37 protein-coding genes and 1 riboswitch are annotated in these 44,854 nt (G+C 71.3%); of the genes, 16 read left to right on the plus strand and 21 right to left on the minus strand.

Annotation, left to right across the window (positions count from 1 at the left end):
* Positions 1-155: 155 nt before the first annotated feature.
* The 3 genes from ACFXOA_RS28735 to ACFXOA_RS28745 form a co-directional block, all read right to left on the minus strand.
* Positions 156-2,507, minus strand: a complete 2,352-nt coding sequence (locus ACFXOA_RS28735; RefSeq protein WP_385034489.1) for a chitinase C-terminal domain-containing protein — start codon at positions 2,505-2,507, stop codon at positions 156-158.
* Positions 2,508-3,099: 592 nt separating this feature from the next.
* Positions 3,100-3,303: a pentapeptide repeat-containing protein gene (locus ACFXOA_RS28740; protein ID WP_385034554.1), complete on the minus strand. Its 204-nt coding sequence runs from the start codon at positions 3,301-3,303 to the stop codon at positions 3,100-3,102.
* Positions 3,304-4,033: 730 nt separating this feature from the next.
* Positions 4,034-4,372 carry a hypothetical protein gene (locus tag ACFXOA_RS28745; protein WP_385034491.1) on the minus strand — a complete coding sequence of 113 codons (339 nt, stop codon included), beginning with the start codon at positions 4,370-4,372 and terminating at the stop codon, positions 4,034-4,036.
* Positions 4,373-4,543: 171 nt separating this feature from the next.
* Here ACFXOA_RS28745 and ACFXOA_RS28750 point away from each other — a divergent pair, with 171 nt between their 5' ends.
* Positions 4,544-5,245 (plus strand): pentapeptide repeat-containing protein, encoded by a 702-nt coding sequence (locus ACFXOA_RS28750; protein ID WP_385034493.1) that lies wholly within the window; start codon positions 4,544-4,546, stop codon positions 5,243-5,245.
* Positions 5,246-5,400: 155 nt separating this feature from the next.
* Here ACFXOA_RS28750 and ACFXOA_RS28755 read toward each other — a convergent pair whose 3' ends face one another.
* Positions 5,401-5,931, minus strand: coding sequence for a GNAT family N-acetyltransferase (locus tag ACFXOA_RS28755; RefSeq protein ID WP_385034495.1), 531 nt, complete (start codon positions 5,929-5,931; stop codon positions 5,401-5,403).
* Between the two features lie 67 nt (positions 5,932-5,998).
* Here ACFXOA_RS28755 and ACFXOA_RS28760 point away from each other — a divergent pair, with 67 nt between their 5' ends.
* The 11 genes from ACFXOA_RS28760 to ACFXOA_RS28810 all read left to right on the plus strand — a co-directional run bounded on the left by ACFXOA_RS28760 (position 5,999) and on the right by ACFXOA_RS28810 (position 15,766).
* Positions 5,999-6,592, plus strand: a complete 594-nt coding sequence (locus ACFXOA_RS28760) for a TetR family transcriptional regulator (RefSeq protein WP_385034497.1) — start codon at positions 5,999-6,001, stop codon at positions 6,590-6,592.
* Between the two features lie 339 nt (positions 6,593-6,931).
* A riboswitch (FMN riboswitch) is annotated at positions 6,932-7,062 on the plus strand.
* A gap of 162 nt (positions 7,063-7,224) precedes the next feature.
* Positions 7,225-8,328, plus strand: a complete 1,104-nt coding sequence (ribD, locus tag ACFXOA_RS28765; RefSeq protein WP_385034499.1) for a bifunctional diaminohydroxyphosphoribosylaminopyrimidine deaminase/5-amino-6-(5-phosphoribosylamino)uracil reductase RibD — start codon at positions 7,225-7,227, stop codon at positions 8,326-8,328.
* Complete coding sequence (locus ACFXOA_RS28770) at positions 8,329-8,949, plus strand: riboflavin synthase (RefSeq protein WP_362673969.1); 621 nt, start codon at positions 8,329-8,331, stop codon at positions 8,947-8,949. It abuts the gene before it with no gap.
* The gene (locus ACFXOA_RS28775) at positions 8,946-9,590 is read left to right on the plus strand and encodes a nicotinamide riboside transporter PnuC (protein ID WP_385034501.1); all 645 of its coding nucleotides are present in this window, start codon (positions 8,946-8,948) and stop codon (positions 9,588-9,590) included. The genes ACFXOA_RS28770 and ACFXOA_RS28775 overlap by 4 nt, the downstream gene beginning before the upstream one ends.
* Positions 9,587-10,873: a bifunctional 3,4-dihydroxy-2-butanone-4-phosphate synthase/GTP cyclohydrolase II gene (locus ACFXOA_RS28780; RefSeq protein WP_385034503.1), complete on the plus strand. Its 1,287-nt coding sequence runs from the start codon at positions 9,587-9,589 to the stop codon at positions 10,871-10,873. The genes ACFXOA_RS28775 and ACFXOA_RS28780 overlap by 4 nt, the downstream gene beginning before the upstream one ends.
* A gap of 27 nt (positions 10,874-10,900) precedes the next feature.
* A complete protein-coding gene (ribH, locus tag ACFXOA_RS28785) occupies positions 10,901-11,386 on the plus strand; it encodes a 6,7-dimethyl-8-ribityllumazine synthase (protein ID WP_385034505.1) in 486 nt (161 codons plus the stop codon).
* 35 nt (positions 11,387-11,421) lie between these two features.
* On the plus strand, positions 11,422-11,694 hold the full coding sequence (locus ACFXOA_RS28790; RefSeq protein ID WP_014157415.1) for a phosphoribosyl-ATP diphosphatase: 273 nt from the start codon (positions 11,422-11,424) through the stop codon (positions 11,692-11,694).
* Positions 11,695-11,749: 55 nt separating this feature from the next.
* Positions 11,750-12,598: an ATP phosphoribosyltransferase gene (hisG, locus tag ACFXOA_RS28795; RefSeq protein WP_385034507.1), complete on the plus strand. Its 849-nt coding sequence runs from the start codon at positions 11,750-11,752 to the stop codon at positions 12,596-12,598.
* Positions 12,599-12,642: 44 nt separating this feature from the next.
* Positions 12,643-13,122, plus strand: coding sequence for a PH domain-containing protein (locus ACFXOA_RS28800; RefSeq protein ID WP_385034509.1), 480 nt, complete (start codon positions 12,643-12,645; stop codon positions 13,120-13,122).
* A gap of 188 nt (positions 13,123-13,310) precedes the next feature.
* Complete coding sequence (locus tag ACFXOA_RS28805) at positions 13,311-14,678, plus strand: hemolysin family protein (RefSeq protein WP_385034511.1); 1,368 nt, start codon at positions 13,311-13,313, stop codon at positions 14,676-14,678.
* On the plus strand, positions 14,675-15,766 hold the full coding sequence (locus ACFXOA_RS28810) for a hemolysin family protein (RefSeq protein WP_385034513.1): 1,092 nt from the start codon (positions 14,675-14,677) through the stop codon (positions 15,764-15,766). The genes ACFXOA_RS28805 and ACFXOA_RS28810 overlap by 4 nt, the downstream gene beginning before the upstream one ends.
* 70 nt (positions 15,767-15,836) lie before the next feature.
* On the opposite strand, the gene ACFXOA_RS28815 is transcribed toward ACFXOA_RS28810, so the two are convergent.
* Both ACFXOA_RS28815 and ACFXOA_RS28820 read right to left on the minus strand, forming a co-directional pair.
* On the minus strand, positions 15,837-17,744 hold the full coding sequence (locus ACFXOA_RS28815) for an AAA family ATPase (RefSeq protein WP_385034515.1): 1,908 nt from the start codon (positions 17,742-17,744) through the stop codon (positions 15,837-15,839).
* A 376-nt stretch (positions 17,745-18,120) separates the two neighbouring features.
* Positions 18,121-18,735, minus strand: coding sequence for a uridine kinase (locus ACFXOA_RS28820; RefSeq protein ID WP_385034517.1), 615 nt, complete (start codon positions 18,733-18,735; stop codon positions 18,121-18,123).
* 185 nt (positions 18,736-18,920) lie between these two features.
* Here ACFXOA_RS28820 and ACFXOA_RS28825 point away from each other — a divergent pair, with 185 nt between their 5' ends.
* The gene (locus ACFXOA_RS28825) at positions 18,921-20,282 is read left to right on the plus strand and encodes a peptidase C39 family protein (RefSeq protein ID WP_385034519.1); all 1,362 of its coding nucleotides are present in this window, start codon (positions 18,921-18,923) and stop codon (positions 20,280-20,282) included.
* 241 nt (positions 20,283-20,523) lie between these two features.
* Here the strand turns inward: ACFXOA_RS28825 and ACFXOA_RS28830 are convergent, their stop codons facing one another.
* The 11 genes from ACFXOA_RS28830 to ACFXOA_RS28880 form a co-directional block, all read right to left on the minus strand.
* On the minus strand, positions 20,524-21,375 hold the full coding sequence (locus ACFXOA_RS28830; protein ID WP_385034521.1) for a methyltransferase domain-containing protein: 852 nt from the start codon (positions 21,373-21,375) through the stop codon (positions 20,524-20,526).
* Between the two features lie 545 nt (positions 21,376-21,920).
* The gene (lysA, locus tag ACFXOA_RS28835) at positions 21,921-23,207 is read right to left on the minus strand and encodes a diaminopimelate decarboxylase (protein WP_385034523.1); all 1,287 of its coding nucleotides are present in this window, start codon (positions 23,205-23,207) and stop codon (positions 21,921-21,923) included.
* Positions 23,208-23,209: 2 nt separating this feature from the next.
* On the minus strand, positions 23,210-24,484 hold the full coding sequence (locus ACFXOA_RS28840) for an acetyl-CoA carboxylase biotin carboxylase subunit family protein (protein WP_385034525.1): 1,275 nt from the start codon (positions 24,482-24,484) through the stop codon (positions 23,210-23,212).
* A gap of 48 nt (positions 24,485-24,532) precedes the next feature.
* A complete protein-coding gene (locus ACFXOA_RS28845; RefSeq protein ID WP_385034527.1) occupies positions 24,533-26,053 on the minus strand; it encodes a class I tRNA ligase family protein in 1,521 nt (506 codons plus the stop codon).
* Positions 26,050-26,436, minus strand: a complete 387-nt coding sequence (locus tag ACFXOA_RS28850; protein WP_385034529.1) for a cupin domain-containing protein — start codon at positions 26,434-26,436, stop codon at positions 26,050-26,052. The genes ACFXOA_RS28845 and ACFXOA_RS28850 overlap by 4 nt, the downstream gene beginning before the upstream one ends.
* A complete protein-coding gene (locus tag ACFXOA_RS28855; protein ID WP_385034531.1) occupies positions 26,433-27,785 on the minus strand; it encodes a lysine N(6)-hydroxylase/L-ornithine N(5)-oxygenase family protein in 1,353 nt (450 codons plus the stop codon). The genes ACFXOA_RS28850 and ACFXOA_RS28855 overlap by 4 nt, the downstream gene beginning before the upstream one ends.
* Positions 27,786-27,803: 18 nt before the next feature.
* Positions 27,804-28,211 carry a cupin domain-containing protein gene (locus ACFXOA_RS28860; RefSeq protein ID WP_385034533.1) on the minus strand — a complete coding sequence of 136 codons (408 nt, stop codon included), beginning with the start codon at positions 28,209-28,211 and terminating at the stop codon, positions 27,804-27,806.
* Positions 28,208-32,410, minus strand: coding sequence for an amino acid adenylation domain-containing protein (locus ACFXOA_RS28865; RefSeq protein ID WP_385034535.1), 4,203 nt, complete (start codon positions 32,408-32,410; stop codon positions 28,208-28,210). The genes ACFXOA_RS28860 and ACFXOA_RS28865 overlap by 4 nt, the downstream gene beginning before the upstream one ends.
* An 83-nt stretch (positions 32,411-32,493) precedes the next feature.
* Positions 32,494-35,976: an amino acid adenylation domain-containing protein gene (locus ACFXOA_RS28870; RefSeq protein ID WP_385034537.1), complete on the minus strand. Its 3,483-nt coding sequence runs from the start codon at positions 35,974-35,976 to the stop codon at positions 32,494-32,496.
* Between the two features lie 88 nt (positions 35,977-36,064).
* On the minus strand, positions 36,065-37,417 hold the full coding sequence (locus tag ACFXOA_RS28875) for an MFS transporter (RefSeq protein ID WP_385034539.1): 1,353 nt from the start codon (positions 37,415-37,417) through the stop codon (positions 36,065-36,067).
* A complete protein-coding gene (locus tag ACFXOA_RS28880) occupies positions 37,411-38,622 on the minus strand; it encodes a hypothetical protein (RefSeq protein WP_385034541.1) in 1,212 nt (403 codons plus the stop codon). The genes ACFXOA_RS28875 and ACFXOA_RS28880 overlap by 7 nt, the downstream gene beginning before the upstream one ends.
* 458 nt (positions 38,623-39,080) lie before the next feature.
* On the opposite strand from ACFXOA_RS28880, the gene ACFXOA_RS28885 reads away from it, so the two are divergent.
* Together ACFXOA_RS28885 and ACFXOA_RS28890 are read left to right on the plus strand one after the other, a co-directional pair.
* Positions 39,081-39,815, plus strand: coding sequence for a 4'-phosphopantetheinyl transferase family protein (locus ACFXOA_RS28885; RefSeq protein WP_385034543.1), 735 nt, complete (start codon positions 39,081-39,083; stop codon positions 39,813-39,815).
* 223 nt (positions 39,816-40,038) lie between these two features.
* Positions 40,039-40,623, plus strand: coding sequence for a TerD family protein (locus tag ACFXOA_RS28890; RefSeq protein ID WP_385034545.1), 585 nt, complete (start codon positions 40,039-40,041; stop codon positions 40,621-40,623).
* A 153-nt stretch (positions 40,624-40,776) separates the two neighbouring features.
* On the opposite strand, the gene ACFXOA_RS28895 is transcribed toward ACFXOA_RS28890, so the two are convergent.
* The 3 genes from ACFXOA_RS28895 to modA all read right to left on the minus strand — a co-directional run bounded on the left by ACFXOA_RS28895 (position 40,777) and on the right by modA (position 43,623).
* Complete coding sequence (locus tag ACFXOA_RS28895; protein ID WP_385034547.1) at positions 40,777-41,871, minus strand: ABC transporter ATP-binding protein; 1,095 nt, start codon at positions 41,869-41,871, stop codon at positions 40,777-40,779.
* A gap of 67 nt (positions 41,872-41,938) precedes the next feature.
* Complete coding sequence (gene modB / locus ACFXOA_RS28900) at positions 41,939-42,817, minus strand: molybdate ABC transporter permease subunit (protein ID WP_385034549.1); 879 nt, start codon at positions 42,815-42,817, stop codon at positions 41,939-41,941.
* The gene (gene modA, locus ACFXOA_RS28905; RefSeq protein WP_385034556.1) at positions 42,814-43,623 is read right to left on the minus strand and encodes a molybdate ABC transporter substrate-binding protein; all 810 of its coding nucleotides are present in this window, start codon (positions 43,621-43,623) and stop codon (positions 42,814-42,816) included. Before modA ends, modB begins: the two co-directional genes overlap by 4 nt.
* Positions 43,624-44,110: 487 nt before the next feature.
* On the opposite strand from modA, the gene ACFXOA_RS28910 reads away from it, so the two are divergent.
* On the plus strand, positions 44,111-44,581 hold the full coding sequence (locus ACFXOA_RS28910) for a molybdopterin-dependent oxidoreductase (protein ID WP_385034551.1): 471 nt from the start codon (positions 44,111-44,113) through the stop codon (positions 44,579-44,581).
* A 93-nt stretch (positions 44,582-44,674) separates the two neighbouring features.
* On the opposite strand, the gene ACFXOA_RS28915 is transcribed toward ACFXOA_RS28910, so the two are convergent.
* Positions 44,675-44,854 (minus strand): transposase (locus ACFXOA_RS28915; protein ID WP_385034552.1); only part of this gene is annotated, 180 nt, incomplete at its 5' end.

Consider the following 44,854-nt stretch of genomic DNA (forward strand, 5'->3'; position numbering starts at 1 on the left):
CCCCTCTCGGGCGCCTCCTATTTTTTTTATAACGCCCCGGCCACCCCCCGGGCCCCGGCGCCCGGGGCCCCCCCCCCCCCCCCGCGGGGGGGGGGGGGGGGGCGCCCCCCCCCCGGGGCGGTGTGTCCGTGGAACGCTCAGTCCCGGGGCTGGGGTCAGCAGGCCCCGAGGTCCTGCCAGACGCCCCACTCACCGGTGGTGCCGGGGGTCTCGCCCTTGGTCCACCACCGGGCCTTCCAGGTGTGGGAGCCGTGGCTCACCGTCGTACCGCCGCCGTACTCGGCGGTGGCGCTCCAGGCGGGCGCGGAGCAGGTGCCGCCGCCCGGGCCCGTGGTCGACGTGGGGCTGGGTGTCGGGGTCGGGGTCGGGGTGGGCGTGCCTCCCGTGCCGGGCTGGACAACGGTGGTGCCGCGGGCCAGGTCTCCCGCCAGGGCGTATGTGGAACCGCCGAAGGTCACGGTCCAGTTGGAGGGCGTCGACGTCGGGAGGTAGTAGACGAAGTCCAGCTGCACGGAGGCGCCGGGCGCCAGCGTCTGCCACGACGGCAGCTTCAGCGAGACGCGGTTGTAGTCGCCCTTCAGCCCGCCGACGTTGTTCGCGGCGGTGTGGTCACTGCGCACGATCTTGGTGCCGAAGCCGGACTGGTCCTTGGCGTTGGCCGGTGCGGAGGTCGCGTAGTCGAACTGGAACTCCGTGCCGCCGGGCAGCGTCGCCGTGGTGTTGTTGGTGATCTTCAGCTTGGGGCTGATCGGGTAGTTGGAGTCACCCAGCGGGAACTGGTCGAACGACACGTCGATGTCGAGCGCCTGGGAGGGCAGAGCGATCGTGGACCGCTTCGCGCCGTACGGCGAGGCCGACTTGAAGGTGTCGTAGAGCGACGAGGTCAGCGTCGATCCCGGCTCGTACTGGCCCTTGGCGGCGTTCCACGCGTAGTCGCCCGCGAGCTCCCAGATCATCGTGCCGCCGATGCCCCGGTCGACGACGTACTTCGCCTTGGCGGCCACCGACTGCTCGTCCTCGGTGGAGAGGAACACCTTCTTCTGGGCGTTCCACAGCCACGGCGCCACGAGCGTGGAGTCGTAGTTGCGGACGTAGGTGCCGGTCAGCTGGGTCGACGCGGGGATGCCGAACTTCGTGACGTAGTCGCCGACCACACCCTTCTCGAGGTTCTTCGCGTGCCACATCGGGTTGGAACCGGCAGGCGACTCCTTGCCGTTGGTGTCCAGGTCGTGCCAGAGGTTGTCGATGCCGACCGCTCCGTCACCGCACTTGGTCAGGCCCGCGCCCGCCGGGCAGTCCGTCGTGGCGGCCTTGCCCCACAGGCCGTTGGTGCCGCCCTGGACGTTCTTGAAGCCGCGGGTGTAGTACGGCAGCCCGATGTTGATCCGGCCGGCCGGCATCGAGCCGCGGAAGTAGTGGTAGGCCCAGTCGGTGTTGAGGTAGCCGACACCTCCGTACTGCGAGGTGGAGTAGACACTCGCCTGCGCCAGCTCGGCGTCCTTGCCGTCGTCGAAGAGCGAGGCGTTGGGGCCGACGTACTCGTTCCAGGCGCCGTGCAGGTCGTAGGACATGATGTTGACGTAGTCCAGGTACTTCTGGACCTGGAAGGTCTCCATCCCGCGCAGCAGGTAGCCGGAGGAGGGGGCGGCGACCGTCAGCATGTAGTGCTTGCCGTCGGCGGCCGACGCGCGGTCCAGCTTCTCGCGCAGGGTCTTCATCAGCGCGGAGTAGCTCTTGACGAGACCGGCACGGCGGGCGTTGGCCAGGGTGTGGTCCAGCGGGTTGCCCGCGTCCTTCATCGTCGTCGGGTACTCGTAGTCGATGTCGACCCCGTTGAACCCGTACTTCTTGATGAAGGCGACGGTGGAGTCCGCGAAGGTGTTGATGCCCGCCTGGTTCACGGAACCGTCGGCGTTCGTGGTCATCGAGTAGAAGCCGCCGGAGTCCACCCGGGCGCCCTTGTCGTCGAAGTAGCCACCGGTCTCGGCCCAACCGCCGACGGAGACAAGGGTCTTCACGTTCGGGTGCTGCTTCTTGAATTTGTTCAGCAGGTTGAAGTGGCCCTTGTAGGGGAGCGCGGGGTCCATCTCGGCTCCGGCGACACCCGGCCATGTCATCCCGGTGGAGGCGTTGTCGGGACCGTCGGCGCCCACCGAGATCTTGTTGCCGCCGTCGACGTGGGCGAAGGCGTAGTTGAGGTGGGTGACCTTGTCCCACGGGATGTCCGAGGCGAGGTAGGCCGGCTTGCCGTCCTTGCCGGTACGCCAGTTGGTGAAGTAGCCGATGACGCGCCGCTGGTGGTCGGCGCCCATCTTCTCGCGGCCCTCGCTGTCGTAGACCGAGCAGTAGGGCACGTCGACACCGGGGGTCTTGTAGAGCCCGTCGGGCCGACAGGACTCCTGGTCGGCCGCGGCGGCCGACGGGGACGCGGTGAGGGAACCCAGCAGCAGGGCGGCGGCTGCGCCGGCTGCCATCAGGGTGGCTCTCGCGCGGGTGGGGGACAGCATGTGTTGTTCCTCCTGGGAGGTCGGCAGAACACAACTGGCATACGGGGATGGCATTGCGTGAGGTCCGGGTGTGCGCACACCCTGTGGACGTTCCTCGGGAGGTGGAGCAGAGATTAAGAGGACTAGACCAATGAGTCAATAGGTACGGACCATTCGCCCTGGGCGGGGCATCGCAGGTCACGGCGGTGGCCTCCGTCCCGCGACGGCTTGTTGCCTCGTCCTGGTGGGGGAGGGGCGGCTGTACGCTCGCGGAAAGGTGGAGAGGTGACCGGGGGCAGGACCACTTTCGACCGAGAACCGGCGGATGGTGGGTCATCTCCTGGCTGCGGGGTCGAACACGCGGGCCGTCGCAGCAATGCGTGAGCGCGCAAGCGCGTCGAGGCCGGGAATCCATGCGTACGCTGACCTGTCGGATCTGCGTTTTCACCGCTGTGCGAGGCCAGGACGGCGAAGGATCACACTGCCGAGCTGGGGGCGCGCCGATTCAAGGCGGATTCCCTTGTGGGGCGGCGGCTTGGACCGAGGCCCTCGTTGCGACGCTCTGGCCCCGAATCCTGTCCGCCGGATAGTGTGATCGCCGGGGCAAAGTTTGCTAACTCCGGTGCACGTCACCGGTGTTGAATGCCGATTCCGGGGGAGAGCTCATGGCTGGTTGGTGGCGAAAGAAGTCCGCGTCGGAGACGAACGTGCCGGAGAAGGATGTGCCTGAGAAGGACGCGCCGGAGAAGAACGCGCCTGTGACGGGCGAGCCGGAGTTCTCGGCCGGATCGGCGCGCGGGACGCTGCCTGCGCATATCGACGGACCTGGCGGGCGGCGGGGGGTGACGCTCGCCGTGCACGATGACGGCGTGGTGCTGACCGACGGCGATGAGCGCCGCCCCTACCAGTGGTCGGAGGTTGCCCACGTGTGGCACGCCAACGACATGGACGGCGAAGCCGCCGACGGTTTGATGATCACGAAGTGGCTGCATGAACTGCTGCTGGAGTTCACCGACGGCACGGTCGTGGGCTCACTGCTGGCCGACCCGCCCGTCGTCACGCCGGAGCCCGCCTTCCGTACCGGCCAGTTGTCGTCCTCGCCCCCCTCTGTCATCGCGCCGCTGATGCAGCGCGTCAACGCTCCGGTGACCGAACTGCATCTCGCCAGGGCGAAGGCGACGCTCGCGGCCGGCGGCCAGGTGGATTTCGGCCCACTGACCGCCACGGCGGACGCGCTGCACCATGACGGCAAGAAGATCCCCTGGCACACCATCACCTCGTGCCGCTACAGCGTCGTCATCTTCTCCGAGGACGAGGAGGAACTGGGCGCGATGCTCCGCGTGGAGTACGAAGTCGACGGCGGCGCGTCCGGATTCCCGTTCGCCTGGCTGCGGATACCGGCGCTGGACGTCCCGGACCTGGATGTCCTGGTGCGGCTCGCCGAAGAGAACCGCACCTGAGCAGCGGTGACCCGGCCACGATCGGCTGCACCACTCCCCGGACGCCGTCGATCGGCAAGGGAGCGTCGTCCGGTAACGGCTCAGCTCCTACTCGCCCCGGTCCTCCATGTACCGGTGCCGGTCCAGCCCAACGGCTGAGATCTCGTCCGTGGCCGCCCCTGCTACCGCACCCAGTCGCTTGAGTGCCCGTGAGATCGAGCTGTCCGTCCGGAGCGGCCCCCACTCGAGCGCTCCATTCGCCCAGACCGCGGCCCGTTGTTCGCCGGCGCCACCGAAGTAGTCGGCCTCCGCATGGGCGACCGGCCCTGCCGTCGACCACTCCGCGAGGATCTGGTCGAAGGCTCCCGGCAGTTTCCAGAATCCCAGCGGGCTGTCAGCGCTGCCGTCCGTGACGCTGTCGAAGAGCTCGTCGGTCGTCGGTATCAAGGTCAGGCCTTGCCCAAGTGGGGCGACCCGAGCGGCGGCCAGGTTCTGCGAGGCGGCTCGAAGCAAACCCTTTCTTGCTGGTCAAAGCCACTTCTCGCATACTTGCCCATCCGTCGGACAGCCCGCTCCCGTGAAGGCGGGTTAGGCTGCACTGATCGTTCCGGAAGAATCTTGACCACTGAGGAAGGCGCGGTACGGATGCCCCGAGCCATGCGGCAGGGCGGACCGGTGAAGAACCCCTCGGCGCCTCGACTGCCGTCCCAGCTCGACCCGGCGGAACCATGGCGGGACGCCCTGGAGGACGACGCGACCGTGAAGGGCGTCACGTATGTCGGCACCTCGTTCGCCGGTGTGCATGCCGAGGCGTTCGAGGCTGAGAGCTGCCGGTTCGAGGGGGTCCGCTTCTCCGGAGCCATGATTCGGCAGAGCCAGTTCTCCGACTCGGTCCTCGACACCTGTGACTTCGCCGAGCTGAAGGCCGGCGATGTCTCCCTGATCCGCTGCACTGTGTCGGGCAGTCGTGTCACCGGATCGTCGTGGAGATCTTCGACCTTCCGTGATGTGCGTTTCGAGGGCGGCAAGGCCGACCACGTGCTTTTCCGTGAGTGCAAGTTCCACAGCGTCGCCTTCGAGGACGTCCCCATGCGCGGTGTGGACTTCCAGAGGTCCGAGATGCACAACGTCCGGTTCACCAACTGCGACCTCACAGGCGCCCAGTTCGCGCACCTGGTCCCGGGAAGCGTCCGCTTCGAGAACTGCACCCTTGCCGACGTGGGCGGCGCGGCCTCACTCAGGGGAGTCGTGGTGAAGGGTCCGGGCTCGATGGAACTGGCTCTGAGTCTGGCGAGCGAGGCCGGCATCGTCTTCGAGTAGTTCGCTGCCGGTGGTTCGTCGGCTGGTAAGCGGCGAGCTCGGGGCTCGAAGCGCTGTGGGCCCGATACGCACACCCCACCCCCAGCGATCGCAGAATGATGGTGGCCGCCGTCGGAGGGCCCCGGCACGGGCCAACTCGGACTTCGCCGTGTCGGTCAGCTGTCGCTGTCCGTCGCGCCGATGCGCAGGTCGAGGGTCCAGTTCTGGCCCACGAGATCCTGGCCGTAGCTGTGGTGGCGCTCCTCGTCGGCGAGGGTGAAGTTGAAGTTTCGGTAGAGCTTGCGCGCCGCAGTGAGCACGTCGTTGGTCCACAGCGTCACCCGCTCATAACCCGCTTCACGAGCGAATGCGAGGCACTCCTCCACCAGGTGCGTCCCGAGGCGAAGGCCTCTGCCCTCCGGGGTGACGAGCAGAATCCGCAGTTTGGCCACTTCCGGCCGGTCGCCCGCGACGAGGAAGACGCAGCCCACGCGTCGGCCGTCGACCTCGGCGATCCAGCCCGCCTCTCGTGCCGGATCGTGCCTGGTTCCGTAGTCGGCGACGATATTGGCGACCAGGACCTCGAAGTCGGTGTTCCAGCCGAACTGCTGGTCGTATGCCTCACCGTGGGCCATCACGACCCATCCCAGGTCGCCGGGACGGTCGGCGCGGCGTATGACGACTTGCTTCTGATCTTGCTGATGCATGCGCTGCTCTCCCGGCCCCGCGATTGAACTGCACTACTGAAACGACTGTTTCAGTTAGGCTAGCTGCATGTCCAGGGAAGCGCCAACCCCCTCCACCCGGCAGGCCGAGCTGCTGGAAGCGGCCTACCGGTACGCCCTCGCCCACGGTCTGACCGACCTGTCGCTGCGCCCGCTGGCTGAGGCCATCGGCTCCAGTCCACGGGTCCTGCTCTTCCTCTTCGAGAGCAAGGACGGTCTGCTGCGGGCGCTCCTGGCGCGCGCCCGGTCCGACGAGCTGGCACTCCTGGACCGGGCCCGGCAGCCGGACGGCCCCGGCGGGCTCGTGCCCGCCGTCGAACGGCTCTGGACGTGGCTCGCCGCGAAGGAGCATCGGCCGCTGCTGCGGCTATGGGCCGAGGCGTACACCCGCTCCCTCGTCCAGCCCGACGGGGCCTGGGCGGGATTCGCCCGGGCGACGGTGGAGGACTGGCTCGGCGTCCTGGCCGGCTTCCAGCCGCCGTCCGAGCGCGACAGCGAGGACGGTGTCACCCGCCGGACCCTGGCCCTGGCCGTTCTACGGGGCGCCCTGCTCGACCTCCTCGCCACCGACGACGATGCGCGGCTCACCGTGGCCGTCGAGCACCAGCTCGCCCTGCTGCACGCCGGCACCACAGGCGCCTGACCCCCTCGATGCCGGACCGGTCCTCCTCCAGTTCCGGCACGTCTGCGGCGCGGCCTCAACATGATCTCGGCCAAGCCGATCGAAACGGACACCCGCCAACGGTCTGCGGATACGGGACCGCCCTCGACTCTGCGTGTACGTCGCGTTCGGCAGGGGGTGTTGCATCCGGAGGCCGACCGGCTCACGCGCCGCGCCGCTGACCAGCAGGGACGTGCTCGGCCGCCGAGCCCGGGCGCGATCACCACTCCCGCAGTCGCGCCCACGCTCTGTGAGCCGCCCCACAGAGGTCACCCGTATGGACCGTTGACGGACGTGGCAGAATGACCTGTGTACCAGCAGCAGCGCACTCCGGGGTCGGTGTAATTCCGAACCGGCGGTTATAGTCCGCGACCCGTCCGCATCCAGCGGCCGGTTGACCAGGTGAGATTCCTGGACCGACGGTGAAAGTCCGGATGGGAGGCAGTGCGCGGCGGGCCGTCACAGGTACGCCGTCGTGTCGGCGGACGCGTTCCGGGTTGTCCCGGAGCGATCGCGTCCGTGTATCCGGCCGCGGGCGTTCCCCTGTTGCGTTCCGCTTCATCTGTCGTCATCGACAGCCCCGGAGTCCGTGCCCGAAGAGGCAGGAGGACCCGGTGGCCACCGCAGCCGAAAGCACCGCCATGCGGCGAGCGATCACGCTCGCGGCACGCGGACTCGGCGCCACCAGCCCGAACCCGGTCGTCGGATGCGTCATCCTCGACGCGACGGGCGAGCCGGCCGGTGAAGGCTTCCACCAGCGCGCCGGGGGACCGCACGCCGAGGTCCACGCCCTGCGCGACGCCGGGGAGCGGGCCAGGGGCGGCACCGCCCTCGTCACCCTCGAGCCGTGCAACCACACCGGACGCACCGGCCCCTGCGCGCAGGCGCTCGTCGAGGCCGGAATCCGGCGCGTCGTCTACGCGGTGAGCGACCCGAACCCGCAGGCCACCGGTGGTGCCGACACCCTTCGCGCCGCCGGCGTCGAGGTGGAGCAGGGACTCCTCGCCGACGAGGCGGAGGCCGGGAACGCGGCGTGGCTCACCTCGGTCCGCCTCGGCCGCCCGTACGTCCTCTGGAAGTACGCCGCCACCCTCGACGGCCGTATCGCCGCCGCCGACTCCACCAGCCGGTGGATCACCTCAGCCGAAGCCCGCGCCGACGTCCACCGGCTGCGCGCCGAGGCCGACGCCGTCGTCGTCGGTTCGGGTACCGCCCGTGCCGACGACCCCCAGCTCGGCGTGCGCGGTGTCGAGGGAGCCGTTCAGCCCCTCCGGGTGGTCGTCGACACCTCCGCCACCGCCGTCCGGCCCGGCGCCCGGGTCCTCGACGGGACCGCGCCCACCCTGATCGCGGTCGCCGAGGACGCCGAGACCGGCCACCTCCCCCCGGAAGCCGTCCTGCGCCTGCCGCGCGCCGCCTCCGGCGGGTCCGGCCTGGACATCCCCGCCCTGCTCGCCGCCCTCCACGGGCGCGGCGTCCGCTCCGTACTCCTCGAGGGAGGTCCGGTCCTTGCCGGCTCCTTCGTCGCCGCGGGAGTGGTCGACATGGTCGTCGGCTATCTCGCTCCGGTGCTCCTCGGCGCGGGCCCCGCGGCCCTCGCCGACGCCGGAATCTCCACCATCTCCCAGGCGTTGCGCCTCGATGTGACCGAGACCGTCCGTATCGGCCCCGATCTGCGCATCACCGCCGTCCCCGTTCCTGCTCGGAAGGGAAACTGAGTGTTCACCGGAATCGTCGAAGAACTGGGTGAGGTCACCGCCGTCGAGAAGCTCGACGACGCCTCCCGCTTCCGACTGCGCGGCCCCGTGGTGACGGAGGGCGCCAAGCACGGCGACTCCATCGCCGTGAACGGCGTCTGCCTGACCGTGGTGGATCTCGGTGAGGACGAGTTCACCGCCGATGTCATGGCGGAGACGCTGAACCGCTCCAGCCTCGGCGCCCTGACCACCGGCTCGCGGGTCAACCTCGAACGCCCCATGGCGCTCGGCGGACGCCTCGGCGGCCACATCGTCCAGGGACACGTCGACGGCACGGGCCACATCGTCGAGCGCCGGCCCTCCGAGAACTGGGAGATCGTCAAGATCTCGCTGCCCTCGGGGCTCGCCCGGTACGTGGTGGAGAAGGGGTCGATCACCGTCGACGGCGTGAGCCTGACGGTCGTCGACGCCGCCCCGGACCACTTCACCATCAGCCTCATCCCCACGACCCTCGCGCTGACCACGCTCGGCATCAAGCAGCCCGGCGACCCGGTCAACCTCGAGGTGGACGTCCTGGCCAAGTACGTCGAACGCCTCCTCGCCCACGGCGTCACGCCCGCATCGGGGGAGAGCCTCGTATGAGCACTCTGGACTGGCTGAACTCGGAGGCGTTCACGGCCTTCGGGCAGCACATCATCTGGTCGGACATGCTGGGCAACACGATCGGCCTGGCCGCGCTGGCCCTCGGCTGGCTCCGCTCCGTGTGGACCTGGCCGGCCCAGCTCCTGTCGGGCGTCGTCCTGGTCGCGGCCAACGTCTCCGTCCAGCAGGCCGGCAGCGTCGGCAAGCAGCTGATCGTCATCGCCGTCGCCGTCTGGGGCTGGCAGCAGTGGACCCGCGGCAGGCAGCAGGCACAGGACGGAACGCTGGCCGTGCGCTTCGCCACCTGGCGTGAACGCGGCTACCTCGTGGGCGGCGCCGCGCTCGGCACGCTCGCCGTCGGCGGACTGTTCACCGCCTTCCCGTCCCTGTCCTGGAGCCCCTGGGCCGACGCCTACATCTTCGCCGGCACGCTGGTGGCGATGGTCGCCCAGGCGCGCGGCATGGTCGAGTTCTGGTTCGCCTGGCTGCTCGTCGACCTCGTCGGCGTCCCGCTCAACTTCCACAGCGGCCTCGCCTTCTCCGGTCTGATCTACGTCGTATACGGCGCCCTCGTCCTGTGGGGCATGCGCGACTGGTGGCTGCGTACGCGGACACCCGCTCTGGAAGGAGCCACGGCATGACTGCCCAGCCCACCTGGCTGCACGACCGCACCTCGGATGACCTGTCGCTCGACCCCGTCGAGCAGGCGATCCGCGACATCGCCGCCGGACGCCCCGTCGTGGTCGTCGACGACGAGGACCGCGAGAACGAGGGCGACCTCGTCATCGCCGCGGAGAAGGCGACCCCGGAGATCGTCGCCTTCATGATGAGCGAATGCCGCGGCCTGATCTGCGCGCCCATGGAGAACGACGAGCTGGAACGCCTCGAACTCCCGCAGATGGTCGGTCACAACACCGAGTCGATGAGGACCGCCTTCACCGTCTCCGTCGACGCCTCGCCCGCGCACGGCGTGACCACCGGGATCTCCGCCGCCGACCGCGCCACCACACTGCGGATGCTGGCCGGCGGCAAGGCGGAGGCGGCCGACTTCGTGCGCCCCGGCCACGTCTTCCCGCTCCGCGCCCGGACCGGCGGTGTGCTGGTCCGCAACGGCCACACCGAGGCCGCCGTCGACCTCGCCCGGCTCGCCGGACTGCGCCCCGCCGGGGCCATCGTCGAGATCGCCGGCGAGGACGGGGTGATGCTGCGCCTTCCCGAGCTCGTCCCCTTCGCACGCAAGCACGGGCTGACGATCATCTCCATCGAGGACCTCATCGCCTACCGGCGGACCTCGGAGCCCACGGTGCGCCGTGAGGCAGAGGTCCGGCTGCCCACCACCTTCGGCCCCTTCACCGCGTACGGCTACCGCTCCACCGTCGACGGCGTCGAGCATGTGGCACTCGTCCACGGAGACCTCGGGGACGGCCAGGACGTCCTGGTGAGGGTCCACTCGGAGTGCCTGACCGGCGACATCTTCCAGTCGCAGCGCTGCGACTGCGGACCCCAGCTGCACGCCTCCATGGAACGCGTCACGGCCGAGGGACGCGGGATCGTCGTCTACCTCCGGGGCCACGAGGGCCGCGGCATCGGCCTGCTGTCCAAGCTGCGCGCCTACGAACTCCAGGAGCGCGGCTCCGACACCCTCGACGCCAACCTCGAACTCGGCCTCCCCGCCGATGCCAGGGACTACGCGGCGGGCGCCCAGATCCTGCGCGACCTCGGAGTGCGCAGCCTGCGGCTGATGACCAACAACCCGGACAAGACCGCCGCGCTCGTACGGCACGGACTGAAGGTCACCGGACGCGAGCCCATGCCCGTCCAGGCCGGCGAGCACAACCTGCGCTACCTGCGCACCAAGCGCGACCGCATGGGGCACGACCTGCCCTGGCTGGACGCCTCCGCGTCCACCTGCGGCAACCAGTAAGCACCGAACACCACACACAGGAGAGACATGAGCGGCAAGGGCGCACCCGAACTGTCCGTACGCAACTGCGGAGACCTGCGGGTGGCGGTGATCGCGGCCCAGTGGCACGAGAAGGTCATGGACGGGCTCGTCGACGGCGCCCTGCGGGCCCTGCACGACCTGGGGATCGACGAGCCGACGCTGCTCCGGGTCCCCGGCAGCTTCGAGCTCCCGGTCGTGGCGAAGGTGCTCGCCGGCCGCGGCTACGACGCGATCGTCGCCCTCGGCGTGATCATCCGCGGCGGCACCCCCCACTTCGAATACGTGTCCCAGGGTGTGACCAGCGGCCTCACCCAGGTCACCGTCGACACCGGCGTGCCCGTCGGCTTCGGCGTGCTCACCTGTGACGACGAGGAACAGGCCCTGGACCGGGCCGGGCTCGAAGGCTCCAGCGAGGACAAGGGCCACGAAGCGGTCACCGCTGCCGTGGCCACCGCCGCGACCCTGCGCACGGTGAGCGAACCCTGGCGCTGAGCGGCACTCCGGGACCCCGTATTCTAAGGACCATCATGGCGAACAAAACCTTCGAAGAGCTCTTCGCCGAGCTGCAGCTCAAGGCCGCCGACGGCGACCCCTCCACCTCCCGCACCGCCGAGCTGGTGGGCAAGGGCGTGCATGCCATCGGCAAGAAGGTCGTCGAGGAGGCCGCCGAGGTCTGGATGGCCGCCGAATACGAGGGCAAGGAAGCCGCCGCCGAGGAGATCTCGCAGCTGCTCTACCACGTCCAGGTGATGATGGTCGCCCGCGGGATCTCCCTCGACGACGTCTACGCCCACCTCTGAGCCACCCACCGCACGTTCCCGAACCCATCCCTTCGCACAAAGGAAACCCGACCTCATGCTGCGCATCGCCGTCCCCAACAAGGGTTCACTCTCCGGACCTGCGATGGCGATGCTCCATGAGGCCGGCTACCAGCAGCGCAAGGAGTCGAAGGAACTCGTCCTGGTCGACCCGACCAACGAGGTCGAGTTCTTCTACCTGCGGCCGCGCGACATCGCGATCTACGTGAGCTCGGGCCGCCTCGACATCGGCATCACCGGCCGCGACCTGCTGCTGGACTCCGGAGCGGACGCCGAGGAGATCCTCAAGCTCGGTTTCGCCCGCTCCACGTTCCGCTACGCCACGAAGCCCGGCACGGCCGCCGGCCCCCAGGACTTCGACGGCATGACGATCGCCACCTCCTACGAGGGGATCGTCGCGGCCCACCTCGCCGAGGCGGGCGTCAAGGCATCCGTCGTCCACCTCGACGGCGCCGTCGAGACCGCCATCGAGCTCGGCGTGGCCCAGGTCATCGCCGACGTCGTCGAGACCGGCACCAGCCTGCGCAACGCCGGACTGGAGGTCATCGGCGAGCCGATCATGACGTCCGAGGCCGTCGTGATCCGCCGCAGGGGCGCCGACACCGAGGACCCCAAGGTGCAGCAGTTCCTCCGCCGCCTGCAGGGCGTCCTGGTGGCCCGCAGCTACGTGATGATGGACTACGACTGCCGTGTCGAGCACCTGGAGCGCGCGGTCGCCCTCACCCCCGGCCTGGAGTCGCCGACCATCTCCCCGCTCCACCACGAGGGCTGGGTCGCCGTCCGTTCGATGGTCGAGTCCAAGGAGGCCCAGCGGGTCATGGACGACCTGTACGAACTGGGAGCGCGCGCCATCCTCACGACGGCCATCCACGCCTGCCGCCTCTGACGGCAGGCCGCCAGCCCACAGCACCCCGAGGACGACACCCCGCCATGTCCGCCCCCACCCCCGCGCCGCACGAACTCCCCGCCCTGCCGGCCACCTTCAGGCCCACCCTCACCCGGGTGGTCCTGCTGGCGGTGGGAGCGGCCATGTTCATCGTGATCACAGCGGTCGCGATGATCCTGGAGAACCTCGGCGCGGGGGAGCGGGCCAGCTTCGTCTTCGTCGCCCTGCTCTTCTTCGGCGTCCTGGCACTGCTCAGCAGGCCCCGCGTCACCGCCGACGAGACCGGTGTCACGGTCGTCAACATCACCCGCACGCGCCGGCTCGCCTGGGCGGAGATCCTCCGCGTCAACCTGCGCGCGGGTGACCCGTGGGTCTTCCTCGACCTCAGCGACGGCACCAGCCTTCCCGCACTGGGCATCCAGCCCGGAATCGCCCGGGAGCGGGCCATCCGTGACGCCCGGGCGCTGCGCGCGCTCGCCGAGCACCACGGCAGCGGAGTGAACGAGGCCACGGAGAACGGCTGAGCCCCCTGCCCCGTACGGCCGGATCCCGATTATTCTGGGTCCGGCGGCGCACCCGGTGCGCCCCGCCCCGCACCAGAAGGGCCGTCAGGCCCGCGGGGCACATTCCTGCGACCCAAGGAGTGACTCCCTCCAGCAATGGACGGATCGTCCGGTAGTACCTGCGCCGCCCCCTCCCCGGAGGCGGCGGCATGACAACCCCCCTGCTGCTGCTCCTCGCGGCATTCCTCCTCATCCTCGCCAACGGATTCTTCGTGGCAGCCGAATTCGGGCTCGTCACCGTGGAGCGGCCGGACGCCGAGCGCGCCGCCGCCGAAGGCGACCGCCGGTCCCGCACCGTCGTCGCCGCCCTGCGCGAGCTCTCCTTCCAGCTGTCCGGCACCCAGCTCGGCATCACGATCACCTCGCTGGTCGTCGGCATGCTCGCCGAACCGGCGCTCGCCCAGCTCCTCGCCGGGCCCCTCACCGCCACCGGACTGCCCCGAGGGGTCGTACCCGGCGTGAGCGTCGTGATCGGCATGCTCCTCGCCTCCGCCGTACAGATGGTCATCGGCGAGCTGGTGCCGAAGAACTGGGCGGTCTCCCGGCCGCTCCAGGTCGCCCGGTTCGTCGCCGGCCCCCAGCACCGCTTCTCGGCCCTGCTGCGACCGGTGATCACGGCGCTGAACACCGTCGCCAACCGTCTCGTCCGGCTGCTCGGCGTCGAGCCGACCGACGAGCTCGCCTCCGCGCGGACCCCGGGTGAGCTGGTCTCGCTGGCCCGGCACTCCGCCGAGGCCGGAACCCTGGAGCAGGACACCGCCGACCTCTTCGTGCGGACCCTGTCCCTCGCCGGCCTCACCGCGCAGCACGTCATGACTCCGCGGGTGCGGGTCAGCGCGCTCCAGGCGTCGGCCACGGCCGCGGACGTCCTCAACCTCACCCGGGCCACCGGGCTGTCCCGGTTCCCCGTCTACCGCGAGCGCATCGACGAGGTCGTCGGCATGGTCCACCTCAAGAACGCCCTGGCCGTGCCGGCCGGGGAGCGGCTGCGTACGCCGGTCGGTCTCATCGCCGTGCCCCCGCTCCTGGTGCCGGAGACGCTGCCCGTCGAGCAACTGCTCCAGCGGCTCCGCAGCGAGCAGCCGATAGCCGTCGTGGTGGACGAGTACGGCGGGACCGCCGGTGTCGTCACCCTCGAGGACATCATCGAGGAACTCGTCGGCGAGGTGCGGGACGAGCACGACGCGGAAGGGGACGACCGCCCCGAGCTCGTCCCCGTCGTCGCCGACGACGGACGGGCCGGCTGGGACGTGGAGGGCAGCACACGGGTGCTGACCCTGCTCCGGATAGGCCTCGACGTCCCCGAAGGGCCCTACGAGACCGTCGCGGGACTGGTCGCCGATCTGCTCGGGCGCATTCCCGCACCCGGCGACCGGGCGGAACTGCCCGGGTGGCGGATCCACGTCCGACAGGTCGGCCACTACCGGGCCGAGCAGGTCCGGTTCGTCCGGCTGACCGACCTGCGGAGCGTTCCCGCGGAACCGCTCTCCCAGGACCTGCTGGAGGCCGCCCGATGAGCCTCGTGCAACTCGTCCTGGCCGGTCTCCTCGTACTCGCCAACGGCTTCTTCGTCGGCGCGGAGTTCGCACTCGTCTCCGTACGCCGCAGTCAGATCGAGCCCCTCGCGGCCGGAGGGTCGGGCAGAGCCCGCCAGGTGCTCCACGGCCTGGAGAACCTCCCGCAGATGATGGCCGCCGCCCAGTTCGGCATCACCGTCTGCTCCCTCACCCTCGGTGCCGTCGCCGAGCCGACCGTCGCCCACCTCCTGGAGCCGGTCTTCCACGCGATGCACCTGCCGGAGGGCCTGGTCCACCCGCTCGGCTTCGCTGTCGCCCTGGTCACCGTGGTCTTCCTCCACCTCGTCATCGGCGAGATGGTCCCGAAGAACCTGGCGATGGCGGCCCCCGAGCGGACCGCACTGTGGCTCAGCCCCGGCCTGGTCGGCTTCGCCCGGCTCTGCCGGCCCGTCACCTCGGCGCTCGGCGCCTGCGCCACCCTCGTCCTGCGGCTCTTCAAGGTCGAACCCAAGGACGAGGTCGAGTCCGTCTTCACCAGCGAGCAGCTCAACCGGCTGGTGGAGGACGCCGGAGAGGCGGGGCTGCTGGAACCCGAGGCGCGCGATCGCCTCGGCGACGCCCTCGAACTGGGCAGCAGGCCCGTCACGGACGTGCTGCTCGACCGTGCCTCCCTGGTCACGGTGGACCCGTCGGCCACGCCGCGACGGATCGAGGAGCTCACCGTACGGACCGGCTTCTCGCGCTTTCCCGTGTGCGCGGAGGGCGGCGGACCGTTCATGGGCTACCTGCACGTCAAGGACGTCCTGGAGCTGGAGGACGGCGAGCGTGCCGTCCCGCAGCAGATCTGGCGGCCGATGGCGACCGTGCGGGCGGAACTCCCCCTGGACGACGTCCTGACGGTCATGCGCCGTGCCGCCACCCACCTGGCCCAGGTCGCGGACGCGTCCGGCAAGGTCCTCGGGCTCGTCGCCATGGAGGACGTCCTGGAGATGCTGGTGGGAGAGGTCCGGGACCCCGCCCACCGGGTCTCGGTGCCCCGCCGCACCGTGGAGGTCCCGGCGGCGAAGGCGATGGCGCCCCTCGGGTGAGCCCGTGCCGCCGTCCCGCCCCGCCGGGACGGCGGCGCCCGCGCCTGCCCGCCGCCCGGGGCCGGGCAGCCTACAGGGCGCCCGGTTCCTGGGTGTCCCGGTCCACCGGGCCTCGCCCCGAGAGCACCTCGCCGTAGGCCTGCATCAGGTCCGGCAGCCGCAGCGTCGCCAGATCGTCCCGGGTCGGCGGCGCGCCGTACCCCGACAGACGCAGATCGCGGTACGCGCAGCTCTTCTCGTACAGGGTGCGCAGGAAGCGGCCGTTGCCCAACTCGTCGATCCAGCCCTGGTCGACCACGTGCCCGCTGATGCTGCGCAGCTCGTCCAGCGACTCCTCGTCCCAGGCGTCGCCGTTCTCGGCTGCCAGCACCTCACCGATCGCGGTGAGTTCGAGCGGCCGGTAGCTGGGGAAGTCGACCCGGGTGGTGAACCGGGACGACAGGCCCGGGTTCGCCGAGAGCAGCCTGTCCATCCCCTCCGGGTACCCGGCCAGGATGACGACGAGATGGTTCCTGTTGTCCTCGGCTCGCTTGAGCAGGACCTGCAGGGCCTCGTCGCCGTACGCGTCGCCCTTGCTGTAACCGGAGTTGGACAGGCTGTACGCCTCGTCCACGAACAGCACCCCGCCCAGCGCGGAGTCGATCAGCTCATTGGCCTTGACCGCCGTCTGGCCCAGGAACTCGCCCACCAGATCGGACCGCTGGGCCTCCACCAGATGATCCCCGCCGAGGAGACCGAGCGCGTAGAACACCCGCCCCAGGATGCGGGCCACCGTGGTCTTGCCCGTCCCGGACGGTCCGGAGAAGACGAAGTGACGCTTCGGCGGCTGCACCGGCAACCCCTGCTCCGCACGCAGACGGGCCATGTTCAGCTGCGCGGACAGCGCCTTGACCTGGCGCTTCACCGGTTCGAGCCCGACCATCCGCTCCAGCTCGGCCAGCGCCCGCGCAAGCATCACCGGGTCGCTCGGTCCCGCGGGGAAGACAGCCGCCCGGGGCGCCCCCGGCTTCACCCGGATCCCGTCCGCGCCGGGAGCCACCGGGGACGGCGCGCCTCCCGGCGGGGACGGTGCGTCGCCGGCGAACCCGGAGGCGCGGCCGTCCGCCAGATCCGTGCCCGGTGCCGAGTCCCCGTCGGTCCGGGCCTCCGCACCGGGCACGTCCGAACCGAGACCGGCCAGTGTCAGGGGGGCGAGATCGACGGCCTCGTCGTAACCGTCCCCCTCGGAGATCGCCGCGAGCCTGGCCGAGGTGTCCATGAACGCCGGGTCCACACGGTGCACCGCCCGGTACAGCGGCAGGGCGGCCGCGCTGCGGCCGGTGCCCTCATGGGCGCGCGCCAGCCAGTAGCGCAGCTCCTTGCGCTGGGGCTGCTCGCTGCGGCAGCGCATCAGGGCGGTGGACAGCATCGGTTCGGCCTGCCCGTACATCTCCAGACGCACCCGCGCCATGCCGCCGAACAGCCCGGCCTCGATGCCGAGCAACGGGTCGTCGATCAACTGCTCCGTGGTGCGCACCAGTTGCTCCCAGTCCTTGACCAGATAGGACCGGCAGGCATGCAGGAAACGGACCTGGGGATCGGTGTCCACCGGCGGCAGCCCGGCCAGCGCCCGGTCCAGCTCGGCCACGTGACGGCCGTCCAGCCAGTGCGAGGCGTGGGCGAGCAGCAGGTCGCGCGGGCTCTCCAGCACGGGCTGCACCCACCACCCGAGCCAATACCAGGAGTTGAGAGTGCGGCGATGACGGGTGCGCTGCTCGCCGAAGCGGTCGCGGTGGCGGTACATGCGTAACAGCGCCGTCGTGGTGTCGATCCGCAGCGCGTGCAGCCCCAGCCAGCCGTCCGCCATGCCGGGGTCGAACCGCACCGCGGCTCTGAACTCCTCCTCGGCCTGGGGGTACGCGCCCATCGTGTAGGCGTCCACCCCGCGCAGCCAGGCAAGGTCGGCCGGGGCGTGCGTGCCCTGCGTGCCGATGTCCATCAGGTCCCCCACAAGCCGTGCCCCGGAATGCCCCGCCCGCACAGCATGCCCAGCCCGGCGCTCCTAATCACCGTGTCAGGGAGGGGAATTGACCACACCCGAGACGCATCGTACCCGCCCCGCCGACGAGTGATCGGATCGCGTGGCGGGCCGACGGAAGCGGTCACCCACGGTGAGTGGGAGCGTGATCCGGAGAGCCGGAAGGCGTGACGAAGCCCCCGGTCACGGGGGAACGACCGGGGGCTCCGCGTACGAGAGGGCTCCGAAAAGCCGCACGTTGAGACCGTAGAACCTGTACGGCCGCCCGGTCAAGGCGAGTTGGCGCACGGCGGCGCGCCGACCCCCGAAGACGCGCAGGCGGCAGGCACCGTCGGCCTCAGGCATCACTTTCCGTGAGGAACCGACCCGTTCCCGCAGTCGAACGCGGCCCTTCCAGCCACTCGTAACCCGTGGGCACCAGGCGTACCAGGACATCCGCGAACGGACGGGAGGGATCCTCGGCGAAGTGTCGCCGCTCCTCGACGGTCCACCCGTCCCAGAAGTCCGACAGCTCCGGCCCGTCGCGGTGCCGTCCCCGCGCCCAGGACGCCTCGCCGTCCCCCTCGATCCACAGCAGCGCCGCCAGGAAGGGACGCACCGCGGCGCGGCCCGCACCCACCCCTTCGACCAGCACCACGGGAGCGGGGGCCAGCACCCTCGGGGGCCCGAACCGCCGTGCGGTCCAGTCGTAGGGGGCGTACCGCGCCCGCTCCCCCCGGGAGAGGGGGTCCAGCACCTGCTCCCGGAGCCGGCCGGTCCAGGCGAAGAGCTCCTCGTGGGTGGCCAGGTCGTCCAGCGCGAGCACGGGGGCACCGCCCAGTGCCGCGGCGAGACGCCCGGTGAAGGTGCTCTTGCCGGACCCCGCGTGGCCGTCGACGGCGACGAGCCGCACCGGCCCGCACGACGGCTCCAGGGAGCCCAGTCTCCGCGCACGGTCAGCCAGGTCGTTCATGCGTCCACCCTAAGCGAGGCAGATGCGACCATTCGGGTTCCCCGCAGGTCACGCCAGTGGACCAGACCAATATTGGTTTCGCGGCACGGGCAGAATCACTGGCCGGATCCGGTCCTGAACCGCGATAGTTGCCCCACCGATCGGCACCCGCAGCACCATTCCGCCAACGACCGGGGGTCTCGCCCATGACCAGACCGACTTCACGCAGGACCGTGCTCACCGCCGCGCTCGCGGCAGCGGCCGGCGCCGGCACCGTGGCCGCCGCAGGCCCGGCGGGCGCCACCCCCTCCCGCAGGCCCTCATCCCCGGCGGCGCCCTCACTCGTGGACAACAGTTTCTGGACCACCTACACCGACTGGCGGTGCGGCACGGCGTCCGGCACCCGGGCCGTCCCCGGCCGCCGGCCCGGCCTCGTCATCGCGACGCCCGCCGGACGGTCCGACTACACCGACCCGCACACCGGCACCACCAGCACCTGGGAGTACGCGACCTGGACCTCCCCGGTCCATCGCTCCGCGGTCCCCGCCACCGAGGTGATCGCCTCCTGGAACGCCCACACTCCGCAGGGCACCTGGATCCAGATCGAACTGCGCGGCACATACTCCGACGGGACCGACACCCCCTGGTACGTCATGGGCCGCTGGGCCTCCGGGGACACCGACATCCGCCGGACCTCGGTGGACGACCAGACCGACGGCCGGAGCACGGTCTGGACCGACACCCTCTCCCTGGACGACGCGGCGAGCGGTCTGCGGCTGACGTCCTACCGCCTGCGCCTCACCCTCCACCGGACCCCGGGTACCCGCCTGACGCCCACCGTCCACCGGCTGGGCGCCATGGCGTCGGACGTCCCCGACCGCTTCACCGTGCCCGCCACCACCCCCGGTGTCGTACGGGAACTCGCGGTGCCCCGCTACTCGCAGAACGTCCACGTCGGGCAGTACCCCGAGTACGACAACGGCGGCGAGGCATGGTGCAGTCCCACCTCCTCGCAGATGATCATCGAGTACTGGGGCCGCAAGCCCACCGCCGAGGACCTCGCCTGGGTGAAGCCGGGCCTCGCGGACCCACAGGTCTGCCACGCCGCCCGCCACACGTTCGACTGGCAGTACGACGGATGCGGCAACTGGCCCTTCAACGCGGCCTACGCGGCGACGTACGACGAGATGAACGCCGCCGTGACCAGGCTCGGCTCGCTGGCCGACCTGGAGAAGCTGGTCGACGCCGGTGTCCCGGTCATAACGTCGCAGTCCTTCCTGAAGGAGGAGCTGACGGGGGCCGGCTACGGCACCTCCGGCCACCTGATGACGGTCATCGGTTTCACCGCGGACGGCGACATCATCGCCAACGACCCGGCATCCCCGTCCGACGACGCGGTGCGCCGGGTCTACGAGCGGCGCGAGTGGGAGAACATCTGGCTGCGCACGAAGCGCTACGACGCGAACGGTGCCGTCAGGAGCGGTACGGGCGGGGTGTGCTACATCTACTGGCCCGTCAGCCCGGCACCGGCACAGCGCCGCGCTCTGCGGTCGCTCGGCCTGGCCTGAGCGCCCAGGGCCCTGCGGCCGCCCCGACGACCCGACGGCAGTACTCCTGGCCGTCGGGTGCGAGGTGGCCGCACCGGTCCACCGTGACCCTGACCGAACGATGTCCGCGCCGGCGAGCGCCTCGTGCGGGGACACTCTGTTCGTCAGGGTCACGGTGACCGTTCGTGACGCACGTCGTGCGGGTTCCGTGCGGGAGGCCGGAACCGCCTGATGGTGCGGTGGCGCACGCGCCCGCTCGTGGTCACCGAGTCCGGTAGGCGGTGGCCAGCACCGAGACACCGACCCGGTCGGGCAGGGCGGCGCCGTCGTTCAGGTCCGCACTGCTCACATGGCGTGCACTCGGTGTCATCGCCACCAGGTCCAGCACGTCCGGCCTGGACAGAGTCGCGGAGTACTCCACCTGCTCGGTGACGACGGCCTCGAAGAAGGGCGCGAGCGCGCGGTGCAGGCGCTGCTCCTTGGCCGGGTCGACCGCGACCATCGCGGGCACGTGGTCACGCAGTTCGGCCAGGTGTCGACCGGTGGGCCGGACCACGATCAGCCGGCCGGTCGGGCGCAGTACGCGGCGGAACTCAGCCGGGTTGCGCGGGGCGAACACGTCCAGCACGACATCCGCCGTCCCGTCGGCCAGTGGGAAGGGACGGAAGACGTCCCAGGCCACCGCGGCGGCCCGGTCGTGGGCACGGGCCGCCAAGCGCAGTGCGCGCACCGATGTGTCCAGCCCCAGACCACGGGCGCCGGACAGATGGTCGAGTACGCCGGCCAGGTAGTAGCCCGTGCCACACCCCACGTCCACCACCGTGGCCCGCTCGGACACGGCGTCGGCCGCCAGGCGGGCTCCGACTTCACGGATGGGCGCGTAGGCGCCGGTGGACAGGAACCGCTCACGGGCCCGGACCATGGCCGCGTCGTCTCCGCTGGTGGCGCGGGTGCCCGTCAGCAAGCCGGCATAGCCGTGACGGGCGATGTCGAAGGTATGACCCACCGGGCAGCGGAGTGCGGCGTGGTCGGCGTGCAGGCGGCGTGCTCGGCATGTGGGGCAACGCAGCAGGTCGAGGGAGAGATCGAGGGCAGGGGGAAACGGCGCGGGCACGAGGAGCTCCTGGCGAAGGCTGAAGGGAAGGGACCGTGCCTGCCCGCTCGGAGCCTCACTGCCTCAGGAAGGAACCGGCAGAGGGGACTTGGTTCGTGCGGCAGGCACGCCAAGGAGGGCGACGCCGTCCGGCATCGCCCTCAGCGCCTTCCGGTCACAGGAAGCAGCAGTGCGGGGTGCTCATGAATGCCATGCCGTAAGTCTACGAGCACGGCAAGGGCCCTCATCCTCCGCGCCCGAGCGAGGTTCCGAAGGCCCCGCGGCCCGGTGGCTCGGAACCGGCTGAAGCGCCGGCCTCAGCCGCCACCGGCGACTACCCGCGCCGGGCGGCCAGCTCGCCGTCCGATGCCGCTCCGGTGGGGCGGTCTCATCCGTCGGCTGCGCGCTGCGGGGGAGTGTGGGCGGGCATGCGATCGGCGGTGCACGGTCCGGCCGAGCCGTGCACCGCCGGGACGCCCCACGCCGACCGGCGCGGGCGCGGAGGGCGTGCGGGAGGCGGTCACGGCGCGCACCGGCGCCGTGACCGCCTCCCGTACGCCCCCGGGTCAGAGCGTGGTGTCCAGCTCCGGAGCCAGCAGCTCCGCGACCGTCTGGCGGCGGCGGATCAGCGTGGTCTCCTCCCCGTCGACGAGGATCTCGGGGATGAGCGGCCGGGAGTTGTAGTTCGACGACATGCTCGCGCCGTACGCACCCGTGTCGTGGAACACGACCAGATCGCCGACCTCGGTGCGGGGCAGCGGCACCGGCTCCACGTCGCCCCCCTCGACCTGGGTGAAGACGTCCCCCGACTCGCAGAGAGGGCCTGCCAGTACCGTGTCGCGGGCGTCCCGGCCGCTGGGCGAACCGTCGGGGCCGAGGACCGAGACCCGGTGGTTGCTGCCGTACATGGCGGGCCGCATCAGGTCATTGAACCCGGCGTCGACCAGGACGAAGTAGTTGCTGCCCACCGGCTTCTGGGCGCGGACCTCGGCGGCCAGCACGCCCGAGCCCGCCACCAGGAAGCGTCCGGGCTCGATCTCCAGGCGGACCGGGTGACCGAGTTCGGAGACGAGTTCCTGGCGGGCCGAGTCCCAGAGTTCGAAGTACCGGTCGGTGTCGATCTCCGGGTCGCCCGGCGCGTACGGCACGGAAAGGCCGCCGCCCGCCGAGATGGCCCGGATGTCCCGCCCGGCCATCCTGACCTGCTTGACCATGGTCTCGCACACCGACTCCAGGTGGCCGTAGTCCACCCCTGAGCCGATGTGCATGTGCAGTCCGACGAGGTCGAGCCCGTGCCGGTCGACCAGCGCGAGGCTCTCCTCCAGGTGCTCGTGCCAGATGCCGTGCTTGCTCTGCTCCCCGCCGGTGTTGGTCTTGCGGCTGTGGCCGTGGCCGAAGCCCGGGTTCACCCTGATCCACACCGGATGCCCGGGGGAGGCGGCCCCCACCTGGTCGAGCATCTGCGGGGAACCGGCGTTGACCGGGATCCCCAGTTCGACGACCCTGCGGAGCGTGGAGCGGTTCAGCAGGTCGGCGGTGAAGACGATCGGCTCGTCGGCCCCCTCGACCTGGTACCCGGCCGCCAGGGCCCGCTCGATCTCACCCTCCGAGACGGCGTCGACCAGGACGCCCTCCTCGCGCATCAGGCGCAGGATGTGCAGGTTCGAACATGCCTTCTGGGCGAACCGGATGACGTCGAAGCGGCGCAGCCGGGCGATCTGCGCGCGGATCGTCCCCGCGTCGTACGCCCACAGCGGGGTGCCGTACTCAGCGGCCGCGCCCGCCAGCCGCGGCCCGTCGAGGGCGCCGGGCAGGGGTGTGGGCGCGGGGGAAGAGGAGGAAACAGCGGTCATGGTCAGTCCTTCTCACCGATCATCAGGGCAACGCCCAGATCCTCTTCCAAACGGCGCAGGATCCGCTCGGCCGTCCGTACCACGGACGGATGGTCCGGGCCGCGCAGCATGAACCTGGCCACGATCTGCCCCGCGGAGACGCGTTCGCCGGGCCCGGTGCCGTAGCTGTCGAAGCCGACGACCTCCAGGACACCGGGCTCGTCGGCGATCCATTCCAGGGCCGCACCCGCCGCGAGGACGCCGCCGTCGCGGGCCATCACCTTGCGTCCGCCGACGCAGCCGTCGAGTTCCCCCGGAAGAGCCACCCCGGCACCCGGCTCCAGGATGCTCAGCAGACCGGAGAAGATGTTCGTGCCGGTGGCGTGCCGGTAGATCGTGGGCAGCGCGCCGCCCATCACCCGGGGGTTGACCTCCACCAGGACCGGTCCCCGCTCGGTGACCATGATCTCCAGATGGAACACGCCCAGGTCGAGGCCGATGGCCCGGCAGACGTCGATGGCGTACTCGACGCAGGCGGCGGTCCCGTCGTCGGGGAGGTTCGCGGGGATGTACGAACCGAGTTCCACCACCTCGTCCTCCGCCCAGCGGAACCGGCCGGAGACCGCGAACGGGAAGAACTCCCCGTCCCTCGCGCCCAGTTCGACGGAGACCAGCGTGCCGACCAGGTACTCCTCGACGAGGATCCCGCGGGTGAACTGCTCGTGCCACTGAGCGGGCACCGCGTCCAGGCCGGTGAGCACGGTGCGGCAGCCGGCCGCCGCCTCGGCGGCGTCCGCCGCCACGCAGGAGAGCAGGCTGTCGGCCCCCGACGGCGGCTTGAGGATCACCGGGTAGCCGATCTCCTCGGCCGCTGCCAGCACCTGCTCCTCGGTCTCGGCCAGGGCGTACCGCGCGGAGGCGAGTCCGGCCTTCTCCAGGACCGCCCGGCAGCGGTCCTTGCGGCGGGCGGTGAGGACGGCGTCGGTGGCCGTGCCCCGGAGCCCGATCTCCCGGCAGGCGATCGCCACGGCCTCTGCACTCAGCTCGAGTTGGCCGGTGACGACGTCGATGGGGTCCACGGCGTGGCGCTCGGCGAGCACCCGGGTGACGGTCCCGGCGTCGGTCGTCACCAGCCCGTCGACCAGGTGGTCCACGGAACCGACGATCCGCTGGTTCTTCTCGGTGGGAGGGTAGAACGGCTCGGCGGACTGGAGATAGGTGACCCGGTGGCCGGCTTCCTTGGCCAGCCTGATCGCTTCGAGTGCTGCGGGGTTCGAGTCGACGAACGCGATGTGCATGGTTCTGCCTTGCGGTCGGTTGAGGGGGTCGAGCGGCGGGGAGGCCGCTCAGAGGGTTACGGCGATGAGGCCGGACAGATCCGGGACGCAGCCCGGAGCGGCATCCCCGTACCGCTCCTCGATCGTGGACGCCAGTCCGGGCACCAGAGGCGAGGCCTGGGAGGCGAGGACGCGCAGTCCCGCGGTGGCGAGCCCCGGATCATCGGACGCCCTGGCCGCGAGCAGCACGAGCAGGTTGGCCGTCGTCTCCGCCGCCAGACGCATCGAGAACGTCTCCAGCGTGTACGCCCGGCGCATCCGGTCACGGTAGCGGTCCAGGAGGGCCTCGGTGCCGGGGCCCGCGGTGACGGGCCGTCCGGTGTACGCGGCCAGCTCCGCGGTGATCCTCCGGAGCGGCTCGTGCAGCCGGGTGCGTACGGTCTCCAGGAAGCCGGCCTCCGTGAAGTCGGCCGGCTGGTGCTCCGGGTTGCCCAGGGCGAGGTGGAAGCGCACGTTGTCCGGACCGTACTTGCCCACCAGATCCCGGGCCCAGATCAGGTGGCGCCGGCTGGTGGAGAACTTGGCGCCTTCGAGGTGGTAGAACTCGTTGGTCACGATGGCCGTCGGCTCGATCAGGCCTCCGTGCGCGAAGGCCAGTCCGAGATGGACGAACGAGAAGTAGAACGTGTTGTCGTAGCCGAGGAACTGCACGAGTTCGAAGCCGGACCCCTTGTCCCACACACCGGTCGGCGACTCCGGTGTCCGACGGGCCCTGGCCGCCTCCGCCATGTGCCGCAGGCCCGGAAGCATCTCGGCCCAGACGTTGATCACCTGCCCCTCGAAACCCCCGATCCCCACGGGGATCCCCCAGTCGGCCGGGTAGCTGACCGGGAAGTCGGGCAGCGGCCGGGACAGCATCTCGTCCACGAAGCGCAGCACATGCGGGCGCATCGTCGACCGCCGCCTGCGGTAGAACTCCGTGAACTGCTCCCGGTACTCCTCCAGGGGAAGGACCAGGATCTCCACCTCGCGCGGCTCCTTCGCAGAGCCCCCGCCGGCACCGGTGCTCTCGGCGAAGAGCAGCGAACCGGCGTCGTTGGGGTGGCCGCAGTTCTCACAGATCGCGCCGCAGGTGCCTGCCAGGCACTCGGGGCAGAATCCGGTGGCGAAGGCCTCCAGGAGGTAGCGCCCCGTCTCGGCGCAGTAGGGGAACGTCCAGGTGCGCGGCACCAACCTGCCCGCCCGGTACAGCTCCGCGAAGAACTCACGGATCTCTTCACGGTAGGCGTCGTCGGGGCGTGTGAACGCGTCGATGGCGACATCGGCGAGTTCCAGTGTCCCGGTGATCTCGTCGTTGCACCGGGCGGCGAGCTCGACCGGGTCGACACCCAGGCGCTGCGCCGTGGTCACCACGTAGGTCTGGTGGTCGTCGCCCCCCGACGCGTACAGGGCGGTGTGCCCCATCATGCGCTGCGCGCGGCTGAACACGTCGGCCCCCAGATACGGCCCGGAGAGGTGGCCGACGTGCAGGTCGCCGTTGGTGGTCGGGGGAGTGGCGGTGACCAGGAAACGGCGGGGTGCGGTCGTCATCGCTCCTCCTCCGGGCCCGCGGCGAGTTCGGGCTTCCCGCCGAGCGGGCCGAGGGACCAGACCGACACGAGTTCCAGCTCCTCGGTGTCCGAGCCGTTCTCGAAGTGGTGCGTCAGATACGAGCCCACCACCAGTGCGTCACCGGCGGCGATGTCCGTGCGGACCCCGTCGACCTCGACGCTGCCGCTGCCCCGGACCACGTAGAACTGCTCGTGGTCCTCGTGGGAGTGCGGGGTGGTGGCCGTGCCGGGCGCGACCGTACAGACGCCCATACCGGTGTCCGAGGGACCACTGGACTGCCAGGGCAGGATGCGCCGGAACGCGCAGCCGTACTCGTCCTGGGTGACGGCTTCGTGCCGTCGCTGGATCTGGATGCCGCTCACGCGTGGACTCCTTCGAGAAGAGGTGAGGAAGGGGTGGGAGGTGCCGGGGTGTCCAGCACCGCGTCGAGGATGTCCCCGGCGCGGTGGGCGAGCAGGGACAGCAGAGTGCTGGTCAGACCGTGGGTGTGCTCGGCTGCGCCGTGCAGGAAGACCCGCGGGGCGAAGCCCTCGGCGGTCCGTACGGCGTAGTCGCGGTCGACGAGCAGCTCGCCCTCCTCGTCACGGAGCAGATACGGGTCCACACCGGCCAGCAGACCGCGGGCCTCACGGAAGTCGTAGCCGGTGGCCAGCACGACGGCGTCGTACCGCTCGGTGGACGTCTCGCCGGAGAGCAGGTCGCGTACGGTGGCCGCGGCCAGACCGCCCTCCGCGCGGGCCCCGGCCAGCTCGGTGAAGCGGCGGATCCGCAGCCGGTCCCCGCCGTGCACCCGCTGGTCGTAGAGCAGTCCGGCGACGGCCGTGATGTCCTCGTCGTCGACGGCCGCGTAGTTGGTCGTACTGAGGTCGTCGAGGATGGCACGCCGGCGCTCGGGACCGGCGCCGTGGAACAGGTCGACCGACGCCGGGTCGAAGATGGCGTTGGCCAGCGCACTGCTGTTGGCGGGCATCAGCGCGAAGCCGCGGTGCGCCAGCGTCACCTCGGCCGCAGGGAACTCACCGGCGAGGTACTGGAAGATCTCGGCCGCGCTCTGCCCGGCTCCCACCACCAGGAAACGGTAGGGGAGTTCACGGCCGCGGTCGTGGAAGGAGCGGACGCGGCCCAGGAAGGAACTGCTGTGGAAGACCGTTCCGTCCTCCAGGGCGAGCGGATCGACACCGGGCGGGACGACCGGTGTGCCGCCGGGGGCCAGGGAGACGTGCTCGGCCGAGACGGTGTGCGGGACGCCGTCCGGGCCGCGGTGGTCCACCTCCAGCCGGATGACCGCCCCGTCCGGCCCGGTCACCGGGCGGATCCGCTCGGCCGTCGTGCCGTACGTGACGTACGGGTCGAGCCGCCCCGCCGCCCAGCGGAAGTAGTCCACGTACTCCCGGCGGGTCGGGTTGAGTGTGCCCAGGTTCAGGAACGACTCCAGCCTGCCCTTGGACACCAGGTAGTTGACGAAGCTGTACGGACTGGTCGGGTCCCGGGGCGTCACCAGGTCCTTCAGGAAGGCGACCTGCATCCGGGCGCCGGGCAGCAGCATGTCGGGGTGCCAGGAGAAGCCGTCCCTGGACTCCAGGAAGTGAAGTCCCTTTCCGGGCGCGGTCGTTCCAGCCGACGCGTGGAGCGCGCTCATCGCCAGGTGCGACGGGCCGAAGCCGATGCCCAGGAGCCGGTGGTGCGCGGGCCCGGGAGAGGCGCTGGTCATGCGATCCGCCTCCACGGGTCAGCCGGCCTGCACGGCGGGGCCGGCCTGGCCGTCCTCGGCGGGCCGGTAGTGGGCGTAGAACTTCTTGGTCGGCTCCAGGACCTCCCAGGTGCCGGTGAACCCGGCGGGGACGACGATGGTGTCGCCGGGGACGAACGTACGGGCGTTGCCCTCGTCGTCGGCGATGACCACCTTGCCGTGGAGCATGTGGTAGAACTCGTCCTCCTCGTACACCGCGCGGAACTTGCCCGGTGTGCTCTCCCAGATGCCCGAGGTGAAGGCGCCGTCGGAGCTGGAGAAGTGCAGGGTGTTGGTGATGGCCAGCTCGCCGGATATCCAGCGGTCCGGACCCTTCTTGACGTTCCGTACGTTCTCCGGCTCGGACTCACCGAAGACCACGATGTCCTTGATCGTTCTGCTGGTCATGCCGATCCCTTCGATATCTGGGTGCGGAGGAGTTCCGCGACGAGCCCGGCGGAGGCACCCCGGACCACCGAGTAGTGCGATTCGGGCAGCGGCCGGACGACCGCCGCTGACGGGACGAGGCCGCCCGGATGCCGGTGGAGCGGCGTCAGACCGCGGAAGGCGTCCGGGCGCTCGCGTTCTGCGGTCACGACGAGGAGCGGGCACTCCCGGGGAAGAGGGCTCGGCCGGTGGCCCAGCAGCAGCCGGTACAGCGCGCGGTACTGGCCGTAGAGGTCGCGCAGCGACTCCGGCCGCTCGTCCGGGAGGTGGGCGGCGGCGAGGTGACCGAACGGGTCCGGGTGGCCGGACGGCACGGTGATCGCCACGTCGGCGCCTTCCCCCTGCCCCAGGTGGTCGGTGAAGAAGCCGACGGCGGCGGCCGACTCGTCGAACTCCGCCACGTCGCCGCCGGCCGACACGAAGCTGTCCACCAGGGTCAGCGAAAGCGCTCGGACGAGGTCCGTACGGCGGGCCGTCTCCGCCGCGAGCACACCGCCCATGGACCAGCCCAACAGGTGTACGGGACGGTTCAGCGAGGCGAGCGCGGTCGCGTACTCCGCCGCCAGGTCCACGAGGCCGGGAGGCAGTTCGTGTTCGGGGGGCGACTGCAGGCCGTACACCGCGTACGAGTCCGGCAGCGCCTCGATCACGGCACGGTAGCCCAGCAGGTGACCGCCCACCGGGTGCACCAGCACCACCGCGGGGCCGTCGCCCGGCCTGATCGGGACGAGGAGCCCGTCCACCCGCTGGTCGAGAAGGGCGCACTGGCCGGCGATCGTGCTCGCTTCGAAGAGGCTGGACGGCGCCAGCCGTACGCCGAACTCCTCCCCGATCCGGCGCACGAGGCGCACGGCGGAGACGGAACTGCCGCCGACGGCGAAGAAGTCGTCGTCGACCGAGCGGACCGCCGTCCCGCAGACCTCCTGCCACAGCCGTGCGAGGGCCGTCTCCCTCTCGGTGCGCGGCGGACGGCCGGCCACCGCGCCGGACTCCCCGCCCCGCACGGCCTGTTCCTCCGCGAGGGCGAGCAGCGCCCGCGCGTCCCGCTTGCCGTTCGCGGTCAACGGCAGCGCGGGAACGGCGTGGAAGGCACTGGGCACCGCGTACGAGGGCAGAGCGGCACCGAGCCGGGACCGCAGCGCCGCGGGATCCAGCGCCGTGACACCCTCGCCGTCGGCCCCGGAGAGCACGACGAAGGCGACCAGCCGGCCGTCGGCCCCGCTGCCGGTGACGGCACAGGCCGCCGCCGTGACACCGGGCTGCGACATCAGCTGCTGCTCGACCTCCATGAGGTCCACCCGGTAACCGCGCACCTTGACCTGGCTGTCCACCCGGCCGAGGAACTCCAGGGTGCCGTCGGGCCGGTAGCGGGCGTGGTCTCCGGTCCGGTACAGGCGCTCACCGGTGCGGGGATGGCGGGGGAAACGGGCCGCGGTGAGTTCGGGCTGCCCGTAGTAGGCGGTGGCGAGGCCGTCGCCCGCGATGAACAGTTCCCCCGGGACCCAGTGCGGCACGTCAGCGAAGTCCGCGTCGAGCACGTGGTAGCGCTGGTTGGCGAGCGGCAGACCGTAGGGGACGGACTTCCAGGAGGGGTCGATCCGTTCCACCACGTGGTAGTTGGACCAGATCGAAGCCTCCGTGGCACCGCCCAGGGCGACCACCCGGGCCTTCGGCGCGGCCTGCCGAAGGCGGTCGGGCAGGCCCAGCGGGATCCAGTCACCGCTGAGCAGCACCAGCCGCAGACCGCCCAGCACGTCGGCGGCCCGCTCCCCGAGGTGGTCGAGCAGCATCTCCAGCAGCGCCGGAACGGTGTTCCAGACCGTGGCGCCGCTGCGCCGCACCCAGTCCGCCCACAGGTCGGGGTCGGGCCGGTGGCCGCAGGGCGGGACCACCACGGTGGCCCCTGCGCACAGCCCGCCGAAGAGGTCGAACGCCGAGAGGTCGAAGTGCAGTTCGGAGAGGGACAGCAGCCGGTCGTCCGGCCCGACGCCGAAGCGTTCGACCATGTCCTGGACGGTGTTGAGCAGACCGCTGTGCGGGATCGCGACACCCTTGGGGGTACCGGTCGAGCCCGAGGTGAAGATGACGTACGCCAGGTCGTCGGGCGCGGGGACCGGCAGCGGCCCCGGCACACCGGACGGACCGGGTGCCTCGACGGAGAGCGTGGTGACGGACCGGCCGAGCTCCGAGACCAGACGCACGCCCTCCTCGTCCGCCAGGACCCTGCCGATGCCGTGCCGGCCGAGCAGCGCCTCGACGCGGGCGGCCGGCCAGTCCACCCCGAGCGGCACGTAGGCCCCTCCGGCGGCGATCACCGACAGGGCGGCGAGGTACTGGGCAGGGCTCTTGCGCGCCAGTACGCCGATCAGCTCACCGGGAGCCGGCCCGGACGCGGTGAGCGCCGCCGCCGTGCGTGCGACACGGTCCGCGGCCTCGCGATAGGTGATCTCCCCCTCCACGCCGTGGAACGCGACGCGCTCCGGAGTCCGGGACGCACCCTCACGCAGTCCGTCCAGCACGCCGCCACCGGGGAACGTCCGCGAGGTGTCGTTCGCGGACACGCGGGCCGCGGAGAGGGCGTCGGGCAGCGGGAGTACGTGCCGCGCGGACCACGGGGCGTCCTGCTCGGCGAGCCGTCGCAGCAGGTCCGCGTGGGCCGCCGCCAGCTCCCCGACCAGGCCCTCGGGGAACGCGTCGGCGACGTGGTCGAAGGTGCAGACGAGCTCGCCGTCCTCCTCGGAGACCTGGTGGTCGAGGAGGACCTGCGGGGTGTGCATGGACTTGAACACCAGATCCCAGCCCCGTGCCCTCAGGTGCGGGGGCAGTTCCCCGGACGCCGTGTCGTCGAGACCCGACGCGAAGACGTACGGGCTGCCCACGGCGGAGCCCGGGCGGTCGCGGCGCGCCCGGCGGGCCACCTCGACCCCGGACACCCAGGTGTGCGGGAGGTCCGTCATCAGCCTTCGCTGGAGTGCGGTCGCCCGCTCGGCGAAGGAGCCGCCGGTGCCGTCGCACTCCAGGAGAAGCGTGCTGCCGAAGTTGCCCACGCAGCCGGCCGGTGCCGGGCCCTCCTCCGGGTCAGCCGCCAGCATGCCGCGGGTGGCGACGAGGACGGTCAGGGAGAAGGACGCCTGGCCCGACCAGCGGCGCAGCACCTCGCCGTAGGCGGCGCAGAGCACGCTGTTCGCGGAGAGGCGCGCCCCGCGGGCCCGTTCGCGCAGCCGCTGCCAGGTGTCCGCCGGCAGCCGGTGCCGTACCCGGGAGAACCTGGCCTCGGCGGGGCGGGAGAGTACGGGCAGCTCCGGCGGGCCGGGCAGCGCGGACGACCGCCGCTGCCAGTGCGCGACGGCGTTGCGGTACGCCTGGCTGTCCCGGTGCGTGCCGAGTGCCTCCACGTACCGGGCGAAGTGACCGGCCGGCACGGGCGGGTCCCCGAATCCCCGCCCCTCGTAGGCATCGGCGAGGTCCCGGCAGACCAGCCCGATCGAACGGGCGTCGAGGACGAACAGCCGCAGACACAGCAGGACGAACGTCGTGCCCCGGGCCGAGTAGACGGTGCAGCCCACCTGGGGGCCGTCGGTGAGGGCGGGCAGGTGAGCGGCCGCCGTGTCCCGCTCCTCCCGGAACGCGGCACGCGCCTCCACGGCGTCCAGGTGGCTCCAGTCCACCTGCGCGGGCTCCCAGGAGCCGTCGAGCGGGACGACCCGCTGGAGCCCGTCACGGTCGGCCGCGCAGCGCAGCATCTCGTGGCGGTCCAGGACCGCGCGGAGCGCCGTACGCCAGCGCCCGGCGTCGAAGGCCGCGACCTCGAAGCCGTGCGCGATGTAGGCGGGCGTGGCCAGCTGAGGGAAGCCCGACTCACCGACCTGGTAGGCACTCTGCAGATCGGTCACCGGGAACGGCGCAGGATCCGCGGCCGGTCCGGCCTCCGCACCCGCCGCGGGCAGGCGGGGTCCGGGAAGGCCGGTACTGGCCGCGATCGCTTCGAGCACCGGCCCCTCGTCCGCGGTGAGACGGCGCAGCAGCTCCACCGGGGCGTCCGGCGGGGCGTCGACCGACAGCCGGCCACGGCGTGACCGCACCGAGACGCCGTGCTCGGCCAGCTCACCGAGGAGCGCGACAGTGCCCCGCTGCTCCGTACCCCACCGTGTGTACCCCACCCTGCCGTCCCCTTCCGACCCGCGTACGTCTCACCCTGTGGTCCGGCCCGGCGGGAACCCGTCGCTCCCGCCGGGCCCGTCGGCTACCCCGCCGCACCGTCCGCCGCGAGCCGGTGGACGGTGCCGTCCTCCGTGAACAGCTCGCTCAGCTCGAAGTCGAAGCCCTCCGCCTGGGCCAGCGCGAGCAGCCGCATGGCCGCCAGAGAACTGCCGCCCAGCGCCAGGAACGGCGCGTGGACGTCGATGTGCTCGACCTGGAGCACCTCGGCCCAGATCCTGGCCAGCGCGATCTCGTCCTCGGTGCCCGGTGCGGTGCCCGACCCGGCCGTGGCGGCGGTGCCGCGCGCGGGGAACAGTGCCGGTGCGGCCGCGTTCCCGGTGGGCGGTTCGGCCACCGGGCCGGGCAGACCGGCCGCGATGTGCTCCGCGAGCTTGCCCACCGGCTCCGTACCGCCGTCGGCTATCGACTCCAGTACACCGCGGAACGCCCCGAGGATGCGGTCCACGGACTCCGCGTCGAAGAACGCCAGGTCGTACTTGACCTGGAAGAAGAGCTGTTCCTCGGGCATCGCCTCGATGGCGAACGGATAGTTCGTCCAGCCCACGTAGCGTTCCTGACGCACGTGGACGCCGCCCCGCCCCGACCAGCCGGTGCCCCGGGGGAAGTTCTCGAAGATCAGCAGCGACTCGAACAGCGGCTGGCCGCTGGGCAGATCGGTGCGCTGCTGGATCAGCGGCAGCGGGTAGTGGTCGTGCGAGCGGGCCGCGACCTGGGTGCTCTGGATCTGCTGGAGCCAGCGCCCGATCGGCTGCTCACGCTCCAGACCCACCCGCATCGGGAGGCTGTTGATGAAGATGCCCACGATGTCCTCGACACCGGCCAGCGCCACAGGTCGGTGGGTGATGGTGATGCCGAAGCAGACGTCGTCCTGCGCGCTGCAGCCGCCGACCACCACGGCCCAGGCACCCTGCACCAGGGAGTTGAGGGTCAGCTGGTTGGCGCGGCCGAACGCCAGGAGGCGCTCGGTCAGCTCCTCGCCGAGGTCGAGGCGGGCCTCGGCGTGCATCTCCTGCGAGCTGGCGGAGAGGCCGAGCTGCGCCGACCGGCCGATCACCGTCGGACGGCGGAATCCGGAGAGCCGGTCCAACCAGTAGTCCCGGGCTCCCGCGATGTCCTCGTGCTCCAGGAAGGCCACGTAGTCACCGAAGGAGCGCGTGGGCCGCAGTTCGGGCAGGCGGCCCTCCAGCGCGGAGTGGTAGATCTCCAGCGAGTCGCGCAGCAGGACGAAGAGCGACCACGCGTCGAGGATCAGGTGGTGATAGCTCATCACCAGCTTGTACGAGGTGGCGCCGAGCCGGACCAGGGTCAGCCTGAACAGCGGCGCCCGGTCGTACGCGAACCCCTGGCGCCGGTCCTCGTCGAGGTACCGCTCCAGGAGCTCCGCCTGTTCCGCGTCGGTGCGGCCGGACCAGTCCAGGACCGTCCAGCCCAGCTCGGCGGTCCTCTGCACGGCCTGGAGCGGTTCGGAGAGCCCCTTGGTGGCGATCCAGACCCGCAGGATCTCGTGCCGGTCGACGACCTGCTGCCAGGCCCGGTGGTAGGCGTCGAGGTCCACCTCGCCGTCGACGGCGTACAGGAACTGCTCGAAGTACACCCCGGAGTCCGGGTCGAGCAGCGAGTGGAAGAGCATGCCCTTCTGCATCTCGGTCAGCGGGTACACCGTCTCGACCCCGTCGGGGTCGGCGGCGGCGGAGCGCACCGCGGCGAGGTCCGCGTCCGTGAGGGTGAAGCCCTCCGGGTCGAAGGCCCCGGTCAGGGCGGGCTGCGAGCGGCGCTGCTCCTCGATGAAGGCGGCGGTCTCCGCGACGGTGGGGGTGGCGAAGACCTGGGTGGCGCTCAGGCTGATGCCCTCGCGGTTGGCCTTGGCGCTGATCAGGAAGCCCTGGATGGAATCCCCGCCCAGCGCGAAGAAGTTGTCGTGGATGCCGACGGCCGGCAGCTCCAGGGTCTCGGACCACAGCGTGCACAGGTAGCTCTCGAGCTCGTTGCGCGGTGCCGTGTACTCCTCGGCCAGCTCCAGTTGGGCCCCCCGCAGCTCGTGCAGGGAGCGGCGGTCCACCTTGCCGTTGTGGGTCAGCGGGATCTCGTCGATGACGGTGAAGGCCGCCGGGACCATGTAGTACGGCAGCCGGTCGGTCAGGCGGGCGCGGATCACGGCGGCGGTCGGCGGTTCGTCGGCGCAGGTGAGATGGGCGACCAGCCGCTGGTGCCCGCCTGCCCCGCGAAGGCCGGAGACGACCGCCCCGGTGACGCCGGGGACCTCCAGGAGCCGGGCCTCCACCTCGCCGAGCTCCACCCGGTAACCGGCGATCTTGACCTGGTCGTCCATCCGGCCGAGGAGTTCGAGGCAGCCGTCCTCGGTCTGCCGTGCCAGGTCGCCGGTCCGGAACACCCGGCCCTCGGCGGTCTCGGCGAACTTCGCGGCGGTGAGCTCGGGCAGCCGGTCGTAGCCTTCCGCGATGCCCACGCCGGCCAGGCACAGCTCGCCCGTCCCGCCCGGCGCGACCGGGGTGAGGTCCTCGCCGAGCACGCGGGGTGTGAGCTCCGCCGCGTGCCCGACCGGGACGAAGCCGTCGTACTCGGCGCCGGGCAGGCACTCCCAGTACGTGCTGTAGAGCGCCTCGGTCAGGCCGTAGACGTTGAACAGCCGTGCGCCGAGGCCGGTGGCGAAGTACCTCTCGGGCAGGGCGCCGGGCATCACGTCGCTGCTGCAGAAGACGTACTTCAGCGAGGTGTTGGTGGCGAACGCCGGGTTCTCGAGGATGCCGGAGAGCAGGGCCGGCACGACCATGAGGGTCGTCACCGAACCGCTGTTGATCAGTTCCACCAGGCGGTCGGGGTCCTTGTGGTCGCCGGGCGGCACGATGACGACGGTGCCGCCCGAGAGCACGGGCCAGAAGACCTCGCGGACCAGGTTGGTGATGCTGAGGGTGGTGCGCAGCAGCTGGCGGTCGCCGGGCTGGAGCGGGAAGGTGCGCTGGAGCCACCGCTGGCCGCTGAGCAGGGCGCGGTGGGTGAGCATCACACCCTTGGGCGTGCCGGTGGAGCCGGAGGTGTAGAAGATGAACGCCAGTGCGTCCTCGGCGAGTTCGACGGGCCCGGCGAGCGGCTGCGCCGCACCGTCGAGCAGGTCCTCGACGGCCAGGAGACGGACTCCGTCGGGGGCGCCTCCCGCGAGCAGGGCACGCTCGGTGAGGACGAGTCCGGCACCGGAGAACTCCAGGATGGTGGAGCGGCGTTCCTCGGGGTCCTCCGGGTCGACCGGAACACAGACGCCGCCCGCGCGCAGCACACCGAAGAGGGCGGGGAGCAGGGCGGAGCAGCGGGACATGTGCAGACCGACACGGCTGCCGGGACGGACTCCCTCGGCGACGAGAGCCGCCGCGATCCGGTCCGCGTCGGCCTCCACCTGGGCGTAGGAGGCCGAGGAGTCCCCGTCGAGGGAGGCGATGGCGGTAGGGGCCGACGTGGCCTGCGCCGTGAGCAGGTCATGCAGGAACGACATGCGTGGACACCACTTTCCGTGTGGTCGGTGCGGAACGGGTAGCGGACTGAAGGGATGTGGAGCAGGGGCGGAATGCCGGGAGGGCGGATCAGTTCTGTGGAGTGGGGGAGGTGCCGGCCCGGCCGGCGGGTGTGTCCGCGGCTGTGTCCTCCGCACACTCACCCGCCTTCGCGACCGTCGGCGGGGCCCCGGGCGGGGACAGCAGGGCCCCCGCGATCAGAGGCAGCGCACCCGCGGCCAGGAAGACCCAGGTGATACCGGCGGTCGAGGCCAGGACCCCACCGATCAGCGAGCCGAACGGGATGACACCCCAGGTCAGCCACCGGTAGGTGGCGTTGACACGGCCGAAGAGCGGCACGGGGATGGTCGTCTGGCGGTAGTGCACCACCGCCAGGCTCCACACCATGGACCCCAGCCCGTAGGTGAAGAGACCGACTGCCACGACCGGCACGCTGGGCACGGCCAGGCAGAGGAAGCAGGCGCCGAGCAGCGGCGTCCCGAACCGCAGGACGAGCCGGTCCCCGAGCGCGGCCCGGACGCGGCCGGTCACCGCCCCGGCGAGGATGCTGCCGGCCGCCATGCAGGTGAGCAGCAGCCCGTAACCGGTCGAGGACAGGCCGAGCCGTCCGGGCGCCACGGCCCACAGCGGCAGCATGGTCAGGCACATCGCGTACGAGAGGTTGTTGACGGCCGCCGCCGTCGCGAGCCGGGAGAGACCCCGGTGTTCGCGGAAGTAGCGGAGCCCGTCGCCCAGTTCGCCGGCGAGTGAGCGGAACGTGGTACGCCGGTCGGCCCCGGAGACGGGCGCCGCCGGCTGCTCGTGGCTCGCCTCGCGGACGGCCGCGGGCAGCAGCCCGAGCGCCCAGACGGTGATCACGTACAGGCCCACCACGACGGCGAGCCCGCCACTCGATCCCAGCGCTGCCACGTAGCCGCCGAGGGCCGGGCCGATCAGCTGCGCCAGGAACATCTGGGTGGACTGGAGTGACGCGTTGGCCCGGGGCAGCTGCTCCGACGGAACCAGCCTGGGCAGCTGGGACTGGGCGGCGACGTCGACGAAGTTGCCCGCGCAGCCGATGAGGAAGGCCGCGGCCACCAGAGGCCACAGGGACAGCCGGTCGAACGCCGCCAGGGCGCACATCGCCGCAACCAGCGGCAGCCGGACCGCGGAGGCCCAGCGCATCACGGTCCGGGGCGGGTAGCGGTCCGCGATCACCCCGGCGGGGAGGGTGGAGATCAGCCAGGGCAGCCGTACGGCGAGGCCCACCACCGTCACCGGGAGCGCGGAGCGGCTGATCCCGAGTGCCAGCAGCGGGACCGCGATCTTGTAGATGCCGTCCGCGAGGTCCGAGGCGACGACGGCGGACTGGAAGAGCCTGAACGGCGAACCGAGTCGTTCCCTGCCCGGGGTGTCCCGTCCCCTCCGGAGGACGCTCAACATCGGTCCACGAGCAGTACGGAACTCATCAGGGCGCCGTGGTGCGCGTTGAGGACGGGGCCACCGCCGGGCACGCCGTGCCGGACCAGAACCCCCGACGGCGCGCCGCCGAACATGAAGGGTCCCAGTACGAAGGGCACTTCGGCGTGCTCGACCGCCCCGGTCTCCTGGTCGTAGAAGTCCAGGGCGAGCCGGTCGGGCGTCACGTGCCGCTGAAGGATGTGGCGCCCCTCCCGCGCCGCCCGCTCCAGTGCTTCCCGCCACTCCTCGTCCGAGACCTCCGGGCCGAGGACGACGCCCCCGCCGCCGTACCCGCCGGCCGGCTTGAGGACCAGTTCCGGGCGGTGGGCCAGGGCGTGCGCGAGCGACTCGGCGCTCCCGGCGCCTGAAGCGGGGAAGAGGACCGTCCAGGGCAGATGGCGCTCGATGAGCCGCTGGTCGGCATCCGGCAGCGACTCCTTGTCCTCCCAGAGCCATGCCATCGTCGTCTTGTCGCTGAGCAGCCAGGTCGCCTCGGACGTGTGCATGCGGACCTGCCCGGCACGCACGGCGCGGGTCAGCGCGTCGAGGCCGTCCCCCGGTGGCTGGTCGAAGCTGAGGAAGAGCCGGAACACGGCGTCCACCCGCTCTCCGTCGAGCAGCAGGACGTCCTGCTCACCGGTCTCCAGCTGGTCCATACGGCAGGCGACGGTGTCCATTCCGTGGCGCCGTCCGCTCTCGCACATCGGACCCAGCCAGGCGAGGAAGGCGTCGGCCTCCTCCAGCCCGGGTGCCGCGCCCTTGCTGAACACCGGAATGGCGACCCGCGATCCCTCGGCAAGCTCCAGGGACCTGCGAATCCAGGCGAACCGGGAATCCACCGCGGAAGGCGGGGCGTCGACACGGTTCCCTCCGGGAAGCGCGCGGCAGAGGTCCCGGAACCGCGAGGCGAGCAGATCGGCCTGGAGTGTGCCGCCGAGCGCCCCGTCGATGTTGAATTCGACGAACCACGGGATCCCGGACCGGTAGACGACATCGGGCCGCGCCGCCACGAGAAGGTTCTCGTCGAGCGGCTCGGCGCGTGACAGCAGCGGGGTGTCGGCGGGGTCCACGCCGAGGACGTCCTGGAGTTCGCCCGCGGTGGAGGCTCTGCGGCGGCAGGAATCGAGGAGGAGAGTCATCAGGCGCGCGGAGACGCGTCCCAGTTCCTCGTAGTGTTCCCGGTCCACGAAAGCAGGCCGGAGAGGGCGCCAAGCCCCTTTGGAACCACTGATTCCGTCATGCACGCGCCGGGCCCCGACTGTGGAACCGCTCAGCAGACCGTTCCTGAAGGACTGGGGGAGGTCGCTCCACACATCCAGTGAACGGCGGAGAGAGTCGACAATTCCGCTTTCCATGCCCCCACGTTTCCCTGATCGCCAACCGCAGGTGGGGGGTCTGGTCGGCGTCCCCCCGGTCGCCGGAACGAGACACTATCGCTGCGAGGGCGGTGGTGATCTTGGTTCCCGGAGCATGTGGCGGAGAGGTCTGGACCTGAGCGAAGGAGTTTCATGATGCACGGGGAGGCTCGTGAGAATTTACGAAACGTTCACATGAAACCGAGAAGTATCACTGTTCGGACAGACGCCGATATGCCGCAGTCTGTCCTGAACAGTCCATGCATGAGGGGCAGTTGTATGCTGCGCCGGTGACGACCCGGGTGATGTCCAGTGAGATGCGCCGGCCCCTGGAGCTGGGAGAGGGCCTCCTCGGCGAGCCGCCGCCGGTGCCGCAGGAGGGCGAGCCACCCGCACTGTGGCTCGTGCGCTCCGACCGCTTCGGGGGTGTCGCTGCCGGATCGGCCGCCTCCGTGCTCGACGCCGGTGAAAGCGGGCGGGCCGAGGAGTTCCGGAAGGACGAGGACCGCCTCACCTATCTGGCGGGGCATGTGGGGCTGCGGTCGCTGCTCGGTGCCTATCTGGGCGTGGCGCCCCGGGAGGTTCCGCTGGAGCGGGAGCCGTGCTTCTCGTGCGGACGGCCCCACGGCCGCCCCTTCGTGCGGGGCAACCCCCTCCACTTCTCCCTCTCGCACACCGCGGGGCTCTGCCTGCTGGCCTTCGCCGCGACACGGGTGGGGGCGGACATCGAGGCGGTGCCCGCGCTCACGGTCGCGGACGATGCCGGCTCCGCCCTGCACCCCCGCGAGGCGGCCGAGTTGAGGGCCCTGGGTCCCCCGGACCGGCCGGCCGCGTTCGCCCGGACCTGGGTGCGCAAGGAGGCGTGGCTGAAAGGGCTGGGCACCGGTCTGGCGCGCTCTCCCGCTCTGGACTACCTGGGAACGGTGCGGGAGGCGGTCGCCGGACCGAAGGGCTGGTGGGTGGGCGACGTCCCGGTGGACGACGGATACGCCGCCGCGGTCGCGGTGGCGGACCGACGCCGATGAAGGGTGTGGGGGACCACCGCCGGGTGGGGACGCCGTGAGGCGCTGGACGCGGTGGGCCGAACCGCCGCGAGCGCGGCCGGCCCCAAGAGGCAGGCCCGCGCCCCGGCGCCCCTGCTCGAGGAGTGCCTCTTCCGACCCGGGTCCGGGGCCCGGGGAGGGGTATCCGTGGCGGGCCAGGCACACTCTGAGTGTCGTATTTCCCGCAACGGAGGATGATTCACGCATGATCACGCTCAGCAAGGAAGACGGACCGGCGGACCTGGACGGAGTCACCCACCTGTCCATCGGGGTGTCCTGGGACCCCACCGCCGGCAGCAGCGGAGGAGTGATGGGCGTCCTGCGCCGCAAGACGGGCACCGACCTCGACCTGATCGCCATCGCCATGCAGGGCGCGGATCCGGTGCGTCTGGCCGGCCTGGACTCGCTGGATCCCATGGGCAACGGTTCCATCGCCCACAGCGGCGACAACCAGACGGGACGCGGCGACGGGGACGACGAGACGGTCACCGTGGAGTTCGGGCGCATCCCCACGAACATCACGTCGGTCCTCTTCGTCGCCGCCGCCTTCAAGAAGGGCAGCTCGTTCCAGAAGGCCCGCAACATCAGTTTCAAGGTCTACGACGCGACCGGCGGCAGCAGCCAGCAGGTGGCCGACATCTGGCCGAGCCTGCTCACCCAGGACAACGCCTGCGCGGTGGCCAAGGCCGTACGGGTCGGAGGCTCGTGGAAGCTCGAAGTGATCAACACGACGGGGAAGGTCAAGCAGGGCGACGAGCACGCCCTGATGCGCTTCGCGATCAGCAAGTAGTACGGCGTCCCGGCCGCCGTGGACGGGTCCGGGGCCGCGGGTCGGCGCGACCGGCCGGTGCACGGGACCGCCTCCCGCCCCGCCCCCGGCCGGCCGCTGAACTTCGACTCGCCCGGATCGCGGCCGACTTGGCCCTCGATCCGGATGCCTGAGTCACGCGGGGTAGGCGTGGGTCTGGGTCGCCTTGACGGCGGCCCAGACCGATGCCCCGGGGTGGAGGCGGAGTTCGGCGGCAGCGACCGTGGTGAGATCGGCGGCGAGCGGGAGTTCACCGGTCAGGTCCGCCCGGATCCGGTCGCCGTGCGTCTCCAGCCCTGCCACCTCGCAGTGCCACAGGTTGCGGGCGCTGGTCCCGGCGGGGCGCTCACGGAACAGGGTCACGGCGTCCGGCGGGAACGCCACGAAGGCGGGACCGGACAGCTCCTCCGTCGTGGTGATCAGCGGCCCCGCCTCCAGCCGCACCGCATGTCCCTCGGCCCGGCCCCGGTAGAGGTTCAGGCCGACCAGCTGCGCGATGTAGTCCGTACGCGGACGGCGGGCGATGTCCGACGGTGTCCCCTCCTGGACGACCCGGCCGTCTTCGACGACGACGAGCCGGTCGGCCAGCACCATGGCGTCGAGCGGGTCGTGCGTGACCAGCACGGCCACCGCCTCGAAATCCGCCAGGTGACGACGGAGCTGGGTACGCACCTCGAGCCGGGTACGCGCGTCGAGAGCCGCGAGCGGCTCGTCCAGGAGCAGCAGCCGGGGGCTGGTCGCCAGGGCCCTTGCGAGCGCCACCCGCTGGGCCTGGCCGCCGGAGAGGCGGCGGGGCCGGGAGCCGGCCTGCCCGGCCAGCCCCATCCGGTCCAGCCACGCGGCGGCCTGTACACGGGCGTCGGCCTTGGACGCGCCCTGGCACCTGGGGCCGAAGGCGACGTTGTCCAGCGCGGTCAGGTGCGGGAACAGGAGGTAGTCCTGGAAGACCACGCCGACCGGCCGCGACTCGGTCGGCGTCCCGTGCAGCGACGTCCCGTCGAGGCGCAGATGGCCGCCGCTCGGCGGGACGAGCCCCGCGAGGGCGCGCAGAGCGGTGGTCTTGCCGGCCCCGTTCGGACCGAGCAGCGCGACGACGTCACCGGGCGCGGCCGTGAGCGCCACATCGAGGCGGAAGCCGTCCCGGTCGACGAGGAGGTGGGCGTCCAGTCCCTCCGCAGGGGTGGCGCCCGCCCCGGAGCCCTCGTAGGACTCCCGTTCGGTACGGGTCATGAGCAGGCCGTCCAGCGGTCGTACGGCCCGCCGTGGACCGTGGGGGAGAAACAGGGGCAAGGGCAGATCATGACACCGTCATCCAGCGGTCCCGCAGCCCCGCCAGGACCGTGATGGACACGGCCAGCAGGACGAGGCTCAGCGCGATGGCCGCCGCGGGGTCGCTCTGCAGCGCCAGGTAGACGGCGAGAGGCATCGTCTGCGTACGGCCGGGGAAGTTGCCCGCGAAGGTGATGGTCGCGCCGAACTCGCCGAGCGCGCGCGCCCACGCCAGCACCGCGCCCGCCGCGATGCCCGGCATGATCAGCGGCAGCGTCACCCTGCGGAACGCCGTGAACCGGGACGCGCCCAGGGTCATCGCCGCTTCCTCGAAGCGCGGGTCCGCGGCGCGCAGCGTGCCCTCGACGCTGATGACCAGGAACGGCAGCGCCACGAACGTCTCCGCGATCACCACACCCGCCGTCGTGAAGGGCAGGGTGATCCCGAACCACGAGTCCAGCCACTGCCCCACGACCCCGTTGCGGCCCAGCGCCAGCAGCAGCGCCACGCCGCCCACCACCGGAGGCAGGACCAGGGGAAGGGTGACCAGGGCGCGGACGAGGCCGCGCCCCGGGAACTCGGTACGCGCCAAGAGCCACGCGAGGGGCACCCCGAGGACCAGGCTCAGCGCCGTGGCGGCGGTGGCGCAGACCAATGAGAGCCGGAGGGCGTCCCAGACCTCCGGACTGGTGAGCTGCTCCGGAAGGCTGCGCCAGGGCGCGCGCACGAGGAGGGCGACCAGCGGCAGGAGCAGAAAGGCGAGGCCGACGAGGGCGGGCAGCAGGAGCGGCAGGGGCGTCCCGCGTACCGGACCCGTCCGGGCACCCCGGCGCCGCGGCCGGCCGTCGCGGGTGTCGCCCCCCGTGACGGTCCGGTACGCGGCGCCCGTCCGGTCCTTCTCCGTCACGGCTTGAGGAACCCGGACGCCGTGAGCACCTTCTGCCCCTCCGCGGACCGGACGTAGGCGATGAACGCCTTGGCCGCGGCGGCGTTCGGCGCGTCCTTCAGGAGTGCGATGGGGTAGTCGTTGACCGCGTTGGCGGATTCGGGGAACTCCACGCCCTCCACCTTGTCACCCGCGGCCTTCACATCGGTCTTGTAGACGACCGCGGCGTCCGCTTCCTTCAGTTCCACCTTCGTCAGGGCCGCCTTGACATCCTGCTCGTAGGAGACGGGGGTGAGTTTCAGCTTGTCGGCGTCGAGGGCCTTCTGCGCCGCCGCTCCGCAGGGCACGGTCCTGTCGCAGAGCACGACCTTGAGGCCCGGCTTCGTCAGGTCCTTCAGGGAGCCGATCCCGTCGGGGTTGCCGGGCAGAGTGGCGATCTCCAGCTCGTTGCGGACGAAGGTGGCGGGCGTGCCGGAGGCGGCACCCGCGTCCGTGACCGTGGCCATCGTCTTCGGGCTGGCCGCGGCGAAGACGTCCGCGGGTGCGCCACCGGTGATCCCGGAGGCGAGGCTGTCGCTGCCACCGAAGTTGAAGGAGACCTTCGTCCCCGGGTGGGCCTTCTCGAAGTCCTTGCCCAGCGTGGCGAAGCTCTCCTTGAGCGACGCCGCCGCGAAGACGGTGACGGTGCCTGAGAGGTTCGCGGGGGCACCCGCCGACGACTCCGGCTCGGACGAGTCGCCGTCGGAGGAGGAGCAGGCGGTCAGTGCCAGCAGCGCGGCTGCGCCTGCACCGGTCACCCGCAGGGTCCGGCGCGCGGAACGAGTCATCACGGGGCTACTCCCTCTGGCTCTTCTCGAAGAGTCCGTCTGCTGTCCGCGGAGGGGCCGTCGGGTCCCTCCGCTGCTTCTGTTGTCGTACCGGCCGCCTCGGCACCGGGCTTCACCCCGGGCCACGGAGGCCGCCGGGCTCGTAGGCAAGGCGCGTGCCGGTGCACCCGGTGCGGCGCGATCACCCGGTGGGGACGTTCCGGGCCGCGGGATTCGTCGCGCCCCCGCGTACCGGCGGCCCCGTGCGGTGTCCGGGGTACGGGTCGCGGGCCCCGGACGAGCGCTCAGGCGGGGTGGAGCTCCCCCCTCCCGGCCGGGCGGTCGCCTCGACGATCCACCGGGTGGGCATGCGCTGATCATACTGCCGCAGATTCTAGGGATAAGTCACTTGTGGCATCGCATGAGCCGGACCCCAAGCGATTTGGAGGCGCATGTGCGTTTGTACGGGCCGGCTGCGCGGGTACGTACCAGGCGGAGGTGGTGGCCCGTGAGCCAGGCCGTTGCGGCCGCCGGACCGGCGGCGGAAATCGCCCTGACGGGAGACCTCGCCCGCCCCGCCACCCTGACGGTGCGCGATCTGCTGGCCTGGCCCCAGCACCGGGTGGGCGTCAGCTTCGAGTGCGCCACCAGCGGGGTCCGCCGCCATCGCTTCGCGGGACCGCTGCTGCATGACGTGCTCAGAGACGCAGGTCCCGGCTTCGATCCGGTCCGGCGGAAGGACAGGCTGCGTTTCCTCATCGCGCTGTCAGGGGTGGACGGTCACCACGTCCTGCTGTCCTGGGCGGAGATCGACCCGGACTTCGGGCGGGCCGCCGTCCTGCTCGCGGTGAGCGTCGACGACACCCCTCTCGACCTGGCGGGGCCTCAGCTCGTGCTGCCCCGGGACCGCTGCGGAGCCCGGCACATCAGCGGCATCGACACCATCCGCGTGGACGGCTGCTACCGGGACTATTCGTAGTGCACCGGGCTTCAGCCCGGTGATGAAGCGAATCTGAGAGCTGCTCTGACCTCGGCTGTGTGCACGGATCCGCACTGTTCACCTCGGCCCGGGTCAGTGCGGCCGGTTCTGCTGCTCGATGTACTGCTTCACGATGCTGAGCGGTGCGCCGTCGACGGAACCGGCGAAGTACGAGCCGGACCAGAGTCGTTGTGCCCGCCAGTAGTGGCGGACGAGGTCGGGGAACTCTCCCCCAGCCTTCGGCCGGGAGGTGCCCCCAGGTGGAGCCTGCGC

The organism is Streptomyces sp. NPDC059166 (assembly GCF_042755185.1).
Lineage (GTDB): Bacteria > Actinomycetota > Actinomycetes > Streptomycetales > Streptomycetaceae > Streptomyces.

What these genes read in the sequence shown, in the direction of transcription:
- ACFXOA_RS28735 (WP_385034489.1), bottom strand. Translation starts at nt 2,507, where the DNA reads ATGCTGTCCCCCACCCGCGCGAGAGCCACCCTGATGGCAGCCGGCGCA.
- ACFXOA_RS28755 (WP_385034495.1), bottom strand. Translation starts at nt 5,931, where the DNA reads ATGCATCAGCAAGATCAGAAGCAAGTCGTCATACGCCGCGCCGACCGT.
- ACFXOA_RS28760 (WP_385034497.1), top strand. Translation starts at nt 5,999, where the DNA reads ATGTCCAGGGAAGCGCCAACCCCCTCCACCCGGCAGGCCGAGCTGCTG.
- ACFXOA_RS28775 (WP_385034501.1), top strand. Translation starts at nt 8,946, where the DNA reads ATGAGCACTCTGGACTGGCTGAACTCGGAGGCGTTCACGGCCTTCGGG.
- ACFXOA_RS28780 (WP_385034503.1), top strand. Translation starts at nt 9,587, where the DNA reads ATGACTGCCCAGCCCACCTGGCTGCACGACCGCACCTCGGATGACCTG.
- ribH (WP_385034505.1), top strand. Translation starts at nt 10,901, where the DNA reads ATGAGCGGCAAGGGCGCACCCGAACTGTCCGTACGCAACTGCGGAGAC.
- ACFXOA_RS28790 (WP_014157415.1), top strand. Translation starts at nt 11,422, where the DNA reads ATGGCGAACAAAACCTTCGAAGAGCTCTTCGCCGAGCTGCAGCTCAAG.
- hisG (WP_385034507.1), top strand. Translation starts at nt 11,750, where the DNA reads ATGCTGCGCATCGCCGTCCCCAACAAGGGTTCACTCTCCGGACCTGCG.
- ACFXOA_RS28800 (WP_385034509.1), top strand. Translation starts at nt 12,643, where the DNA reads ATGTCCGCCCCCACCCCCGCGCCGCACGAACTCCCCGCCCTGCCGGCC.
- ACFXOA_RS28805 (WP_385034511.1), top strand. Translation starts at nt 13,311, where the DNA reads ATGACAACCCCCCTGCTGCTGCTCCTCGCGGCATTCCTCCTCATCCTC.
- ACFXOA_RS28810 (WP_385034513.1), top strand. Translation starts at nt 14,675, where the DNA reads ATGAGCCTCGTGCAACTCGTCCTGGCCGGTCTCCTCGTACTCGCCAAC.
- ACFXOA_RS28815 (WP_385034515.1), bottom strand. Translation starts at nt 17,744, where the DNA reads ATGGACATCGGCACGCAGGGCACGCACGCCCCGGCCGACCTTGCCTGG.
- ACFXOA_RS28820 (WP_385034517.1), bottom strand. Translation starts at nt 18,735, where the DNA reads ATGAACGACCTGGCTGACCGTGCGCGGAGACTGGGCTCCCTGGAGCCG.
- ACFXOA_RS28825 (WP_385034519.1), top strand. Translation starts at nt 18,921, where the DNA reads ATGACCAGACCGACTTCACGCAGGACCGTGCTCACCGCCGCGCTCGCG.
- lysA (WP_385034523.1), bottom strand. Translation starts at nt 23,207, where the DNA reads ATGACCGCTGTTTCCTCCTCTTCCCCCGCGCCCACACCCCTGCCCGGC.
- ACFXOA_RS28840 (WP_385034525.1), bottom strand. Translation starts at nt 24,484, where the DNA reads ATGCACATCGCGTTCGTCGACTCGAACCCCGCAGCACTCGAAGCGATC.
- ACFXOA_RS28845 (WP_385034527.1), bottom strand. Translation starts at nt 26,053, where the DNA reads ATGACGACCGCACCCCGCCGTTTCCTGGTCACCGCCACTCCCCCGACC.
- ACFXOA_RS28855 (WP_385034531.1), bottom strand. Translation starts at nt 27,785, where the DNA reads ATGACCAGCGCCTCTCCCGGGCCCGCGCACCACCGGCTCCTGGGCATC.
- ACFXOA_RS28860 (WP_385034533.1), bottom strand. Translation starts at nt 28,211, where the DNA reads ATGACCAGCAGAACGATCAAGGACATCGTGGTCTTCGGTGAGTCCGAG.
- ACFXOA_RS28870 (WP_385034537.1), bottom strand. Translation starts at nt 35,976, where the DNA reads ATGTCGTTCCTGCATGACCTGCTCACGGCGCAGGCCACGTCGGCCCCT.
- ACFXOA_RS28875 (WP_385034539.1), bottom strand. Translation starts at nt 37,417, where the DNA reads ATGTTGAGCGTCCTCCGGAGGGGACGGGACACCCCGGGCAGGGAACGA.
- ACFXOA_RS28890 (WP_385034545.1), top strand. Translation starts at nt 40,039, where the DNA reads ATGATCACGCTCAGCAAGGAAGACGGACCGGCGGACCTGGACGGAGTC.
- ACFXOA_RS28895 (WP_385034547.1), bottom strand. Translation starts at nt 41,871, where the DNA reads ATGACCCGTACCGAACGGGAGTCCTACGAGGGCTCCGGGGCGGGCGCC.
- modA (WP_385034556.1), bottom strand. Translation starts at nt 43,623, where the DNA reads ATGACTCGTTCCGCGCGCCGGACCCTGCGGGTGACCGGTGCAGGCGCA.